Here is a 57,223-nt window from a genome sequence, read left to right as displayed (position 1 = left end):
GGGCAGACAGTCGTGTCTTTGATGGCAGGCACTGGCTTTTCGATGAGGCGCCCGAAGAACTTCGCACCGTGCACTATGTCGCCGGGGGCCAGTTCTATGCGATGGGCCAGGGTACGAAATTCAACCACGGCCCTGGACAGGATTGACGGACTGAGCGGGCCTTCCAGACGGGGCGCTCGATCGAGAACGCATCGATGAGCTAAACATTGTCTCGGCCCTGGGCCACCCCGACGACCGGTTTGGGTATCCGGCGACATCCGGGGACAACGCGACCCATCCCCACTCACGTGAACCTGATCGACCATTGATAGGCCGCGCAAGCTTGACAGACTCAGCCACGCATCACACAACGAGCACGAGCCACCTGGGGCAGCGCAACGCTACATAGTGGCAGTCACAGTCGGGGTCCTTCGGCGGGACGGATCGAGATAAATATCCTCCGATCCTGCCAAGGACCTCGCCCCTACCCCAGCGCCAAGACTGCCCCATAACCCTTGGGAAACGAGACGTCGCAACGACGACTCGTCTGACCTGCACAGCCACAGATCTTCTGCGGAATCTAGGACACGAGATGGCAGGCGAGATTCTCGTAACTGTGTTTCATAACCGTCTGGCGAAAATCGGGTACTCATCCTTAGTTATGAGACAGGTGCCAGTGTGTTGAAAACAACAGCTTTTCAAGACACTGACGCGGGCCCCAGTAGCGATAACCGTGGCCACGGGAATGGGCAAAACAGCCGGCCACCCGATGTCTCGTAAAGACGTCTCGCAGTAGATCGTCTCGCGGCGGGTGCAGCGCGGGCTTTTCGAGTCAGAATGGCTTTGTGAGGCTACTCGGTTACACCCGCGTAAGTACTTCCAGCCAGGATGCCCAGCTGCAGCTGGATGCACTGGTCGCCGCCGGTGTGCAGAAACGTGATGTCTTCGCCGATGTGACTTCCGGCAGCAGGACGGCGATCGAGCGGCCGGGAATGAAACGACTCCTCGAGTACGCCGAGGAAGGCGACATTGTGTTGTGTGGCGGGTCGACCGACTGGGCCGGTCGCTGATCGATGTGCTGAACACGGTGGCCTTGCTGCGCGGACGCGGGGTCCAGGTCGGGTCCATCTCCGATGGCATTGACCCGGCAACGTCGACCGGCCGGCTGATGTTGAACATGCTCGCAACTCTTGCCGAGTATGAGCGCGAGCTCATTGTCGAGCGGGTCAATGCCGGCATCGCCGCAGCACGCCAGAACGGCACGCGCTTCGGCCGGCCGCTGTCCGACCCAGCCGTCATCGCCGACAAACTCGCAATCGCCCAGGACGCCCGCGCCAAGGGCCGCACCGCCGAGGACGCCGCCCGTCTCGTTGGCTGGAGCCGCGCAACGCTCTACCGCCACCAGCAAGCCCATGCTGCAGGCGAGAGCACCAGGACCTAGCCGGAACTAGGCGCGGCCTGACTCGGGTTTCCGGCCTCAATTAACCAGCGCCCGGGCCTAACCTGCACGGACCTCGCTTCGCTCGGACTGTAGAAGCATCTTTCTGTTTTTTGCTGCTGTCCTGCGGATCGTACGTGCCCGCTCCACCGGCTCAACCGTCCTGCGGACGGCTGCGCAGCCGATGGCTTGTGTCGGCGCTGCGCTTATTTCCTCCTACAACCCATCGGCTGCTTGCCCTTCGGGTTGCCCGGCTCCGTCGGGCACAGCTACGCGATGCTCCGCCAGCAGGCAAAAAACGCCCGGGGGAGAGGGGAAGCTGGCCGGTCACCAAGGCCGCCCCACCCACCGGATCCTCAGCAAAGGACGAGAAAAACCATGAATGATCGCATTGCACGCGCAGCCCTGACACGACTGTTCGAACCCTGCGACCCGGTCGGGCAGGCCCTTGTCGGCAGGCTCGGCGCGTACGCCGCATTACGGCTTGCCACCGGGGCGCAGCCCGCGCACACCCTTCCGGACGTGACACCCGAGGAGCTGGCCGCCGCATTGAAGCGCTGGGCACCACGGGTTCCGGATGTCGACCCGGAGAAGGACCTTGCCACGATCGAACGCCTGGTCGGCGGGTTCCTGATCCCCGGAGACGAACACTGGCCGGAGGGCCTGGACGATCTGCCCGACGCCCCGTACGGGCTTTGGTACCGGGGCAACATCGAGTTCGGCATCCCGGCGCCATCGAAGTGTGTGGCCCTGACCGGATCCCGGGACGCGACCAGCTACGGCGCCTCCGTTACCGGGGACATGGCGTACGGTTTGGCCCAACGTGGAATCTGCGTGATCTCAGGGCTGGCCTATGGCATTGATGCGCACGCGCACCGGGCCGCGTTGGCCGGGAGTCAGGGAGCGGGACCGGCAACTATCGCAGTGCTGGCCGGGGGCCTGGACCGGGACTACCCGTCCGGTAACGGTGATCTCGCGGCCGCGATCCGCGGCAACGGCCTTACGCTCTCAGAGCTCCCGCCGGGTTCCGCCCCGACCCGGTACAGGTTCCTGCAGAGGAACCGCATCATTGCCGCCCTCGCCGGGGTGACCTGTGTTGTGGAGGCCCGCTGGCGCTCAGGTGCGCTGAACACCGCGCACCACGCGGAGACGATCGCCCGGCATGTGGCCGCCGTCCCCGGAAGCATCCACAGCGCCAACTCCGCAGGATGCCACCGGCTGCTGAAGGAAGGCGGAGCCGGGCTGGTTTCCGACGCAGCCGAACTAACCGAGCTACTCGCCAGTTAAGACTCCCAGGGTGGCCGGTCCTTCCCGGGCCGGTCACCGCGGGCGGTCCGCCGTCGTGGCCGGCTTGCGCTGCGGGTCGGCGGCGGACCGCCATTCGCACACCAGGTATCGGCGACCGGGGGCGCGCGGCCGCCTGAAGCGATTGATGCCGAGGGCAGCCTCCGGGGTGCTGATGGAGGGTTCGCAGGGCTCACCCAGGATCGGGCGTCCGCTGGCGCGGCCGGCTGCTGGGGCCCGGGCGTGCCGTCGCAGAGCTCCGAACCCCCTGGCCCTGACTTGTCTACGACGTTTTGGCTGCTGTCCTGACGGATTGTACGTGTCCGCTCCGGCCGGTCTAGCCCCTCCTTCGTCGGGGCCCGCGGTGCAGGAATTTCCCTGCGGCGCTCCTTCGTCGCTGATTTCCTCCGGGAATTTCCCGCCCCTTGCCCTGCGGGTAGACAGGCCTCCGTCGGCCACAGCTCCGCAAGCTTCGCCAGCAGCCAAAACAACGGGGGAGAGGGGACGCTGGCCGGTCACCACGAGCCGCCCCACCCGCCTAATCCTCAGCAAAGGACTATCAACATGACTGACGCAATCCGCATCTCCAGCCCCGCCGACATCCTCGGGTTCATCCCGCACTCCCTCGGGTTCGTCCCGCGGGAATCCTTTGTGTTCCTGACCATGCGCGGCAAGACGCTGGGCGCGACCCTTCGCGTCGACGCCCCCGCGTCCGCGGAACCCGCCGGGTTCGCCCGCTCCATGTCCGACTACCTCGCCCTGGACACGCAGGCCACCGGCGTGCTGCTGGCCATCTACACGGCCACCACCCCGGCCCCCGGACAGGTGCGTCCGTTCCATGACCACGTCGAAGCCGTCATTGAGACGCTGGAGGTTGCCGGTACTCCGCTGCAGGACGCGTGGCTGGTCACCCCGTCGCACTGGCAAAACCTGCTGTGCGACAGCGACGCCGGGTGCTGCCCGCCCGAACCGCTGGAAGCCATCACCGACGGTCAACTGAACGCCGAACTGGTGTTCCGTGGCAGCAGCTACCAAAAGAAGCCCGGCACGACCTACGCGCCCTTCTCAGGCCCGGCAGACAGGGAGGAACAGATCCGTCATGCACTCCCGGGAGTCCTGGGAGCGGAGCTGCGCCCGGGCCGGGAATTGTGGGCAGAGGCACTGACCCGGGGCGGCTGGATGGACCCGCAGACAGCGGTGGAGCTGCTGGCCTGCTTCCAGCGCCCTGACCTGCGCGACACGCTGCTCTGCAACGTGATCGACCCGAAGCTGCCGGACGCCGAGGACAGCGGGAACCTGCTCGTAGGGGAGGGGATCGCCCCCGACTGGGACCGCGTGGACCGGGCACAGGACACCGCCCGGGACCTCATCGACGCCGCCCCGGAAGGCTACCGGGCGCCTCTGCTGACCCTGATCGGATGGCTGGCGTACCTCAAAGGCCAATCATCCGTAGCTGCGGACCACTTCAAGCTCGCTATGGCAGATACACCGGGCTACCGACTCGCCGAACTGATGGACCAGCTGGTGAGCCGGGGAACCATCGCCCCGGTCGCGAAGAACCAGACAACCGCCTACAAACGGCACCGCTAGAAGCAACGGGGGCCGGGCCGGGAAGAACGGCCCGGCCCCTTGGGTGCGGTGGCGGCCTCCCCCGCAAGCTCCTCCGGCCGCCGATCACGCTGCCGCGGGCGCAGCACTACAACCGGGCAACGTGCCAGAGGCCGGGCTACAGTGGACAAGGAAGACAAGCCACTAAAAGCCTGGGGGCAGGACATGAGCCACGAGTACATCCTCACGGACGAAGACGCCGCACCGGCGGACGCGACCCACGCCCAGGACATTCTCGAGCTCTCGATGCTGACCATGCCGCAGCCCGGCGCCCCCATCGTCGACATCTCCTGGGAGAAATCACCCCTGGACCTATAACTTCACACAGCGAAGACGCTGCACCACTGGGTTTCCTTTTGCTGAGGGAAAAACGGAGGCCGGCCCCAAAGGGGCCGGCCTCCGCCCTTTAACCGCTGAAAAGGACCTCGCTCCGCTCGGACTGCAGAACCATTTTCCTGTTTTGGCTGCTGTCCTGACGGATTGTACGTGTCCGCTCCGGCCGGTCTAGCCCCTCCTTCGTCGGGGCCCGCGGTGCAGGAATTTCCCTGCGGCGCTCCTTCGTCGCTGATTTCCTCCGGGAATTTCCCGCCCCTTGCCCTGCGGGTAGACAGGCCTCCGTCGGCCACAGCTCCGCAAGCTTCGCCAGCAGCCAAAACAACGGGGGAGAGGGGAAGCTGGCCGGTCACCACGAGCCGCCCCCACCCACCGCATAAGGAACACCACCATGACCAAAGCGAAAGCCTACAATCCTGCATCCCAAGTCCTTCCCCGGCAGGATCCTGACCCCTAACCGGAGCCGCAGGAATCGGTTGACAACATCATTGAGATTCCTTCGGATTGTACGTGTCCGCTCCGGCCGGTCTAGCCCCTCCTACGTCGGGGCCTGCGATGTAGGAATTTCCATGCGGCGCTCCTTCGTCGCTGATTTCCTCCGGTAATTTCCCGCCCCTTGCCCTGCGGGTAGACAGGCCTCCGTCGGCCACAGCTCTGCAAGCTTCGCCAGCAGCCAAAACAACAACGGGGGAGAGGGGGCGCTGGCGGGTCACCATGAGCCGAGTCCGCACCCTTTTCCACCCGCTTGACAGACATAGAAGCGTCGGGGGGAGAGGGGACGCTGGCCGGTCACCATTGGTCGCCCCACCCACCGGAATCCTCTGCAAAAGGACAAACACATGAACACCACACCCACGCTGGAAATGCTCGACCCCAAGACCCTGACCATCGACGTCAACGTCCGCAAAGACGCCGCGCTCACCCCTGCCTTCGTGGCCAGCATCAAGGAACACGGCGTACTCGAGCCCGTGATCGCACACCGCAAGGAAGACGGCACCGTGCACGTCCTGACGGGACAGCGACGCACCCGCGCCGCCGTCGAAGCCGAACGCCCGAGATCCCCGTCATGGTCACCGACAGCCCCGAGGAAGCAGAACGCATCCTCACCCAGGTGGTCGAGAACATCCAACGCTCCGCGCTGACCGAGGCCGACGAAGCCGAGGCCTACCACCAGCTCTCCCTGATCGGCGTCTCAGCGGCACAGATCGCCAAGAAGACCGGGCGGACCAAGATCAATGTCGAGGATGCCCTGAAGGCCAAGTCCACTACTGCCGGGGGCGCCGCCCTGGGCAGGGGATGCACCATCGAAGAAGCCCTGATTCTGGCTGAATTTGAAGATGACCCGGACGCGACCGAGGAACTTGAATCAGTCCTCGCTGACGAACCCGACATGCTCATGCACGTCACCCAGCGCCTGCGGGACAAGCGGGACATCGCCGCCGCCCGCGCCGCGCTCATCGCCGAACTCGAAGGCCAGGGCAAGACCATCGTGGAGGACGCAGGCCACTACGCCGACGAAGAGGCCCTGTACGTCTCGGCCGCGAACCGGGCCGACGGAGAACCCGCCACCGAGGACGACGCCAATGCCTACGTCATCCAGCGCAACTGGCAAGGCCACCACTCCGCCAAACCAGTCATCAAAGGGTGGAAGGAGCTCGGCTTCACCCCGCGCCACGAACGCTACGACGGCGGCCGCCAGGCACAGTCCGGCCCCATGACCGAGGAACAGAAAGCCGAGCGGAAGACCCTGATCGCCAACAACAAAGCGATGGAATCCGCTGGTGTCGTCCGCCGCGAGTTCGTGAAAAACCTGCTGGCACGCAAGCAGGCACCCAAGGGATGGCAGTACTTCACCGTCCACGCCATCACCCACCACCCCGAAACCGCCAGTGGCTACCAGGGCGAAGTCGCCGCCGACATGATCGGAGCCAAACCCGAAGACAAGGCCGGACGCTGGGGCTGGAATCCCCTCCGCGACCACGTCGCCAACACCACCGCCCGGCCGGAGTTCTCCCTGATCGCACTGATCTGCGCAGGGTACGAGAAGACCATCGCCAAGGACTCATGGCGATCACCGCACCAAAGCCATCGCGACTACCTCAACCAGCTGGTCACTTGGGGCTACACCGCATCCGAGACAGAGCAGATCATCATCGACAGCGGCAAGGAAACCAGCACCGAAGCCGCCTAGAAGACCCTTGCCGGGCGGTAACCAACCCGCCCGGCAAGGCACCAACCACCACAAACGGTCCAGGAACCTCCCAAAGTGGGGCGGTCCGCCGCCAAGCCAAGCCACAGCAGCCACTTACCAGCGGCGGACCGCCGCTCCACGCGACACAACACCAACGACCTTTCACCCGCGGGACCAGGAACAACGACGTTCCCCAGCCCGTGGTAGCACCACCAATAATTCAGCTACGCTGAAACACAGATTTCCTTTGCAGAGGGAAACCCATGAAGGGCCGACACCGTGAGGTGTCGGCCCTTCTGCATACTGCAAACAGGGAATGTCTTCGTAACGGTGGGGGAGTGGTTTGAATGGCAGACGTTTCGCGAAAGCATCACACGGTGCCGCAGTTTTATTTGAAAGGCTTTGCAACGGCATCTCGCCAGATAGGCACTGTGCAGCTTCCGGGGACCAAAAGGTTTGTGCAATCCACTAGCAAGGCCTCCGCGCACACCGACTTCTATGCCGTGCCAGGGCACGAAGAAGGACCTGATGTTTTCGAGAAAGGTCTGTCGCGAGTGGAAGGGGAAGCGGCACGCGTCATTCGCAGGATCACGGAAGAGCACGTATGGCCGCTCTCGCCAGAGGACAGGGAGCTGCTTGCAGCCTTCCTGACTTTGCAGTTCCTGCGGGGCCCAGAACAGCGCCGGCACATGGAAGAGATGAGCGCTCTTGTTACCCGAATGGAAGTTGGGTACGGGGGAAAGCCAACGTCGCCGCATGGGCTAAGCGGAAACATGGGCTCTCAGTCTCAGAGGAGCAAGCCTCGCGCCTCTGGGACGAGGCAACTCAACCTGGGGGACCTCCCATCCGCCTCGCGCCTATCGGGCACATCAACCAGATGCTGCAGCTGACACCCAAGCTTGTCCGCTACTTCATGTTTCGCCCGTGGATCCTTTATCGATTCTCAGCTCGTTCGCTGCTGACGTGTGATACGCCAGTTAGCCTCATCCCCCACGTGAACAGCCAAATGGGTCATGTTGACGCAATGGAAGAAGGCGTTGGTCTCATGACGGCCTGGGGCATCACTTTCCCACTCACCCGCAAAATCGGTCTACTCCTCGGCAACCCCGAGGAATTCTTTGGAAACGTGGGTGCTGACGAGGTCGCCACTGGTCGCTTTGATATGACCCAAGCTCCGTCTACCACAGCGGCCAACTTGTTCAACGACGCCACCGTTGATAACGCTCGTCAGTGGATCTTCCACCACCCCGACGATGCCCACCTTGTTCCAGATGATCTGCCTCATCCCCGGGACAAGGAGATCCAAGTGATGGGAGGGCCTGAAAAGTTCACCGGAGAACCGCTGTTTGTATCAGAGCAGCATGAGTAAGAACTCAGTCATAGTCTGACGACGCTCGCCCCCGCGTCTGAGCTCAGCCAAATCCTGGAAGGGCAGAGGAGTATGTGTGCCAACGAGCTTTGTCCTCACCGATTTGGCTGAGAATACGCCGCCAGGCCGTCTCCACTTCCTCATGCTCCAAGAGCCACGTCCGGCGCCAGTTTAGTGATCTTTTGTACTGCTTGGTGCTACTTTTCGTTTACTTCGGCGCCTGCTGACCAGCCAAGCGAGCATGGATCCGGCTGTGCCTGAAAGTAGACACGCCACGACCAATTGATAGTAAGTCGGGGAATCGCCGGCATCGCCCTTACTTGCCGGAGATGGCTTTGGCTCATCTCTTTCTTCAACGAGAGGCGCTTCTCTCCTCCGAAATTTGCGGAGAAATGAATCGACAAAAGGACCGGCGGCGCCGAAGAACCAGATAAGGCCGCCGCCCGCGGTGCCTGCCGAAGCGGAGGCGAAGAACAGATCGCGCTGGACGCCCGCCTCGTGTCGCTGATCGACGCCATACAGTTCAAATCCCGGGACTCCATTAGCGCTGTGAAGGGGAAGGCTCCACATGGGGGCTATCGGATCTTCCACTGCTGGGCTTGAGCCCGTCGACACATAATCGGCTGGAAGGTCTTTAGGTGTGATGCTGACGACCGATTCAGCTGCTACCGACCCAATGTTCAGGATCTCGGCGGGAAATGACAGGGTCGCGATACGAGGGAAGACATACCGGTGCTGGGCGCCAGCAACGGATTCAGTAGGAGCCGTCGTTTCTCCCTCCAGGGAAACAGCCCAGCCGAAGCCGGCTACTCCAACGGTTCGCTCCTTGAAGTCTTGTTTGTTGATGACGGTCATAGCGCAGCCATGAGTCAGGGAAAATCCGGCCGAACCTAAATAAAACAATGTATCCGACCATGGCGGCTCTGTATCCGGCGGTGCTACTGGAGGACCGAGCCTAAGTTGCTGGCCGTCGCTCGTCCTGCGCAATTGAACGTCCTTCATTGCTCCACAGAACCCAATCATCAAGTTACCTGCCTGTTCCGGTGGGACAGCGGCGTCGATATCTCCCTCCAGCATCATGTCGAATGAGGTCAGGTTCGGTGAGGGATGGAAGTCCAAGTCAACATCCACTCGTACTGGGGCCGGAGCTGATCCCTTTTCAACGCCCACAAAGATTGCCCCAGGCACACTCAATGGAGGCAGCGGAGTGAAGGCGGGCTGGGAAAAGTGGAGGGCTGCGAGAGTCGACAGAATCGTGACAGCGGCAGCTGCCGCCAGCTGTAATCGTTTGCCTGTATCCACCACCCCAGCAGTTTATGAGTCAAGTTCGATTCGTGAGGCTGTTGCGCCGGATCCACACCAGCAAAACCGGGAGCATTCAACTGATACGAGCAAAGCTCTTGCCGCAAGCTGGTCCTTGCGAACTGCGGCCTCTGCGGCCGCTGGGAATCCCGCCACGCCTGACCTCATGGGTCTTGGCCTAAGACCTGCGCGCAGGACTGCCGGTCAAGATACCTACGGGGGCAATCAAAAACGACCCTTTGTGCTTTGTCCTGGCAAGCGTCTGAACGCACGCCCAGGCGACCCTTCAGGCCCTCATCTGCAGAGACAGAACTCGACTGCGGAACGTTCCATGGGATTCCCGATCAGAACCCCCTGAGAGACGGGTTTTGAGGCGGTCGAAGGGAGGGGGTGCCGGAAAGCCGCGAAAGAGTGCACCGCTGGCGCGTCAGGTCGAAAGGGACTGGGAACGTCGGTAGAAGGTCGCGCGGGACATTCCGAGGTCGCGGGCCACCTGGGCGGCTGGAGCACCGCCCTCGACCAAACTCAAGGCGCTTCGGATCCGGCTGTCTGTGATTCTTCGTGGCCGGCCACCCAGGTCCAGCCCGGCTTGCCGTCGTTTGCTGATGGAGTCGGTGACGCGTTCGCGTTTGATCTCGTGATCCATCTGGGCGAGAGCGGCCATAACGGTAAACAGCATCGACCCCATCGGCGTCGAGGTATCCACGTCGCCCCCTCCCAGATTCAGGACTCGGAGGCCGGCACCGCGGGTCCGGAGCGCGTCGGCGAAAGCCAGCATGTTCTGAGTGGAGCGTCCGAGCTGATCCAGCGTCGTGATGACGAGAGTGTCGCCCTCGACCAGCGCCTCCAATGCCCGGTCGAACTGCGGCCGTGAGGAACGAGCCCCGGAGACGCCATGGTCGATGTAGAGGTCATCCCTTCGGACGCCGGTGGCCAAGAGGTCTGCCTCCTGCCACATAACTAACGTGTAGTACAGGGATGCAAACAGATGGTTTCGAGACGTAGTTATGAGAATCGCCGTGGCAGGGAAATTTCCCGAGATCCGGCGGAATGCCCGCCGCCATCGTCAGGGCCGCGGCGGGGCCGGTGAGACGTCTCGTATCCCAAGGGATACGAGACGGCTATCGGAGGTAAGGGGGCTTCCCCCCGAACGCCCGCGACGCCCAGGAACTAGATAGCGCGGAGTTGTTGTAGCGAAGTATGGCTTTTACACCCCAAAACCCCATACCTACGAGAACAACGCCAACATAGACCAGTATTTCGATGTCGAAAGGGTAGGTGCCGGAAGGATCTCGGGAAGCCATTAGACCGGCTACGAATGCACTAAGTGAGAGACCAACGCTCAGGGCAAGTAGCGACGCCCGCTGTGGTTTCGTAAGAGGGATCGTGGGCATGCGGTGGAAGGTGAAGGTGCTTGATGGTGTTTCTACCTAATCCAGGTATGCGCCGACCATACGCCGCTGCTCCGCCAATGTCGTCGCCATCCGGAGGATTCCCAAATAGAGAATCATAGCCGAGACCAAGAGAGCAGCGGGGCCCGTCCACAAATTCGACGCAAACGGAATTATCAACTCTGGTGTTATCCATGTCAGGGCGAAGAGCATCGCCAGGGGTAGCACCATGTAGTAGGCAGTAGACAGAATTCGGCGGATGGGTACTAGGCGTAAGCTGAAGATTCGCGCGATTGCCGTACGGTGCAGCGTCTGAAGTACCAGCTTTTCTTCTTCACTGGTCGCCGCTTGCAGGCTTTCTAGCCAGAAAGTTGCCTCACGACGAAGCCTTGATGCGGTCGCAAGTTGTTCAAACCCCACAAAAAGTCCAACGAGAGCTGAAACTGCAGCAGCAACTGCAGCCAATACAGAAACCCATTCAGCTTTCACAGCTTGATTATGGCCCTCAACCAACGGTTCATCATTGGTTCGTCGTTGAAGGACACGATGGAGGACCTCGTAAACATCACAGCCGGCCCGCCGACCGGCCCCCGCCGCCCAGGGCGAACCACAGCAACCATCACCAGCGGCGGACCGCCGATCAACGCACCCATTTCCCCCACTCCAGCAAGGTGCCGCGCGTCCAGGGGCGACGACGTCCACCGGGACAGCTGCAGGCACCGCCCACAACATTCAGCTAGGCTGAATCCGTAGATTTCCTTTGCCGAGGAGAACGCAGAAGGGCCGGCTCTTTGTGAACTGCTCCCCGAAAGTTGGACTGAAAAGTCAGTTCTAACTTTCGGGGAGCAGTTTTATGCATGCAAGAAGTTCGTTGTCCGAGGAGCAGCGCGAGGCCGCGGTAGCGTTGTTTGAAACGGGCTGGGGTGCTTGGGCGGTAGCGAGCCGTCTCAAAGCAAGCCGAGGCGCCGTCAAACGTTTGTACGATCGCTGGCGGACGCGCGGAGGTACGACACTGGTGGCAAAGCCAATCCGACCGGTGTTCTCTTTTGAGTTCAAACTTGAGGCCGTGCAGCGATACCGCGCCGGTGAGCCCAAAGTCGCTCTGACGAAAGAGCTCGGGCTGTCCTCCCCACTGATGATCGAGAGATGGGCCCGTCAGTATCGGACCGAAGGCGAGGACGGGCTGCGGCCCAAGCCAAAGGGCCGGCCGAGGAAGAATCCGGATGCCCCGGCGCTGCAGGAACCAGAGCCGGAGCTGCGACGTCTGCGGCGCGAGAACGAGCGGTTGCGGGCAGAGGTGGCCTTCCTGGGAAAAGTAAACGCCTTGAGGGACGAGGAACAGCGCTAAAGGTCCGCGCTGTCATCGCTCTCAAGGCCGAGCACAGGTTGGAAGTTCTCCTGGACGTAGCCGGGTTGGCCCGGTCCACTTTCTTCTACCACCAGGCCAAACTCAATGGCCCAGACGCACGGGAGTCCCTAAAGGCCGCTATTACAGGTATCTTCACGAAGAATCACGGCCGGTACGGGCACCGCAGGATCCATATCGAACTGCTCAGGCAAGGATGGAAGGTCGCCAAGAAGACCGTGCTGAAACTGATGCGTTCCTTGCGGCTGGTTTGCAAGGTCCGAAGCAGGAAGCGGTACAACTCCTACCAGGGCGAACAAGGCATCGTGGCGCCTAACCTGCTAAAACGCCAATTCGAAGCGGACGCCCCCAACCATAAGTGGGTTACCGATGTGACCGAGTTCAGCGTCGGTGATAAGAAGCTCTACCTCTCACCGATCATGGACCTTTTTGACCGGCAGATCATCTCCTACACGATAGGAACCTCACCCAACCTGGAGCTGGCGAATGCCTCACTGCGCGGCGCTTTGGTCACGCTCAAGAATGGCCAGAAACCACTCGTACACTCCGATCAGGGATTCCAATATCAGCACAACTCCTGGCGCACGCTCTTGGCCAACGCTGGCGCGGAGCAATCAATGTCCCGTAAAGCCAACTGCTATGACAATGCCGTCATGGAGAACTTCTTCGGACACCTCAAGGAGGAGCTTTTTCACCGCGTCCATTTCCTGAGCACCGACGCCCTGGCAGCAGCGCTGTGCGACTACATCCACTGGTACAACACCGAAAGAATTTCCACCAAGCTCATGGGCCTGAGTCCGGTGCAGTACCGTGCTCAGACCCTAGCGGCGTAGGGCGCCTCCTATTCTGCGGGCAACGTTCCCAACTTCGCGGAAGACAGCTAGGGTTGGGCCATGAAAGGCGCGGCGCGCCGCAACGTTTGGTTGCGAATGACGGACTCGTTGGGCCTGACCGCGCCCGGGAGAAAGCCTGAGATGCCGGGCCCACGGCTCCTCTGGATTCAAGCTATCGGATGGTCCGCCAGCACCTTGCTCTGGGTCGTGATGTTAGTTCGAGCGCCGCAGGGCCGCGATACTCAGATCTTGTATGGAGTCCTTGTCGTGCTGTCACTCGTGTTGGCGGTGGGCAACTTCGTGATGCTGCGCCGATCAGCCAAGAGGGGAACGGACAATTCAAAGGCACACGACGGTCCGTAGGAACGACGGTAATAGTGGCCTGTCTTGCCTGCTAGTGGGGGCTGTTGACGGCATCCCACAAGGAGAAGGCTCCGTCCGATCTGGGACGGAGCCTTCTCCAAAGAGTCGGTTGCTGGCACTAGGTTGGAAACATCGCTTATATGCGAGTCCAACTTTCGGGGACCAGTTCATTTGAGCCGGCCCTTCTTGTGTCTCCAGGCCACCACGCCCGCCCATTGACGGGTGGCAATCAGCCCGGGACGTTCCGGGGATCGTTGCCGTAGCTGTTTTTGGAGCTGATCTGGCCGTCCTGGTTCTTGATGACGTGCTCCACCTTGTCAGCCTGGGCCGCTTCCCGGCCAGCAGTCACTGCTTCGTCCTTGGTGCCGTAACCGGCACCGAACGCGCGGCCAGTGCCCTCGCGCTTGTTCTTCCATGAACCGTCTTCGTAGTACGTCTCGATATCGCCCTGAGCCACTGCACACTCCCTCTGCCGTTCGGATCTGCTGCGCAAATGCGGATAACGGAAAACCCCGCAACACCGGGGGGAGTGGCGGGGCCTTCCTGACACCCTCCGCCTGATGGGGGACAGGAGGAGAAGCTGACACAAACCTAATAGCAAGCATGCTTACTTTTCAAGTCGAGGGGGCCGCGGTCTACCGTAAGCTGTGCATCAAAAGGGGAACTCATTGGGGGAGAGTATGGACGGGTCGATCGACGCTGACCAGAAACAGCAGATAGCCGCTTGGAACAAACGCTGCGGCAAACTATGGCTCAAATACTTCGCCTTGGTCCTCGTGCCGCTGTTCATCCTGATGTTCCCGTTCTTCCAGGTCCTCAATTATTTTCTTGCCGTAACCGGCCCCCTGGTTTCCGGGGAACTGGCCTACGGCCGGCCCGGATACCACGAGTACCAGACCGCCAAGGATCAGTCTCTGATCATCCTGGCCGGCCTCCTCGTCCTCATGGCCGCCCACTATTACCTCTGCAACCGCTGGTGCAAGAAGGCAATCCGCACCCTCGGGCCGCCGCCCGGAGACTCCACCAGGTGGAACCGCTGGGTGTTTGGAAAAGCCAAGAACACTTAGACGGTGACACGGGCAACTTTCCCATGGTCCACGCCATGCGCCGCCGGCACGCGGACCGCCGTGGTCGACGTTCCTTCAGCAGGGACGACACGGGACTGCACGGCTGGGCGCCACTGGGTTCAATACGGAACCACTCTAGGGGGCCTGGCTTCTAGGGCACCCGGGGGCTGAGATCCTGGGGAACCTGCGGGGACCACCACAGTCGCCGGCGGCTTCGGTGGCCTTCTTCCTGTGACTCTGCAGGAAATGAGCTGTACCTCTATTGGCCCGAATAGTAAGACCAAAAACCCCGGAAACATGCGGCAAAACCTCTATTCATTCAGTTGAATGATTGCTAAAATTGAGGTAGCAAGTCAACCAGACGAACGAAACTCATTTGATACGAAACCAGGTGCTGAAAATGACTGCTTCACCAACCGCTTACACGGTCTACACCAAGCCCGAATGTCCCAACTGCGAGAAGACGAAGGACTACTTCGACTCCAAGGGCATCACCTACACGGCCGTGGACATCACCGAAGTGCCGGCAGCGCTGGAGTACATCACCGCCGAACTCGGCTACTCCCAGGCTCCCGTCGTCGTGAACAACTCCGATGACCAGGACCGCTGGTCCGGCCTGCGCCGCGACAAGCTCGTCCAAGCAGCCATGAGTCACAAGGCAGCGTGAGGACCGTGACGAGACTGCCCCCGGTCGTCGGGTTCAAACTCAGCCCCCGAATCCCGTTGGAAGTGGACCTGTTCCGGCAGGTCAACCCCAGCGGCAGGATCAACCCCGACGTTGTGGACCCCTATCTTGTGGAACCCGCCATCGTGGAACTCTGCATCGAGGACCTATACGAGGACTTCTACGCCGTCCCAGACACGGCAGGGGATGACCGATACCTTGAGGCGATTAGCCGCGCCCCGCTCGGGGAGGGCGGGATCTGGGACGCACATACTGCCAACCAGTACCAACCCAACGACCTCACCCACGACGAACAGGGTGGGACCGAACCTCAGAACGAACCCACAACAGACACCGAGAACATCACCAGCACACGAGGAAAAGGAACCATCATGGCCGGCGAAACCACGATTACCGTCATTGGAAACCTGACATCAGATCCAGAGCTGCGCTTCACTCCGGTTTCCCGTGAGTTCGGTAAAACTGAAGGTACTCCGGTCGCGAACTTCACTATTGCATCCACTCCCAGGACGTTTGATGCCCAGAGTAAGGAATGGAAGGACGGCGAGACCCTGTTCCTTCGGTCTACGGTCTGGCGCGAAGCGGCGGAGCACGCCGCGGCCTCCCTGGCCGAGGGCAGCCGCGTCGTTGCCAGTGGCCGGCTCAAGCCGCGGACCTTCGAGACGAAGACGGGGGAGAAGCGCACGGTTATTGAATTCGAGATTGACGAGATAGGGCTGTCTCTTCGCTACACGGCTGCGACGGCCGTCGGCACCACAGGCAATCGTCCCGGGCATAACGAATCCCCGACGCCAGACGAAGTGCCTGTGCAGGAAAAAGCCCCGCGCATTGGCTGGAGGGGCAGGCTTAAAGCCCAGCAGGAAGCCGATGGCGCCGAGGCCGGCGCCGACGAATACTCGGACGATGACCCCTGGTTTGGCAAGAACGCAACCGCCGAAGGGTATGCACGGATAGCCCGCACCGAAAAACCGACCTTCTGAGATCGGGGGCCCGAGCTTGAAAGCGCTAGATGCCGATTTCTAAGAAGACGAAGACTGTCTCCGCCTACTTCACCGAGGATGACACGGATCAAATCCGTGCCGCAGTTCAGGCCGTGGGCAAGATCGAGGGCTACCCCTCTATCACTGCCCTGGTCGAAGCAGCCACGCTGCGGGAACTGCGCCGTTTGCAACGCAAGTACAACGGGGGAAGAAAATGGCGCGGAGTTCCCGCGGGTCAAATGCGACCGGGACAACGAACTCGCGAGGAAACTCAGCAAAGCCAAACGATGTTGGATGAGCAGCGGCGCGGCTCCCAGGGGCCAGCCAGCGACAATCGCTGAGGTTCCCACAGGTGATCCTCTGAATGGTCGCAAGATTCCCGCGCGAATTGTCACACGAGCGTGTCCAGGTCCAAGACCCCAGAAACGACGACGCTTGCCTCGTTCAAGGCAGGATTCCTCCGGCTTGGTTGAGTTCCTGCGGGGGCGGTGCGCGACGGAGGTTTCGATGGTCGACGGAGTGATGGCTGTCCCGACTGGTATCAGTCCCTGTGCCTGGGTGAAAACCTGACGTTCTCCGATAAGCATGCCAACACTTTGCTCAGGGCGTAAGCCTTCTTTCGTGGACCTACGAGCGGATTCTTCATCGAAAGATAGGTGCATCAGCGTCACCACTCCACATAACGCGTGACGGGGTCCGGCCTCTGGGTCGGGCGTTTAGACTCAAAGAATCAGGAGCGCTACGAATGGGGGACTCATCATGAATGTCGGCTCAAAACAGCTGGTGCAGCTTGGCCCATGGGAAGTGGATGCAAAGACACTCGATGCTCCGGGCGCGGCCTGGAACAGCGTAGTTCCCGGGCGCATTCCCACAGGCACAAACAGCGGTCTTCCACCGAAAGCAGGAAGCGACTTTCCTTCCGCCGGTTGGAGAGTCGTGGGTTCAGCGCGGGAGCCGTGGGCTGAGGAGGTTCTGATCTTAGGTGCACCTTCAGTTGTTGCACCGGGGCGCTGGGTACTGGTTCAACTGGCTCATCTTGAAGATGGATGGTCCCTGGCCGCGCCGTTGGACGGCATTCCGGTCCCGACCCGGGAAAGTCGCCGTCAAGGACTCCGGTTGCACTGGGATCGAGAGAGCTTTGAGTGCGGACGCGGTTCAATCCCCATTCTGGAGGTGGTTCTCCAGAATGATGCGGACATTCGCTGGACGCCGACTGAGCTGGACACAGAGTATGTCCACGGCCGGATTTTTGATCATGAGGGCCGTCAGTTGGGTTCGGGCTGGCACTCATATGGAAAGAGCAGACTGTTACCCACCCTCGCTCCCGGTGAAGGCACAAGACTTTCCGTGACGTGTGACGAGCAGGTGGCCCAAAAGCTTCCACAAGGAAGTTTTCAGGTCGTGGCCTACCTTTCCGCCATGGGTCTATCTACGAAGACCCGAGCCGGTCTGATCGTTGACTAGACGCAACGACCAAACCGGCTCAGGCACCTGAAATTCTTACCTGTGTTGCTCGGAGATAGCCGGTTTTTTGTGAAGTATGAGTCAGGTTTACTACGTGAAACTTGGAAGTGTCATTCCGGGCAGTTGGCGCACATGTGAACTAGGTCCATGAGGTTGATCCGTTACTGGCAACCTTGTACTCCCGACCATCCCATACTTTCTGGAACGTCGTCGCAAAGTTCTTGAATGCCAGGACATAGGTCGGATGGTAGGTCTCGCCCAACGTGCCGCCCGACCAATTCTCGCCCTGGATCTGCCTGTACATTACTTCGGTATAAGTTCTGGCGTTGGCACAGTTTTGCCAGTTGTGCACAGACTCATCGATGTTAAACAGACCGTCGTGGTAGGTGTAGCAATACAGGGTCGAAATCAGAATAGGTGAACCGGACGTGACGTTTATGTCCCCGCTGAGAGCGAACTCCATGTTGTCCACAATCGTCATTCTAAACTCGACATCCACTGTTCCCGAAGGCCGGCAGATACCAGTACTGCTGCTGCAGTACTCGTAGGTGACTGTGTCCTTGACGTCGAGGGTGGGACCTACAACGGTGCCAACCCCGCCGGCGTTCATCAGTACCGGCTGCTCAACTTTGAGGGCGTCCTTCCTTGCCTTATCCGACGAAGCGTTCCTATAGTTTTTCACGACCTTCTCAGCTTTGACCTGCGAAGTATCAGATTTTTGTATCGCCCGCCGGTTCAAAAATTTCTCGACTGAAGAAACCGCTACGCCCATCTGCAGTTGCTGGATGACTCCGGTCACGACCGGGTCTTCCCCTGGTGAGACAACTGCGGTTACGCAAAGACCGAGGTTAACCTGGGCCGCATCGCAGGATTGTTCCGTAGGATCCTGACCGGCTGCATTCGCGGGGACCGTCCCACTCGTGAGCAATAAAGCGCTCACTGCGGTACTGCATAACGCGCGAAACAGACGTGATTTTTTCAATTTATCCCCCAATTTGTAACGTGTCTTTAGTAAAACCCTCGGAGCCTAGCCACCATCAGCAATCCGCGCAAGTCAAAACGTGGGCCCCAGGCTGGGGCTGGGCCTAGGCAAGGACCACCGAGGCGAAAGTGCTGATCACAGGCATCGCCCCTTCAAGGCCTTGGCCAACCACAGTGACGCCGTGTGAACGACCACCCGACCACCAAAGGTGCCCATCACGCACTTGTCGGCGGAGGCACCATGCTGGGCGATCCCATACGTAAGCGGTGACACTGTCGTTGCTACCTAGGTCTTCACCACGAAGGCGGGTGCAACCAGGCATCTGACAGAGCCTTCCAATTCACTCCAAACTTTCTTGATACGCGAGCGGTAGGGCCACCGGACTGAGGGTGTGTCCACCGTACTGCCAGGCTACGACGGCTTAGCTGTGGTCAGGAAGGCGTATCCGCTGGTGGCAGCGGCATTGATGATGAATCCTCGACACTTGGGGTGGTTTGGGCATAATTGATACCGATGCTGGAGATTTCGGCTCCTCGAAGGACCACGACTTGCTGCGGTTTACGGAAGGGGGGAACTTCGGGGGTTGCACTGAAAAGTATGGGTTCGAAGAGCACAAGCTCGCGATCATCGGTCTCGTGGTCCGCGCTAAAGTTTCCCACAATTCCCGACCACGTATGGCCGGATTTCATTACCACTTGCACGACTGCATCCCTGTCGGGACCCTTCTTCACGCGAAAGAGCTCGGTCCATAGGGTGTGCGTAAAAACTAGAGTTGCGTCTTTCCGCCGGGTGACCAAGTAATTAGCTGCCCACGCGATCCCGATACTGGTGGCGAGGTATCCCAGCCCGGACGCCAGCAAGTTGCCGAAGTGGGATCCTACGTAGGCATTGTCCCATCGGATCAGCGCTGCAAAGTCGGGCGTTTGGTTGTCCGTGACCGCCAACCAAATGCAAAAAGCCGCTACACCTGCCGGGATGGCTATGGCGACAGAACCAAGGACAGTTCGACTGATCTCTTGAAAGGCCGATTCCTTGGCTCGTACACGGCGGCTTCGGCTGATTTGCTCGAAGTAGAATCCCGGCGCGACGAAACAAATGAAGACCAGGACTGATACCCAGGAAGCGGGCATTAGTCGTCCGAGGAGTCTGTCACCGTGGTCACTTGTTGCATCAGGAAGTCATGGGCTGAGACGGCCACCGTCGAGGTAGGAAATGCAGAGACAGAGTCAAATGACTTCTCGTGCGCGAAGAACGTCTGGTCGCCATTGCTTGGGCTGGCGACTCCGGTAAGGGTTACGCGTTCTGTCTGGTTTTCTGCCATCGGGTTTTGCCTTTCAAACTATCAATTCAGGACTGGGGCCCCGCTGGCCGAAGCCAGCGGGGCGGTGTTCTTCATCGTTTACGTGTGCCGGCGCCATTCTTGGTTGGGTCAACCAAGCGATACGTTTGGCCGGCTTTGGGAGTTGGCGGAAGCGGGTTTCCACGTGTGGAGGTGCGTTCTTCTCCTGTAACTCCGCCACGCGGACCCACGATGACGTACTGACCAGAACGGGGAGCGTCCTGCCCGGGTTTGTAGCTGGGGACCATATGATCTCCTTCTTTTGCTAAGCAGCTACTACCGGACGCCAACCCTAGGCTTGCATCTGCCAGGGCGGGGCGATGTAAACTCGAGTCCTCTTAGCGGAGAAAGAATCAAGTCTTGGTAGTGAACTGCACGTATCTCGCAGCGGTTGCTAACGAGACTTTTTTCATGGCCCGAAAGCCATGGCTAGATACTACATGTAGTGCAGACGCCTCTTTGGAACCACAAGATGATGTATTACAAGTATGTCATTTAGTGCACCGTTAATCCACAGGAAGGGGCCCTGAAAAGGCCCGCAAGACCGGTGTTTTTGCGGACGCAATTCACACCCTGTGGAGTAACTCGACACATTTAGCGGACAGCGTGTCGTCTTCAAACGGCGAGTCCCTACTTCTAAACCTGCGCCAGGACATCGGACGAGCAGGAAGGTCCAGGCCGCAGGGTCCTCCCGTCACGTGGAGATGTTCTGAGAAGACCCGTGGAAGGGCGCAAGGTAGCGCTCGGCACCTTTGACGCTGAGACCGAATAGGTCACAGAGTCGCCTTATGTCCCCGGTCGCGTGGGCTTCGTGAAGGATGCGGTCCTCACGGATGGCCTGGGCTGACATCCCTAGCGTGTCGTTGACCCAAACATGGCTGACCCGAGTTGTTCGGACTGCGCTTTGTTTGGTGATGAACAGATGAGGGTTTGGAGTCTCGGGCCACCGGGCAGCCCGGTAGTCCAACCAGTGTGAGAGGCTCTGCCGGACTTGGGGTGCTAAAGGCACAGTCCTGTCTGGAAGGTGAAGCCGCTGGTCACGAACGTCTGTGAGCAGGAGGCCTCGGACCTGTTGACTTCTTAGGGCGTGAAAGCCGATCAACGCGGCCAAGGCGGCGCGGGCAGGGTTATCTGAATCCAGGGCGGTGCGCATTGCCAGGTCGTTGATGGGCAGTGGGATGCGTGTCTCCGGGCGGCCGGTGTGAAAGTGGGTGGTCGGGTTGGCGAACACGACGCGCTTGGCTTTGAGTGTGCGGAACAAGGACCGGAGGGCTGTGCCGGCCAGTGCGCGGTCGCTTCCTTGCGCCGGCAGCACGTTCCTGACGTCCTCTCGGGAGACTTGCCGCAATGTGAGGCATCCCTGCGAGACCCAGGCGTTTACTGCCGGAAGCACGGCCCGTATCCTCACTCTGATTGTCACGTGGGCCCTCGGACGCATTCTTGGGCGGTGGAGCTCCCGTACAGCATGACATCGAACCACACCCGTAGTTCGTCGGCGATGGGTTCTGGAAGGCTGGCTACAAGTTGGGCGAACCACGGCACAATCGCGGGTTCGCGGTCATCCTGGAGAAGCCTGCTGCCCTCCAGAACATCCAGTATCGACTGGCGGCTGAATGACGGATCCAGACTGGCGACCTCGGTGGCCTTGATCAGGGCCCCGGGGGTGTCTTGGGCCCACGCCAGAATTCTAAGTCCACGAAGGGCCGTGGTGAGCCGCGTTTTGCTCCATCCATGGGCGAGTGCATGATCACGCGCGTAAGTGTCAAGAACCAGCGCAAAACTAGGGTCAGGAGGATTGATTTGAGCTGGAACCCTGGTCAGGTCTCGGGGAAGGTCGAACAGCCTCAGCTGCTCGTGCGCTACAGGGTATCGGTGAACGGTTAGCGCCGGAGGCCTGGAACGGGCAGGGGGTTGGCGTTTGCGCCAAAACAGGCCAACGAAAAACAGCTGCTGCCCAGGAACGGCGTGCCGGTGGCTGCACCGTTTTCCAGGATGTTGACGTTGGACCAGGTCGAGGAGGTCCTGAGCCTTGGCAAACCGTTGGTCTACGCGCTGGTTCGCTGTGGAGAGTTGCGGGCGGCGCAGTTTGGTGGCCGCGGTGTTTGGCGGGTCCGGGAAGATGACCTGGCCGCCTACATTGACGCGGCGTACGCGAAGACGGCGGAGCGTATCGCTGCCGGTCAGATCAGCGAAGGCGATGACGCTTCCGCCGAGGACTGATAACGGAACCTTAAGCGCCGAAGGCCGGCACCCTCACGGGTGCCGGCCTTCGCGCTTTCCTGGGGCATGTCGTTTCAACTGCAGCGTGGATTAAAGGAGCTAGTGATCGGCGATGGTTGAGGCCGTTTTCTGGTCGGTTCCCTGGTCCTGGCCGGTGGAGCGTTTTGCTGTTCGGCGGCGCTTTACCGCTGCTGGTTCGAGGCCAAGCTTCTTGAGTTCGTCTGCGCTCCATCCATCTCTGGTTGCCTGCACGTAGGCGCGCTTGTCGTCGCGTTCGGCGGCGACAAGCTGGTCCCGGAGTTCGGTGATGCGCTGGCGGCTCCGCACGAGGGCGGTGACGGATTCGATGCGGGTGTCCAGCAGGGCGCGGGCTTGGTTTCGTGTCTGTTCAATGTCGAGGTTCGCCATGGTCACAGCCTAACGATCATCGCGTTGCCGGCTGTGGCGGACGCGCCCGTCCCGGCACGATGTGTCCACGTCTATTGGAGCCTTTTCGGCTCCAACCAGGTCAGCGTTTCGGGGGTCGTTGAACCAGTCCTGCAGGTAGTCGTCGCAGTAGCTGACGGTCCGTGTTGTGAACTGGAAGTATTCGGGGCCGATACCCTGTCGCCGCCACTTCCGCAGCAGGGCGGGGGAGACTCCGTATTGCCTGGCCACTGTGGTTGGTGAGATGAGAGCCAAAACTGTACCTTTCGCTAACCCTATGCCGCGTTCCTTTCGGCACGCTTGCCGAAACTTGACCGGTGAAGGAATTGGCCAGTCGGAGTAGCCGGACCGTGGAATACCGGAGCGGAGCGAGGATATGCCGCGAAAGCCGGCTGCGCAGACTTGCCAAGGAAGGACCGGGCAGTAGCCTCACCCAGCCGAAACGGAACGACGCAGTCGTTTCAACAAGTCAGACGCGCAGCGTCGTCCAGGGCAGTACCCGCCAACCACCCAGAGCACCAAAAACGGGCGCAGGTGATTTTCCGGAGCAAGCTAGGCGGTTATGTGCCATAACCTGCGTGTTGCTCCACGGCGTGCGGCCGGGGATGCGGCACACTCGTGAGTGTGGCCCGGAAATTCCGGGCGCTGCGCTGGGCATGGGGGAGGGGACCGGGATGACTGAAGAGCAGAAGTCTCCGAGCCGGTTCGCCCGGCGTCGCCGGGCAAACATTGACGGCGAGACCCAGTACGTTCGGGTGTCGATGTCGGAATTCGAACGCGCACAGCTGAAGGTGCTGGAAGAACGGACCGGCCGCAGTCCCTCGGAGATCCTGGTCAGCGCTGCCCTGTACGCGGAGAACTCGGAGTCATTGGCTGAACGGAGGGCGGTGGCCGTGGAATTCATCGCCGCCCGCCGCTACCTCGCTGCCCTGTCGAACAACGTCAACCAGCTCGCTCGCCGCGCTAATGCCACGGACGAATTCCCGGAAGCTGCCCGCACCGCCCTGACCCGGGTACGTGCGGTCGCTGACAGGATCAATACGATGCTGGATGCGATGGTGCGCTGATGATTCCCAACATCACCAAGGGCACCCGCATGCACGGGCTCATCGCCTACCTTGCCGGGCCGGGACGGGCGAACGAACACACCGACCCTCACCTGGTTGCCGGCTCGCCGTCGATCATGGCCTGGCACGACGACGACGAACTCAACACGGACTCCGCCCAGGCCATCGGCAAGGAACTCGACCGCGCCCGCAGCGTCCTTGGCACCGAGATTCCCGGTGGCCACGTCTGGCACTGCTCACTGTCACTGCGCGCCGAAGAAGGCGACCTGACCGACGCACAGTGGGCGGACATCGCGCAGGACTTCATGGATGAGATGGGCTTCACCGAAGCCAGTGGACGCGCGCCGGCGCAGTGGGTGGCGATCCGGCACGGCCACAGCAAAGCCGGGAATGACCACATCCACATCGCCGCGTCCATGGTCCGCGAAGACGGCACGAAATGGAGCAGCTGGCGCGACTTCCCCCGTGCACAACAAGCCGCCCGGGGGCTTGAGAAGAAGTACGGCCTGGAAGAACTCTCACCCACGCATTCCACCCGTGGCCTGCGGCCCGGTGAACGTGAAGCATCCGAACGGCGGGGAGCTCCGGAACCTGAACGCCGCTCCCTGGAACGCAAGGTCCGCGCCTGCGCCACCTCGGCCCAGGACGAGGCCGAATTCATTCGCCGCCTCCGCCGGACCGGTGCCCTGGTCCGGCCGCGCTACGCGTCCGGACGCGACGACGTCGTCGTCGGCTACAGCGTTGCCGAACGGCCCCCGAAAGGTGGCCGGCCTGTCTGGTTCGGCGGCGGCCACCTCGCTAAAGACCTCGCCCTGCCCAAGCTCCGCGCAGGGTGGCCCGACAGCCCCCAAGGTGCCGCAGAGGCGGTCGCTGAATGGCAGGCAGCTGCACGTGGACGCCGCCCGGTAACGACTGGCCGCGAAGCCCACGCACCCGACCCGCAACTGTGGGAGCAGTACAGCGATGAAGTTGCCCGCCTGCGCGAGACACTGCGCTCCGTGCCGCTGGACGACCATGCCACCTGGGCGCACGTTGCACGCGAGACATCCGGTGCCTTCGCCGCCTGGTCCACGGCGACCGAATCAAGCCCAGGCCCCCTTGCGGCCGCAGCGGACGAGCTGTCGAAAACGGCACAGCTGCGGCGCTACCCCGTCCGTCCCATCCGCAGCGTTGGCCCGTCCGCCCGGGGAGCATCCCTCATGCTCATGGCAGCGTCGATGAGTGGCACCGGTACCGCAGCGCAGGCAATCATGCTGCGCCAACTGCTGAACGTCACCAAGGCCGTGCACGACATGCACAAGGCATCACATGACCTGCGCAGGGCACGCCAGATCAGCCACATGGTCAAGCACCATCTGAGCCAGGTCGCGGCCGCACTACCTGCCGTCCCTGCCCCAACGTCCACAGCCGACAGCGAAGCGGCCGCAGCAGCCCGTGCGAGTGCAGCGGGGCAGGTCTCGGGTCGGGCCCCGGGTTCCGTGCTGCCGCCCAAATACGTGCAGGCGCGCACCCACGCGAACACCCGAAGCGGGAGTGCCCGCCCGGACATCGAAAGATGACACCAACGAGGGGGAACCATGACTGAATCTGACGGCATCGAAGAAGCAATCGAGGGAATGTCGCGCGTTGGGCTGACCGTCGCCGGACGGCTCGGTGAGCAACTGGCCAGGGCACGCGAACAGGAGCTGCGCCGCGCCCAGGCGGCAGAGGAACAACAGGCCCGTGAGCTGCAGGCACGCTTCGACGCGGAGCGGGCAGCGGCCCGCGCCCAGCTCGCCCCCGTCATGGACAACCGGTGGTGGGACACCGCCAGCGGACGCGACGTCGAAAGAGCGCACGAGGCGGCCACCGCGTGGAAAGACCACGACCCGGCCGCACGCGACGCGGCAGAGGTCATCCGTGACCAGGTACAGCGCCGCTACGGGTTGGACGTGGACAACCTTGGCGCCGACGATGCATCCGTGGCGGAGGCCCTGGCCAAGGCTGAACGGGACCGCGAACAGGCAGAACAGGAACGCCGTGCCGCCCGCAACGAAACCGCCGAAGCTGGGCAGCTGCTGGCCGAGGCCGACCGGGAAGATCGGGACCGTGAACGAGACGTCACCGAAGGGAACCAGCGCCCCGAGTCACTGGCAGAAGAGGCTGGCCGCAACTACGACTCAGCCGAACGTCGTCAGGAATTAGCCGCCAGCTTGGAAGGCGTCGCCGACCGCGAAGCCGTACAGGCACGACTCAGCGCAGATCAGGACCAGGCAACCCCGCCCACGGCCGCAGTCGCCAAGGCGCCAGGACGTAACCCGAAAGCCCGCAAGACCCGCGGCGCCACCGGCCAGACGAAGCTCCTTCAAAAGGGAATGAGCCGCTAGGCAGGCTCGGACGGGAGGCTTGTCGGTGTCCTCGATAGGATCGAAGCCATGACTGACGCCCGTGACATCGCACTTCCTTCCGGTTACGCCGAACTCCTCGGCGAACTCAAGAACCGGGTTAGGGCAGCCCGGGTCCAGGCAGTCCGGACCGTTAACGCACAACTCGTTGCCTTGAACTGGTCCATCGGTAAGACCATTCTTGAACGCCAAGCAAGCGAGGGATGGGGCAGCGGAGTCATCGGGCGATTGGCTGAGGATCTTGGTGTTGAGTTCCCCGACATGAAGGGCCTGTCGCGGTCAAACCTGCAGTACATGCGCAGCTTCGCGGAGGCATGGCCGGCCTTCGACCCAAATGTCCCACAGCCTGTGGGACATTTGCCGTGGGGCCACATCCGCACCATCCTGGACAAACGCCTCGATCCGGAGGCACGAGACCGCTACGCTGCCGCAGCAGTAGAGTACGGCTGGTCACGCAACGTGCTCATGAACATGATCATGAACAAGACCCTGGAACGTACGGGTGCTGCTCCATCCAATTTCGTGGAGCACCTTGCTGGCCCGGATTCCGAGCTTGCCCAGCAGGTCGCAAAAGATCCGTACAACTTCGAGTTCCTTGGCCTTTCGGGTGAAGTCGCCGAACGCGACCTGGAGAACGCCCTCACCAGCAGGATCACCGAAACGCTCCGCGAGCTCGGCCCGGGATTTGCCTTCGTAGGCCGTCAAGTCCACTTCGACGTCGACGGTGACGACTTCTACGTCGACCTGCTCTTCTTCCACATCGAACAATCCCGCTACGTTGTCATCGAACTCAAGACCGGCAAATTCCAGCCCGAATACGCCGGCAAACTCAACTTCTACGTCGCCCTCGTCGACGATGTACTGCGCCGTGACCATCACAACGAGACCATCGGCATCCTCATCTGCGGCACAAAGAACGATCGCAGCGTCCGCTACAGCCTGGGTCGTTCCACATCGCCCATGGCGGTTGCGGCCTACACCTACGACAAGCTGCCGACAGAAGAACAACAGGTTCTCCCCGATGAGGGGCACATTGTGGCAGCACTGGAGTGGGCCGAGTGAAAGGCTCGACTTCCCCGCAGCAGCCCGCACGCCGGCCGATGATGTGCTGGGGGAGGAACGAGCAAGGTTCTTGAACGGCTGGCAGGCGGTCTTCGGGATGAATACCCCTACATTGCAGGTTCTTCCCGAACCAACGTCTACAACATGCGGGCCTTCGCGGCCGTCTGGAGCGGCCTGGACCCAATTATCCAGACACTTTCTGGATAATTGAGCTGGAGTCGCAGCGTGGCACTCTTTACCAAGCTCACTAAACAGGACCTCCGCCGATGGGATGCCGGGCGGGATAATTCGTGAATGAACTATTAGTAGCGCGCTCTAATAAGCTGCAAACAAAAATCAAGGCCGGAATTAACGATCATTTCCGGCCCTGATTTTGTCCTTTGCTGCTTTTAGTGAGCGGCTTCGTACTTTTCTACTACTTCCGCTTGAATCCGCCCGCGGGTGTTGACCGGAATACCATTATCGGCCGCCCATATGCGTACCGCTTTCGCGTCACGTCCCCCCTGGGAGGACTTAGTGCGGCCCGCTGAACGGCCTCGGCCGCCGGAGACTCTGCGGCCGGCGTTGGTGAAGCGGGTCAGGGCTTCTCGCAACTCAGTGGCGTGCCCCTCGTTCAAATCAATTTCGTATTCATTGCCGTCGAGAGCGAAAGATATCGTTTCCTTTGCTTCGGAGCCGTCAATATCATCTTCCAGCAGTACGACTGTCTTTTTTGCCATAAAACAAGACTATCAGGGTGCTGACTATGTGGTGTACGCCAGTAAGTAATAGCCTGCGGACTAAGGTGCCCGGCCACGATCAAGCTTACTTTTGGCATTCATGGTAATCAGGATAGAGGGGCCCCTTTCGTAACCCCATGAGGAAAGCGAAAAGGGCTGGCTCTGGCAGCTCGATTCAGGACCGGTGTGTCGGCTGGACGACAGTAGCCATCGGGTAGCTCCCTTAGCAACGGTAGTGGTGGTAAATCGGTCAGGATAATCCCCCGGCTGTCGCAGCGATCCCATCGCCCAAACGGTCCTGGACAAGGGCGCAACAGCCTGTTGCGCGAATGTGCCGCCGGCGACGGTATCCCTTACCGGAGATAGGCTTGAAACATGACGTTGGGGGACGCGGCGGAGCCGCTTGTGCACATCAAAGACTTCCGGATGGACTTCGGGGACACCACGGTCATCCGGGACCTCTCGTTCGACGTGAGCACGGGGGAGACCTTCGGGTTCCTGGGCAGTAACGGGTCAGGGAAGACCACGACGCTGCGGGCGCTGCTGGGCATCTACCAGCCCACCGCCGGGACCCTGCACATCGGCGGGAAAATCTTCGAACCCCGCGACGGGGCACGCCTGGGGTACCTGCCGGAGGAGCGTGGGCTGTACAAGAAGGAACCGGTCCTGGATGTGATGGTCTACTTCGGCCGACTGAAGGGCCTGTCCAAGGCTGCGGCCCGGTCCTGGTCGGAGTCTTATCTGGAACGGGTCGGCATCCCGGAGAAAGCCAAGACCCGGCTGGACAAGCTCTCGGGCGGTCAGCAGCAGAAGGTCCAGCTCGGGGTGACCATCATGAACAACCCGGAGCTGCTGATCCTGGACGAACCGACCAAGGGCTTTGACCCGGTGAACCGGCGCCTGCTGATGGACATCATCGAAGAGCACAAGCGGGCCGGGGCGACCGTCATTATGGTCACCCACCAGATGGAAGAGGTCGAGCGGCTCTGCGACCGGGTGATCCTGCTCAAAGACGGGGTTTCCCGCGCCTACGGAACCGTCGAGGAAGTCCAGGAGGAGTTCGGCGGCACTGTCTACCGGGTGGCCTACGACGGCGTCCTGCCTGCCTCGGACCTGTACGAGGTCATCTCCGTCAGTGAGGGCCGGGCCGAGCTCGCGCCCGGACAGGGGGCCTCGGAGGAGAAAGTCCTGCGCGAGCTCGTCGAGGCCGGGGTCAGTCTCCGGTCCTTTACCCCGGCGAGGATTTCCCTGGACGAGATCTTCATCAAGGTCTACGGCGAACAGCACGAACTGGCGGAGGCAAAGTAATGGCACTGGCACGGCACAACCTCGGCACCGTGGTCGCTTTCGAGTTCATCCGGACCATCAAGAAACGCGGCTTCGCGGTCGCCACACTGGCGATCCCGGTCCTGCTGATTCTGGTGTTCGCCCTTATCTACGCCTCCAACTCCAGCTCCCACGCCAGCGCGGACGCGCAGAAGAACGCCAAGTTCTCCTTCAGCTACACCGACGCCTCCGGGATCATCGCACCGGCCGGGGCACAGGCTGCCGGAGGCACTGTGACCTCTGATTCGCGGGCCGCGATCGAGGCCGTGAAGAACGGGACGAATGAGGCTTACTTCGCCTACCCGGCCGACCCGACCACGGAACCCGTGAAGGTCTACGGGGCCGACAAGGGCATGTTCGAGAACGGCAAGTACGAGGCGGTGGCAAAGCAGCTGCTGGAGGCCTCGGCGCAGTACCAGGTAAAGAACCCGGCACTGACCGCTGCCCTGACCGGGAACGTGAAGTTCGACTCGGAGACCTATAAGAATGGCCAGGTCGCCGCCGGCATTGGGGGAGTGATCCCGCCGCTGCTGTTCCTGGTCGTCTTCTACGTCTCGATGATCCTGCTATCGAACCTGATGCTGAACTCCACCCTGGAGGAGAAGGAGAACAGGGTTACCGAAATGATCCTGACCACCCTGAACCCGACCACCTTGATCACAGGCAAGATCATCTCCCTGTTCATGGTCGGGCTCGTGCAGGTCCTGGTGTTCCTGGCCCCAGTCGGGCTGGCTTACCTGTTCTTCCGCGATTCCCTGGCTCTGCCGGAGATGAACCTGTCCTCCCTGGTCTTCGAGCCCGGTCCCATGATCACCGGCGCACTGCTGCTCATCGGCGGGTTCACGGTGTTCACAGGCGTACTGGTGGCCATCGGCGCGATCATGCCGACCGCCAAGGAAGCCGGCACCATCTTCGGGCCGCTGATGGCCATGATGTTCATCCCCTTCTACACATTCAGCATGGTCATCTCCAACCCTGAAGCGCTGATCGTGCAGGTCTTCACCTACTTTCCGCTCACCGCACCGGTCACAGCGCTGCTCCGGAATGGCTTTGGCACACTGAGCCCGTTGGAGGCCGGCATCGTCATCGTCGAGCTCTTCGTCGTTGGAATTCTAATCCTGCGTCTGGCCGTGCACCTGTTCCGGTACGGGTCCATCGAATACGGCCGAAAACTCTCAATCGCCGGCACCTTCCGCGGAACCGAACTCGCCACTAAATAAGTTCGTTCCTGGTCCTGCCCGTGGCGGCCGTGGTTCTAGGGCTGGTGCATATGGGCCTAGGCGCAGTCAGCTACGGGGCCTACCAGTTCACACGGCTGGATGCTCTGATGAGGATGGATTCAGCTTTACAGATGCGCTGTTATCGGCATTGACGATGCCTCAATGTCGCATCCACCGATTCCCGGTTTTCGTTGACAGTTGCCTAGTCTGCCTGGCCTTGGGATTGAGAGGGGCCGCGAGGTGGCCACTCCATAGTAAGACCATGTAGCGGGTATCCCGTTCCGCTTCGGACACTTGCGGAGTAACCAGGCGAGTTCGGCTTGAGGACTTTCCGGGAAGGCGATAGGCTCTGAAGGATGTGTTACCAAATCGGTAATGGTGGCTGCCGGTGGAGGTGAGCTACGGCGATAAGAAACTCGAAAAGAGCTGCACAAACGATCGGCAGATGGGGAAGGAATATACCCAAGCCGTAGCTAAGGCGCTGAAGCTCCGGATCAAGAGTCTGGAAGCGGCCGAAAACATGCTCGAACTCCTTGACGACTTGGGAAAGTGGCATCCGCTGGAGGGTGATCTGAAGGGTTGTTGGGGAGCAAGCCTTACCGGTAATTGGCGCATTCGAGTCCGCGGCGTTGACGCTGAGGAACTCGCTTACCAATGGGAAAAGGTCGAAGTAGTCACCGTAGAGAAGGTCTACGACTACCACGAAAAGAAAGTGATGAGGTGAGGCGGCGATGGTCAAAACTACCTATGCGGTCGCTCCTGGAGAATTTCTTGCTGAGTGGCTCGAGGAACAGGGCATGTCACAGGGCGAGCTGGCGCGCAGGATGGACGTCTCAGCAAAACACGTCAGCTCGTTGATCAACGGGGGCTCATTGACTGCCGAAACAGCGGTCAAGCTCGAGCGCGTAACGGGCTCGTCCGCCCAATATTGGCTGCGTTTGGAGGCCCAGCACCGAGCAGACTTGATCAGGCTGACTGAAGCCAAAACGTTGGAATCCGAGGACCTGACGTTTTTAAAGAACGTTCCTTGCAAGGAGCTAAGAAAGCGCGGCTTTCTGTCCGCTACGTTGGCGAACCGTCCCCAACTCGTCCAAGAGCTGATGAGCTTTTTCAGAGCTGGGTCCGTCTTTGCCTTGCAAGAACGTATCCGCCTTCCGCAGGCAGCCTACAGGCAGGGCCAATTGACTGATTCTAAGGAGCCCATTGTTGCAACGTGGCTTCGACTCGGAGAGCTAGACGTGGACCAGCAGGAGCCGCTGCCTCAGTTCAGTTCGGACGCCTTGCGTGCTTTGATTCCGGAAATTCGATCCTTGACGCGGCAACCACCATCCCACTTTGGTGCAGCATTGGTAAGCCGTCTAGGTACTGCGGGAGTGCATCTTGTGTACGTACAGGACATCCCAGGTTCGGCGACATACGGGGCCACTTGGTGGAAGAACGAGAATCCGGTCATTCAGCTATCGCTGCGCCAAAAGGACGACGGGCAATTCTGGTTCACTTTGTTTCACGAAATTGGGCATGTACTTCTGCACGCTAAACGTCATCGATTATTTGTAGACCTGAAGAACGGCGCCGATTCGGGCGCCGCTGAAGCGGAAGCAGACCGTTTCGCATGCGAAGTCCTCATCCCCAAGGAGCATGAGCACCGACTGGTTTCAAACATGTCGCTAGCTGCAATCTCGGATTTTGCTCAAGAAATTGGAGTCTCACCTGGAGTTGTAGTCGGGCGACTCCAGCACGATCGTAAGATCGGATTCCATGTTGGGAACCGACTCAAGATCCAGTTGGCAATATCTGAAGACGACGACTGAAAACACATGAAACGCCCTGGACTATTTCGGTAATGATGCTCAGCACAGCATTGCGATGAGTACACAAGCGACCAAGGAACAGGGGTGCCAGATTCTTGTCGCTGGCTCCGCGTTGTCTTCCTTACCCTCATCAGGCGGCCGTTTGTAGCGTGTGTTTAAGTTACAGCCACTCATCTGGGCCTAAATTGCACAGCCACTGCCACCCTGCCACGTCAGACATCACAGGAGACTTTGAGTGACGCTATAGCTTGGACGCGATCCCCACAAAGGTTGGTTAGGCCCCGGATACGACAATGGGGTCTAGTGTGGTTAGGACTTCAGCAATTCACCGGGGGATCTCCATAGATGACGGACAGGCATAATCAGTTGTTTGTTGATGCTCGGCTGGTTCTGCCAGAGGACCTAATCCCGGATGGACCTCTCGTGCATGAAGGCACCGACCTACTCGACCATACCGGGCTGGCCACAGCAGTGGCCGACATAGCTTTGTCAGCTGCTGCTCCTGTAAATATTGCCCTGTTTGGATCTTGGGGATCGGGCAAGTCAAGCATCTACTCCATGCTTGAGCAGCGAATAGCGGCCCTCGAACACCCCTGGAAAACCCGAGTTGTTCGCTACGACGCATGGAAGTACGGAGGCCACAGCCTCAAGCGAAATTTCATCAGCAGTATCGCTGAAGATCTTGAGCTATCTCAGGACCGGTTTGAATCGAACCTTCATCAGAATACTGAGAGGAACGACCTCTCGATCGGCAACTGGGTCAAGCGCAACTACCCGTCACTGCTGACGGGTGTGCTTGTTGCGGTAGTCGTTGCATGCCTTTGGTTGCTAGGGGTCGTGGGCCTCAATTGGTTGCTGAAGACGGGAGACCTGCTTGCGGCGGCGCGAGCATCCATAGCATCTGCCGGCACCGTTTTTGGACTTGCCCTAGTTGCCCTACTCGTGGGTCCCAAGGTCTTGGAAGGTGCAGTTGTAAAGGTGTCTTCCGCGCCACCGTCAGCCGATGATGAGTTTGCTAGGCGCTTTCGTGAACTAATCGGGGAAGTGAAGTCCCAGGGCGCCGAAAGGCTCGTTGTATTCATTGATGAACTCGATAGATGTTCTCCTGAGGACGTGGTTGCCACTCTGATTGACCTCAAGACGTTCCTTGATCAAGAGGATTGTGTATTCATTGTCGCCGCGGACCGGGAGGTCATTGAAAGAGCGCTACAAAAAGTACCGCAGGCCAAGCCCGTCCGTGAGGAAGAACCGTACTATGCGACTCCTGGCGCCTTTCTAGACAAAATTTTTCAGCATCAGATCTCGCTTCCCCCACTACGTCCTCGCGCGCTGACGAAATTTGCACGGTCCCTTGTTCAAGAGCAAGGAGGACTCTGGCGGGAATTGCGCGAACAAGCACTAGAAGACTCTTTCGAAACGGTTGTCTTTGCACTTGTCCCTATCCACGTCAGGAGTCCGCGCCGTGTCAAAGTGCTACTCAACAACTTTGCAACTAACGCTAGGATCGCTGAGGCTCGGGGCCTGCCGTGGTTGGAGAGGGCCGCTGAGATTGCCGTCATGACGGTGCTGCAAACCGAGTTTCCCAACGTTGCGAAGGACATGCTGCGTTGGCCTCGCCTTCTGGATCTCTTGCTTGGACACGAGGAGCCATCGACGGACGAACTCCAAGACCTGATGCTCCGGTATGGAGCGCCTTACTCGCGAGACGATCCGCCCACTGGGGTTAACGCAGAGGCTCTTGAAAATCGTAGTCAGCGCACCAGCCAAGCCGTGGAAAACTCGGAAACTCCCGCTGGTCTATTGCTGGCGGAAGGGCTGAACCAAGAGTTGGCTGCTTCGCGAGCCAGGTTGACTTTGAACCGTCAGCTCGCCGCCTATCTCGCCAAAGTCCGCGCTGGCGGTATTCCGGAACCTAAGCCAGACCTCTTCTATCTTCAGTCAGCAGGGCATGTAGATGGTCTCCCAGATCCGAGACTGGGGGACGTCATAGATTTTGCTGCCGACTCCGATCCCGACGAAGTTGTTGCTGCATTTAACGGGCAGCCCTCTTCAGTCCTTGCAATTGCTGTCATGTCCTTGGTTGCCGGCGCCGAGGATGCGGTCGGTCGCGGACGAGGCTTCGTGATCGAGTCAGCCTGTCGCCTCCTTGAGGCGATGGATGAAGATGACATCAGAGCGGTTGGGCCCGGTATACGGCCAACCATCTTCGCTGAAGTACGCTCGTCGACAAGCTGGCGTCCCCAAGCCACGCCAGGCGCGTTTATCCTTGCCGTGATGCTGGGTGCAACGGATGATGCTCGAAGCCTCGCCGAACTCCTCAAGACGAACGCTAATAGTCCTTCTCTCCTTATTCGTGCGGGCAGTGTGCTTCCATACGCCAGCGAGACTCAAACCGCGATGATCCACTCCCTCTTTGCAGATGTTTACAACGACATGCCTGAACCACTGCATTCGAGCCTGCGAGAACTTCCACTGGCGTCGGCCCTTCAGCTGTGGAATGCGACTGGAGAAAGCCTCTTTTCCGCCCTAGAGAACTTGGAGAACCCCCGCTTGGAGGAGGGATCCCCTGGAGTGCCAACGGCTATAAATGGGCGTGGTTCAGCTACCCAGCCGAAACAACCAGGCACGGGTGACGGGCGTCTTCGAATGCAGCAACTGTTCGAAGCGTTACTCTCACGTCCTGACGGGGAAACCATGCTGTCTTTAGCTTACGAAACCGCTCAAAGGTCCAAGTCCCGCGAGTTACTGGATGAAACGCTAGAGCTCGCTGAGTCTGTGCTTTCGCGTCTGTCCGAACCCGCAGTAATCACCCACCATGTTCTTCTCGGGATCCTGTCGGCTCCCAACGACAACCTTGATGGCTGGGCCGGTCGGCTTCGGCCAGCGTCTACCGACAGCAGCAAGGATCCAGTTGCTGCCGCGGTGATATCAGCGAAGCTTTTACCTGCAGTGTCCGCTGCTAGGGACGCAGAAATTTTAACTAGAGCCGGGGACCTAATTGTCCTCGTCGCTCCCAGGGCCTCAAAAAATGAAGAAACTTTGCATGCGATTCATGACCTATTCGAAGACTTGCCCTGGGTTCTCGACAGAGTGGCAAAAGATAGCGATGCCGCAAAGAACCTAGAACTCCGACGGACAGTAGCACACCGGACTGTACAGGAATTGCGTAAGGCTGACCTCTTGGACGCAGCGGACACCGATCCGATGCTCGCGGGGGACATCTTCGCCGGCATCGAATCGGCCGTTCTCGACGAAGATTTGCAAGCTCAAATGATCGAGCTGATCGACCTATTGGAACCTGAGGCCGCTAAACTCTTAGACGACTTGCTTGATGAATATGAGGAGCCGGAAGGGGAGCGGCTGGCGATACTTAGACTCCGAACAAGGTCGCGGCTTAGGTATCACGGCGAGCCATTTACGGGTGAAGAACTGTCGGGGCTGGATGAGAACGCGGCCTCTTCCGCAATTGCCAACGACTGGCTGGCCCTTGAACCAAGGATAGAAGATGTCCTGGCACTAGTTCCACGCCTATCGATGCACTGGAGTGCCCTAAAGCCGTACGCAGCAAGAATAACCCGAGCAGAACGTAGCCGGCTCTGGATAGCACTTGAACAAACGCACGCTCTGGACAACACACTCGCAGCCGTTGGTGCTATCGGCGTCGATGACTCGGCTGTCGAATACATGTCAGAAAAGATCTTCCAAGCTTCACGGCAAGAAGGGCGAAACAGAAGCGTCGAGCGGCTTCTGTTGGCAAACATAGGTGCGTCGGAAGGTGAATCTGTCTCTCTAGCACAAAGAGCGGCGAACAATCTTTCCAAACGCTTGCTCGAGACGGAAATAGCGGGAGACTCTAAGCTGGCAGCAAAAGTCATTCTATGGGCCGGTGGAGCCGTTCGAGGCTACCTGAGTGTGCTGCGGGAGCTCTTCGACCAAGCACTTAAGCAGAACGACAAGGTGTTTACGGCTAAGACCCGGGGTGATCTTGCAGACGCAGGCCTGCTCAGTCATCGCACATCAAGTCCTCTGTCTTGGCTCCTCGGGAAGTAAGCGCTGCCGAGCAGTCACGGGACGATTGACAAGTTACCGACACGGAGCAAAACCGTGTTGTCAGATTGGAATCTATGACCGACTTTTGCGGCAGTCCGGTAAAGGGAATTCGGACCCTACTCTGACGCTACTGCGCGCGAGATCTGACGTCAGGTTGGCGTGTGCTTCAAAGCCGTTAAAGAGGCTCCTCTTCGGTTGCTTTCCTCCCGCCACCACTGGTAATCCAGTTCGACGGTTGTGCGAGCGGAGGCATAGGTAAGGGGCTGCCAAAGGGCGGCGGTTGGGGCCGGCCTTTCATCGGGGATCAACGATTTCCCGCGCTACCTCGTGCAGCGGCTTATCTTCATCCCGGGAAGCTGCCAGCATCACTCCCAACGCTTCAGGGGCGCCTATGAGCATCCGCTCCATCAGGATTCCTTCAGCCCTGGAGATCAGGTCCCTGTTGGCCATGACCCCCATAAGGAGTGCATCCAGCTCCCGGCTGGCTTCGCGGTCCCTGGCGTTGCCCAGGAGTGCGGCGGCCGGGCCGGCCAGCCGGTCAACCAGGAACACCGAGTGGTCATCGAAGGCCATGGGGACGGGTGAATAGACCTTGATGGCGCCGATGCGCGTTCCCTCGGTGGTCAAGGGTGCGCTGAGCACCGAGCGCAAGGGAAGATCGGCTACCGACGCGGTCCACTTGGGCCAGCTGGTCTCCTCCCGGACGTCCTGGATGATGATCGGGCGCTGCTCGGCCCAGGCGCTCAGGCAGGGCCCTTGTCCAAGTTCGTACTGCAGCTTGTCCGCCCGGAGGACGACAGGATCGGTGGCGCCGGAGCTTTCCCTGCGGCCGCGGGAGTTAATGATCGAGGCACCGGCGCCGACTGAATTCGGGATGGCGTCCTTGAGGACGTACGCCAGTGACTGCACGGCTTTGGACGCGTTCTCCTGCGTGAGGAAACCACCAAACACCAGTCCGGTCAGTAGGGCCAGCTCGCTGGCCGGCGGAATGGAACTATGCATGGTCTTTCATCTTTGTGCTCGCGGGGAGACCGCGGGCCATGATGCTGGATCTGCTGGACGAAGCGGGCCACCCCATCCTTGTGCGGGAAAAAGCAACCCCCTGGTGTGCCTGTTGGCTGAGGTGTCGCGGACTGGTCCAAACTGGTCCACGCAGGGAAACAGGGCGTTGCCACGGGGCGCCGGAAAGGTCAGTCAGGACCTTGGCGGTTTTGTTTGCAGGCACAACTGGGCAAGGGCAACTGGTTGCGGTTCTGCGGCGCCGGGGCCGGGCTAAATCTCCCCCGAAAGATGGATCCTCGCTGGCCAGGCGCCTTTGCGTGGGTGTGCCTCACCTGTTCACGCGCGAGACTCCCCTCGCAGTCCACGGCCGCAGGACTCGGACTCGTTCATCCGGCTTTTTAACTCCACGGCCTGTGGTACCCCTTGGCGTGCAATTTGTTTAGTCCTCTGCGGTGAAGAACTTCCAGGCCATCCTGCCGTGTGCCATTGCGGCAGAGGCGCGCATGGTTGCAGTCAACGTGATGGTTTCGGCGATTTCCTCGTGGGTAGCGCCCTGTGTCTTGGCACCTTTGCTATGGGCTTCGATGCACCAGGCGCATTGTGTGGTCAGCGCGATGGCCAAAGCCATCAGCTCCTTGAACTTAGGCGGGACCTCGCCCTCGGGATTGAAGGCGGCCTGATGCATTTCAATGAAGGCCTTATGACCAGCCGGCGCCCCCTGGCGCGTTAGGCGGTCGAATTTTCGGTCCGAGGGGTGGTGGTAATGCTCAACCAATTCCTGTGTCATTTCAACCAACTTTCTTCCGTTCCCTTCAAACGTTCGACGGTGTTAGGGGCAGTCACCTGCCTCGCGATCACGTGGTGGAGTCATTTATTGGGTTATGGGATAAGGAGTCCTTTACCTGTGATGCGACGTCCCTCCAGGTCTCGGTGGGCCTGGGCGGCTTCAGATAGCCGGTACGTGGCCCCAATAGAGACTTTGAGGTTGTGGCTAGCTGCGGCAGCGAAGATCTCAGCGGACCGCCAACGTCGTTCCTCTGCATTTTGCAGGTAGGAAGCCATGCTGGGGGCGGTCAGGAATGTCGAACCTTCCGCGATCTGACGCTGGAAGTCTACGGGTGGCACAGGGCCGGAGGCTGTGCCGAACAGTACTAAGGTGCCGCGCACGGCAAGGGCCGTCAGCGAACCGTCGAAAGTGTCCTTGCCGACGCCATCGTAAACGACATCGACGCCCTTGCCGTCAGTAAAGTCCCGCACGCCTGTGGCGAATCCGGCATAGCGGAGAACCCGGTCGGCTCCGAACTGAAGTGCGAGGGCCTCCTTTTCATTGGAGGACACGGTGGTGATTACTCGTGCGCCCTTGGCCTTGAGGAGTTGGATAAGCAGTAGACCTACTCCGCCCCCGCCAGCGTGGAGTAGAACGTTTTGACCAGCCTCGATTTGGAAAGCGGAGTTCGCTAGGTAGTGGGCCGTTAGACCCTGGATTGGAAGGGAGGCTGCTGTAGCATCGTCGATTTCGTCCGGAACGGGGAAAGCTTTGTCCGTGTCGACCAAGGCAAAGTCGGCGTAGCAATGCTGACCTTCAGCGGTGGCTACGCGGTCTCCTTCAGCGAATTCGACAACTCCTCCGCCAATCGCAGTGACCGTCCCTGCGGCTTCCGTTCCTGGAATGTAGGGGTAAGTAGCGCTGTGCGTGCCCCTACGTTTATACGTGTCCGAGAAATTCATTCCCGCCGCTGCCACCCGGAGCAGTATCTGCCCGGGACCTGGCGTGGGGGTGTCAGTCGATATGTAAGAGAGGACTTCGGGTCCACCGGCTTGAGTCGCCACAACTGCGTAGGGCATGAATTCCTTCCTTTCCCGTCGCTCTTACTCGGTAGACGGAGTTGAGAGTTATGTCCTCGGTAGTGCAGTCCCCGACAGGGTTCCAGGGATGGCAAGCTAGCGCCATGGGCGGCGTCTGGAGGGTTTTGGCAGTGCGGTGTTCTTGGAACTTGATGTCACCATCTCGGCACGGAAGGGCATCACAGGGGTCTTGTCCCCTCTTGTCTCACCTGCTTTCGGCCATCAGGTTTACGGCGACATCCACGATCATGTCCTCCTGGCCCCCGACGTATCCCGCGTTTCCAACTTCCTGCAGAATTTTCCATGCCGGGACGCCGTAGCGGTCGGCGGCGCGCTCGGCGTGGATGAGGAAGGAGGAGTAGACGCCGGCGTAGCCCTGCATGATGGAGGCGCGGTCCATGATGGGCATGCGCGTGATGATGGGCTTGACGATGTCTTCGGCTGCTGCCATGACCCCCTGGACGTCAACGCCCGTCTGGATGCCCAGCCGTTCGAACGCGGCGGCGAGCACTTCGGTGGGTGAGTTTCCGGCTCCAGCCCCGAGGGCCAGCAGGGTTCCGTCGATTTGTTTGGCGCCTGCGCGGGCGGCGTAGACGGAGTTGGCGACGCCGAAGCTTAGGTTCTGGTGGCCGTGGAAGCCTACCTGGGCGTCATCCCCAAGTTCGGTGACGAGGGCGGAGACGCGGTCGGAGACGTCTTCGAGGATCAGGGCTCCGGCTGAATCGACGACGTAGACGCACTGGCAGCCGGCGTCGGCCATGATTCGGGCCTGCTTGGCCAGGTTCTCGGGGGTGGTGCGGTGGGAGAGCATCAGGAAGCCGACGGTTTCCATGCCGAGTTTGCGGGCGTGCTGGAAGTGCTGGATGGAGACGTCGGCTTCGGTGCTGTGCGTGGCGATGCGGGCGACTGAGGCGCCGGCATCGTGGGCCTGGTTCAGGTCGTGGATGGTTCCCAGGCCCGGAAGCATGAGCACGGCGATCCGGGCGTTTTTCGCTACGTCGACGGCGGCGCGTACCAGGTCCAGTTCCGGGGTGAGGGAGAAGCCGTAGTTGAAGGAGGACCCGCCGAGTCCGTCGCCGTGGGTGACCTCGATGACTTCGACTTTGGCGTCGTCGAGGGCACGGACCACGGAGCGAACGTGTTCTTCGGTGAATTTGTGGCTCATGGCGTGGGAGCCGTCCCGCAGGGTGGTGTCCGTCAGCCGGACACTGAGGTCGTTGGTTGCTGTCATGGTTATGCTCCTACGAATGTTGAAGGGACGGCGGCGTCCATGCGTTCGGCCAGCAGGTCTGCTGTCCGGGTGGCGGCGGCGGTGATGATGTCCAGGTTGCCGGCGTACTCGGGCAGGTAGTCCGCGGCGCCCTTGACCTGGACCCAGACGCCGACGCGGCCGTTGCCGTTCCAGTCGTCGCGGGCGGCGTCGAACTGGGGCTCCACTCGCAGCGAGTATCCGGGAACATAGTCTTGGATCCTGGCCACTGCTTCGTCGATCGCGGCACGGATCTTGTCCTGCAGGTTGCCGGGTTCGGCCGCCTGGGCGGGGATCGCGGCGTAAATGGTGTTGCGCATGATCATGGGCGGTTCCACCGGGTTGATGATGATGATGGCCTTGCCCTGCTTTGCCCCGCCCACTTCTTCCAGTGCTTTGGCGGTGGTTTCGGTGAACTCGTCAACGTTGGCTCGGGTTCCCGGACCGGCCGACTTGGAGGCGATGGAGGCGACGATCTCGGCGTAGTCCACTGGCACCACCGAGGAAATCGCGGCGACAATCGGCGTAGTGGCCTGCCCGGCGCAGGTGATCATGTTGACGTTCAGGACATCCTGGGGGGCGTCCAGGTTCACCACCGGGCACAGGTAAGGACCAACCGCGGCAGGAGTCAGGTCGATTGCATGGATCCCCGCGGCCTTGTACTTCGGGGCGTTAGCTTCATGGGCTTTGGCCGAGGTGCATTCAAAGACGAAGTCGGGCAGTTCATCCTGGGCCAGGAGCCAGTCAACGCCCTCCGCCGAGGTGGTGACGCCGAGCCGGGCCGCGCGGGCCAGCCCGTCCGAGGCCGGATCCACGCCGATCATGTACTTGACCTCAAGGTTCTTCGAGCGGCGCATGATCTTGAACATCAAGTCGGTGCCGATGTTGCCGGAGCCGACGATCGCGGCAGTCTTCTTAGCCATGTGGGTTCCTTTGATTGTTTTCGGCTGCACGTGCCGCCGGGCTAGATAAAGTGGATGGTCAGGGACCCGAGGTCCCCGAAATCAGCTGTTGCACTGCTGTCCGCCACGACCGGAAGAGCCTTCGTGAAGGATCCCGGAAGGACGAGCTGGCCGGCTGCCAAGGCGACTCCTTGTTCTCCGAGGACGTTTGCCAGCCAAACCAAAGCTTCGATTGGATCGCCCATTACGGCTTTACCAGTGCCGGTCTCGGCCGGGTGGTTATCGATGCGCAGTACGCATTCGACCTCGGTCAGCCGGTCTAGAGGGACATCCAATGGGCTTTGCCCCACGGCGATGGCTCCGCAGGAGGCGTTGTCCGCCACTGTGTCCACCAAACGGATGTCCCAGTCCGCAATCCGGGAATCGATGATCTCGATCGCGGGATAGACCGCCCCGATCGCGTCTGCGGCTTGCTGGTAGGTTACGCCCGGGCCCTGCAGCGAATTCTTGAGCAGGAATCCGAACTCGGGCTCAACCTTCGGGGCGATGAAGCCATCCGTGGGGATCCGCGCGCCTTCGTGGTGAACCATGTCTTCAAAGAAGAACCCAAAGTCTGGGGCATCGACGCCGAGCTGGGCCTGCATGGCCAGAGAGGTCAAACCAACCTTCCTGCCAGCTAGTATCCGGCCGGTACTGAGGTGCCGTCGCAGCTGGGCTTCCTGGACCTCATATGCGTCCTGAATCGTCATGGCCGTGACCCGGTCCCGCAGCGGCGCCACGGGTACGCGCGTTGAGCCGGCAGTCATGAGTTCCTCGGCGAACCCATTCAGGATTGCCTCACGGGAAGGGGTGTGAGTAGTCTGCATTTCTTGCTCCCATCTGTGTTCATATCCTGCCGGTCACCTCCCTGTACGTTGGCGGCGAAGCAGGGTAACCCGGCAGCTTGTCTGTCGTTGTTTAGGACTGGTTGGGGAAAGACGGGCGTTGGCTTTTTGGATGAAGACCTGTGCTTGGTTTAGGAGCAGCAAGCTTTGAAAGAAACGCCCAAGAACCGGTGGTCCTTTGAAAGTTGTTGGCTTGCCAGCGCGTCCACGTCCCGTACGTGTGTCTGGCTCGAAGCACGCCCGACAGGTGCCCGGTAGGTTTTGCGTTCTTATTTGAGTGCAGGAGCGCTGAGTACTGGCGTCTGTTTGTGGGTCTTTTCCAGTTCCCTGTCCCACTGAGCGGCTTCCTTACCTTCCTCCCGCAGGACGGACTTGCGTACTTTTCCGTTTTCGGTGCGCGGCAGAGCATCGCGGACCAGCATGAAGCGGGGGATCGCGTACTTCGCGAGCCGCGGTTCACAGAATTCTGTGATTTCGTTGAAATCTACGGGGCCTTTGGGAACAATGGCGGCCATAACCTCGTCTTCTCCGAGTTCAGAGTCCACGGCATAGACGGCTACCTCGCTGATGGCGGGGTGTTCCAGCAGGACTTGTTCGACCTCAGCGGAGGAGATGTTCTCGCCCCTGCGTCGGATAACATCCTTGATCCTGTCGACAAAGCGCAGCCATCCGTCGGGCTCTATCACGACGCGATCGCCGGTGTGGAACCATAGGTCCTTCCATGCCAGGACGGTAGCTTCGGGCATCTGATAGTAGCCGGTTGCGAATGCATGAGGCTGGTCGCTGCGCAGCAACAGTTCGCCGGGTTCACCCGGCGGTACTTCCAGGCCGTGTTCATCCACTACGCGGGCGGTGAAACCGGGCTGGATTTTGCCCATGTAGCCAGGGCGTTGTTCAGACCTGCTTGCAGCCACGATCGAATTCGTTTCCGTGGCGCCGTAGCCGTCTATCAGCGTCACTCCGAAACGGTCCCGGAAATCATTCAGCAAGCCAGCAGGGGTTGCAGGGGCCAAAGCAGCGGTAATGGCGTGAGTTCGATCCCCGGGAGCAGGCGGTTTACTGGCAAGGATACTGACCATGGCCCCGAGCAGATAGGTGAACGTTGCTCCCGCTTCCTGGGCGTCCGACCAGAACCGTGAGGCGGAGAAGCGCGGTCCAAGCACATATTCGGCTCCGCTGACGAGCGCCTGAAAGAATGCGTTGAGGGCATTGGTGTGGAAGAGCGGTAAGCAGGTGTAGAGGACGTCTTCAGCTGTGATTTCAAGCTGCTGGCTTACATTTGTACCCCACCAGTAGAACTGGCCGTGAGGGCACTGGACTCCCTTTGATATGCCGGTCGTGCCGGAGGTGTAGAGGATTGCTGCTGTGTCGCCGGGAGCAACGTGAGCGGGTTCCGCTTCCGTAACCGAGGTCGGCAGCGCAGAAACCGGATAGCCGGTTTCGACAGGCCCGTCGGACTCCTCGACGACCCATATTTGTCGCAGCTCCGGAAGCTGGGGTAGGCGATTTACATGCTCCAACAAGGGGATCTCGGTGATGAGGAGGGATGACTTGGAGTTGGAGAGAATGTGATGGAGCTGCTCTCCGCGGGCCGCGGTATTGATTGGCACGGCAACAGCCCCAATCCAGGCACAGCCAAGGATGAAGTCAAGCAGTTCGATCCGGTTGGCCGACATCAAAGCAACGTGATCGCCTGCGCGAATTCCGTGCTCGAGCAGGACGTCGCCAGCGCGAGCAACGGCTTGAACCATCTGTTGCCCGTCGCGGCGGATGGACCCGCAGCGCAGGAGGGGTGTGGTGGGTGCTTCCTCAGCCCTTCTGAGCAACATACCGGGCACTGTCATTGCGCCGGGTCCTGGATTGGTACTGGCGATCTCTCTCATGGTTTTCCTAAAGTTCCGTTCCGTGTAGAGGCACAAAGGCAGCCACTGCGGCATCGTCGCTCGGATCGTTGGTTAGCCTGATCCGGTCGCCGGCTTCGGCAGTTCCACCAATGATGCGGGCTATAAGGTAGACGTCACCTGGGCAGGTGACTGTGGCTATTTGATAGCCATTGGAGAGCCGGGTGGTTGTCTCAACTGCTCCTGCGTCGACCTTGTCGTCCGCGAACTCTGTCCCATGGCAGTGGCGGCAGATGAGCCGGGCCGGGAAATATGATGCCGAGCAATTGCTACAGGTCTGGATGAGTGCGCTCATTGGGCGGCCTCCAGCACCGTCATGTTTGCGCAGGAGCCGTGCCGGTACAGCACCATGCCGTATCCGCTGACTGCGGCGGTCTTTGCATGTACTTGTCTGTCTCCTGCCTGCCCGCGCAATTGCCGCACCGCTTCAACGAGACCGTGCAGGCCCCCTGCCGATCCTGCCTGGCCAGCGGAGAGCTGGCCTCCCGAGGTGTTGAGCGGCAAATCCCGGGAAAGAATCCGGGTCTCAATGAATTCTGCGATGTCTGCACCGTCGGTGAGGATCCCGATGTCCAGTAATTGCGCCACGACCATTGCCGGGTAGTCGTCGTACACACTGATGATGTCAATATCTTCCGGTGAGACGCCTGCCCGCTCCCATGCCAGTGGTGCACACTTCCGCAGCCCGGTTTGGAGTCCGTCCCCGACCTGGTTGTCGGCGTTGTATGACGCGGTAACCGAGAGTACTTTGGCCTTCCGCTTTCCGTCTGCTCTCTCATCGGCGACTATGACGATCGCGTCGGCACCGGTGACTGGTGGAACACAGTCGAACCGGCCCAATGGGTTGGCGACCAGGGGTGCACCAAGGTATTCGTCCAGTGTCAGCGGCGTGCGGTAGACAGCCCCAGGATTGCCTGCTGCCCACTGGCGCTGGGCCACTGCTATCCGGCCGTAATCCTCACGCCCCAGGCCAAACTTTTCCATCTGCCGGCTTGTCAACATGGCAAACAGAGCGTTGGGACCGGCCAGGGGCAACGGCGTGAGGTGATTCTCCGTGGCGCTATTGTACCTTGCCACCAGCTTTGCGAACGCGGTGTTGTCCATGAGGTCTCCCGCTGCGAGCACGATCACGGAGGCGTCGCCGGCCGTAATTGCGTGGACTGCGTGCTGGAGCATGTTTCCGGCACTGGCACCGCCGTTGGTGTCCTGCATAAGCCAGGACAGCTCAAATCCCATTTTCCAGGCCAGGTCTATTGCGTGGTCCGGGTCTAAGGTGAAGCTCGAGACCGCGAAGCCGTCGACGTCGCCAGGAGTGAGCCCTGCATCTGTTAGTGCACGGGTGACTGCGTCGGCGATGGTGCGTGAGGAGGTCGTTCCCGCTTGAGGATGTCGCGTATAGGGTGACTCGCCGGCGCCGATGATGGAAACTGCCATGACTGTTTCTTTTCTCTTCCAGTGTTGTTGTCCGCCGTCAGTGGAAGGAACTGCAAGTGGGTTCGTGCCACTGACGGATGTGCGCCTGAAGCTTGGCGGCTTGCCCGAAGACATGACCCGGGCAAGCCGCCGGAATGCTCGGGAGCTAGTGCTGTGGTGCTTTGAGCGCACGGACGCCCGTTTGCTCATCCCTTGTCGAGGTATCGGGCCGGCCCAACTTTGTGGAGAAGGCCAGCGCCGTCAAGGTAATCAGGGCCAGTCCAATGGCGTACAGGGCTACGGGCGTTGAGCTGTCGTATGTGAGCAGCAGCGCGGTGGCAATGAAGGGCGCTAGTCCGCCGGCAAATACTGCGGCAAGCTCGTGGGCAAACGCCATGCCGGAGTAGCGGACTTCGGGGCTGAACAGTTCGTGGAAGAATGCCGGTTGAGCCCCGATCATTGCTGCATGGCAGATTCCGTTACCGATGAAGTAGGCCAGGATGACCAGGCTGGGTGAGTTTGAATTGATGAGCCAGAAGAATGGGAATGCCATGAGTGCCAGAGCTGAGGCTCCGAAAGCATAAACCTTCCGTCGGCCGATTTTGTCCGACAGGTGTCCAAAAAAGACGATAGTGCAAAAGGCGAACAGCATGGAAAGCATCACACCCAGGAGCAGCGTTCCTGTTTCGACTCCGACGTGCACGCCGTAAACCAGGGAGAATGACAGGAACAGGTAAGAACCCCCGTTTTCGGCCACCCTCAGGCCCATTGCGACCAGGATTTCCTTGGGATGAGTCCGCAGCGCCGCCAAAACTGGCACGGATGCTCGTTCGCCGGTCTTTTTCACCTGCTCGAATTCTTTCGTCTCCGGCATACGGAACCTGATGTACATGCCGACGCCGAACAGCACCACACTCAGGAGGAAGGGCAGACGCCAGCCCCAGGCCATGAACTGGTCATTCGGGAGCAGTTGGGCCAGATAGAACGCCGCCGAAGCGAGGACAAACCCGAGGGTGACTCCTCCCTGGCTGAACGCAGAGAACAGTCCCCGGCGCTGATCGGAGGAGTTTTCACTGATGATCAGAACGCCGCCGCCCCATTCGCCGCCGGCAGCAATCCCTTGGAGAACCCGCAGGATGACCAGCAGGATGGGCGCCCAAATTCCTACCTGCTGGTACGTGGGAAGAAACCCCATGAGGAAGGTGGCGATACCCATGATGCTCAGTGTCATTACCAAGGCGGATTTCCGGCTCACCCGGTCACCAATGTGACCGAAGAGAATACCCCCCAAGGGGCGCGCCGCGAATCCGACCGCGAACCCTACAAAGGCACCCAGCGTTCCCACGAGGGGATCGGTGCCCGCCGGGAAGAAAAGTTTCCCGAATACGATGGCCGCAGCCGTTGCATAGAGGAAGAAGTCGTACCATTCCAGGGAGTTCCCGACAAGGGAAGCGATGACGTACCGGCTGATTCCTGGACTTTTGGCGCGAGTAGCGCCAAGGGCTTGCTGTGACATGAGCGTCTCCTGATGGAAAAGGGTTTTCGGTAGGATCCACGACAGTGGGGATCGCGCCGATGTGATATCAGCTGGCGGCCTTTTTTTCCGCCAGCATGGGGGCTCCGGAATCAAGCCCGAGGAATTGGTGGGCGTTGCCGCCCAGCATCTGCTGCTGTTGTTCCTTTGTAAGGAATTCCGCTTGCCTGATGAGGTTTCCAGCTGGGCGTTCGCCCAAGGGGTACGGGAAGTCTGAACCAAGCATGATGCGTTCGCTGCCCATTACGTCAACAAGGAGCCGCAATGAGGCGTTGTTGAAAACTGCGGAGTCAACGCTGAACCGGTTCAGGTAGTGCGACGGAGGGAACTCGGATGTTGCGATGAGGTCGGGCCGCTGGTGCCAGGCGTTGTCCATGCGGCCGACCCAGTATGGAAAGGACCCGCCGCCGTGGGCGAAGCAAAGGCGTAAATGTGGGGGGAGCCTGTCGAAACCGCCGCCCAAAATGAGCGAGAGAATCGAAAGATGTGTCTCCCCGGGCATGCCCACTAACCAGCGGGCCATCCAACGCTCCAAGCGGGGCGAGCTGGGCATGTCCCAGGGATGCACAAAAACGGCTGCATTGCGGTCCGCGCAGTGCTGAAGGAATGTGATGATGCCTTCGTCATCGAGGTCGCGGTCTCCCACATGGTTGCCGATCTCGACCCCGACGTGTCCATTCTCCAGGCACCGGTCGAGTTCCCTGCAGGCCGCGTCTGCGTCCTGCAACGGTACCTGGCAGAACGGAATCAGGCGTTGAGGCGCGGGATCACAGACTTCCAGGGCGAGGTCATTGAAGATGCGGCTGACCTTCATCGCCTCCGTGGCTTCACGGGCGTAGGAGAAGAACAATGGAGTGGGTGAGACTACCTGCACGTCAACGCCGTCAACATCCATTGCCGCTAGCCGCTCTTCGGCGGCCCACGCAGCCGCTCGGAGCGGACGGTACTCTTTGGAGCCAAGCATAAGCATCGCCTCCCGCTCCGAATCGCTGCGCAGCCAGGGCCAGGGGCCACTGCCGCCGGTTTCCCTCTTAAGATCCGGCCAGCCCTTGGGCACGTAGTGGGTATGAATATCTATGGTTGCGTTAACGGTGCGCACGTATTCTTTTCCTCGTGTGTTGTCCGACCCGGAGGTCAGCCCCGGCCGGGGTGAACGGAGCCGCAGTTGCTGCAGGTGCGGGCAGCCGCGTCGCTGGCATAGAACTGCTCGAATACCGGCGGCAAGTCAGCAACAATGTCCCGGACCTGCAGTTCGACCTCATGAATAAGGTTTGAGCATTCGAGGCAGTACCACTGGAATTTCTCGGTGGTGCCTTCCTCGCGGATCCTTTCGATGACGATGCCGATCGAACCGGCCTCCGGGCGCTGGGGCGAGTGCGGGATGTTCCCCGAGAGCAGCCACATTTCGCCCTCGCGGATATCGACTCGCTTCACGCCCTCATCGGTAACAATGTTGACGTGCATGTTGCCCTTGACCTGGTAAAACCATTCCTCGTAGGGATCAACATGGAAGTCGGTGCGCTGGTTCGGACCCCCGACGACCTGGACGATGAAGTCGTTTACCCGGGTCCACATGGCCTTGTTGTTTACCGGCGGCTTCAGTGAGGCCTCGTTCTCGGCCAGCCATTGCTGGAAGTTGAAAACGGGCAGGACATCTGTCTTGTTCTTGCTTTCGGTCATTGCCTTGCTCCTTGTTACTCCGGTTGTGGTGACGATGGTGGTCAGTGTTGCCGCTTATATGCCACGGCTTGAATCTCAATCAAAAGGTGCGGGTGGGGCAGCTGGTGGACTGCGACGGTAGTGCGGGCGGGACCGTTTTCGTCGAAGTACCGTGCGTACACTTCGTTGTAGCCGCCGAAGTCGTTCATGTTGACCAAGAATGCGGTGACTTGGATGAGGTCGTCGAGGGAGGCTCCGACCTCGCGCAGGATTTCGCCGATGTTTTCGATGACCGCCCGGGTCTGCGCGCGAATGTCCAGGTTTGTTGTACCCAGCTCGTCCGCTTCGACGCCGGCGAAGGTGTTGTCCGGGCGCCTGCTGCTGGTTCCGGACACGTAGATGAAGTCCCCGGCCATTTTGACGTGGGGAAAACGTCCCCGGGGCTTTGCGAGGTGCTCAATGAGCCTGGCGCCGCTCATGCTGCAGCTCCGGCCGTCTCCAGTTCGACGGTGCCGATGCCGGCGACAATCGCCGTGATTGTGCGCCCTGGCGCCAGAGCGACTGCGGCGGTCGCCGCGCCCGCCAGAAGCACCGCGCCGGCCGGCAGCCCTGACCCGTAGCGCGAGTTCATTCGTGCGAATGCTTTAAGCGCATTCATGGGATCGCCCAGGATCGCCGAAGTAGTTCCTGTTTCGGTGATTGTTCCGTCGACGAGCAGGGTTACGGCGCGGCCGGCAAGGTCGTCTGTGAATTCAGTCCATTCCCCGAGCACGTAGCGGCTTGCAGACGTATTATCCGCGACGACATCGGCGAGGCTGAAGGAGAAGTCCCGATAGCGGGAATCGATGATTTCAAGTGCCGGAGCGACCGCGTCCACGCTCGCAATGATCTGCTCTTCCGACGCCCCTGCCGGTATGGCCTGCCCGAACCGGAAGGCGACCTCGGGTTCGATGCGCGGGTGAACGAGCCCTTCCAGTGCGAGAGCGGCGCCTCCGTCAACGTGCATGTCGGCTGTCAGGAATCCGACGATAACCTCGTGCACGCCCATTTGCGCCATTTTGGCCTCGCTGGTGAAACCGAGCTTGGCACCGGCAAGGCTTTCTCCTCGGGCTAAGCGAAGCGCGAGCAGTTCGGACTGTACCTTGTAGGCCTGCTCAAGAGAGAGCATGTCACCAAATTGGGCGATGGCGTTGCCCTCCCGCTCAGCTTGTTCGAGCAGCCGGGCGATCGCCGTGGCGCCGTGGGTGGTTGACTGTGTAGTGGTCATTCGGATCAGGCCTCGCTGAGGTTCACGCACACGTTTGTGGGCTCGGTGTAGAAATGCAGGGAGTGAGTGCCGCCCTCGCGGCCGATGCCGGACAGCCCGGCGCCGCCGAAAGGGGAGCGAAGGTCACGCAGGAACCACGTGTTGACCCACGTAATGCCAGTATTCATGCGTCCGGCAACGCGGTGACCACGGTCCAGATCACTGGTCCAGACGGAGGCGGCGAGTCCGTACTTTGTATCGTTGGCCAGGCGTATAGCTTCTTCCTCATCGTCAAAGGGGATAAGACCGGCGACGGGACCGAAAACCTCTTCACGCATCACGGGCGCGTCGTGGCTGAGTCCGGTCCACAACGTCGGTTGGATCCAGGCGCCGCCGCTGAGCTCCTGACCAAGGTTCGGGATGCCGCCGCCCACGATTGCGGTCCCGCCTTGCTGTTGTGCCCGTTCGAGGTACGAAAGGACTTTCTGCCGATGGTTCAGCGAAATAAGCGGACCAGTCGTGGTGCGGGTATCGAAGGGCTTACCAAGCGTCAAGCCCTTCGCGCGCTCGGTCAGTCCCTGGACCACTTCATCGAAAATAGGGCGCTGAATGTACACGCGCTCGGTGCAAAGGCACACCTGGCCGGTGTTGGTGAAAATGGATCGCGTGAGCCCGTCCAAGGCGCGTTCGACATCGGTGTCGGCGAAGACGAGTGCAGCGTTCTTGCCGCCAAGTTCAAAGGAAACGGGGCGTACGTTCGCTGCGGCGGCATGCATGATAGTCGAACCCGTCGAGGATTCACCCGTGAAAGTGATTCCATCGATACCCTCATGGGTGGTGAGAAATTCTCCGGCGGAGTTCGGCCCAAAGCCGTGGACCAGATTGAACACTCCATCGGGCACTCCCGCCTCGGCCATGATTTCCGCGAGCACCGTGGCAGAAGATGGTGTTTCCTCCGATGGTTTCACGATGACGACGTTCCCGCATGCGATCGCCGGGGCAACCTTCCATGTCAGCAACAGCAGCGGCAGATTCCAGGGCACCACTACGGCAACGACACCCAGCGGCCGGCGAAGCGCATAATTGAGAGCCCTGCGCCCGTCGGGCAGTTCCGTCAGGAAGGAGTCGAGGCCCTCGGCGGCAATAATGTCGGCAAATGCCCTGAAATTAGCGGCCGCACGCGCCACGTCAAGGTCCCGGGCCAGCGCCTCCGGTTTGCCGGTGTCCGCGATTTCTGCCGCCAGCAGGTCATCAAAGCGTGCCTCGATACGGTCGGCGATGCGGCGGAGCAGCGCTGCCCGTTCATTGACCGTAGAACGGCCCCAGTGGCCCTGCAGGGCATCGCGGCCTGCCTTCACTGCCATGTCGATAGTGCCGCGGTCTGCTTCGGCAACGCGAGCGACAACGCTGCCGTCCACCGGGCTGATTTTTTCAAACGTGGCAGCGGTCGCGTCAACAAAGGCTCCGCCGACGAAGTTACGCAGGGTAGGAATCGCCATAATCGGTGCTTCTCCCGGGTTGTTGATGTGGGTTACATCACCCAGTCTGCTGGCTGAATCCATGTCCGTCGAATGCTTATTCCCGAACCTCCTATGTCTGTATGGGCATATCATCGTGGTCATGGACATCAGATCTCTCCTAAACGGGCCGCTCAAAATTCGCCACCTCGTCCTGGTGCTGACCATCGCCGAACAGGGCAGCATCGTCGGCGCCGCCAGGCACCTCTACATCACCCAGCCGGCGGTCAGCAGGGGACTGCGCGAGGTCGAGGAGGCTTTGGGAGCCCCGCTTTTCGAGAGGGGGGCGCGTGGCGTTCGACCTACTCCGTTTGCGGAAGTCTTTATCGACCATGCACGGGCCGTCGTGGGGCACCTCAAACAGGCGACACAACACATAGCCGAGCTTGCGGATGCGACTGCGGGGTCGGTCACGGTCGGCACATATGTGGCTGGCGGAAACCTGCTGTTACCCAAGGCGATAGCGCTCCTGAAACAGCAACGCCCGCACGTGAACATTTACGTCCACGAAGCAACCCCCGACCGGTTGACCAACGGTCTCGTTGCCGGTGAAATCGACGTTGTCGTCGGACGCCTGACTGCCCAGCACGGCGCGCCGGAGCTGCAGCAAGCCGCCCTCTATCATGAGCCTTTCGAGGTTGTTGCGCGGGTTGGACATCCTGTTTTAGACCTCGGCCCAACGACTCTGGCCGACCTACGCAAGTATCCTTGGGTCATGCCCGTGGGGCAGACTGCACTACGTGGAGAGCTGGAGCGGGCGTTCGCCCGCGAGCGGCTCGACCTGCCCGAGGAGCAGGTCGACTGTTCCTCACCGATGACACTTCGTGCCATCCTGGCAGAAACCGACTTTCTCGCCCTTCAACCGCACACGATCGCAGCCGCCGACCCCTCGTTGCGCCTCGTGGATGCCCGCATCAAAGGCATCGGACAAACTGTTGGTGTGACCACGTTGACGGACAGGTTGCCAAGCCCCGCTGTCGCCTTGATGGTGCGATGCATGGAGCAGGTGGCCACTGGCATCCGCAGGACAATCCCTGCAGATTTGCGAACAAACCCAAGGGGCGTGGAGCGGCCAGGTATGCCCTAACACGAATGCCGGGGGCGCAAATTGGCATTAGTCATGCCCGCCTCCGGCAGGAGAGCATGATGATCACAACCTTGTGGCCCCTCTGCCCCTACTGATATTCGAGGTAAGTATTCAGATGCGCGTATTTGAGAAAGTCGCCGAAACACTTGTTGGCCTTGGCGTTCGACAGGTCTTCGGCGTCGTTGGCAGCGGCAACTATGACGTGACGAAAGCCCTTGTCGAACGCGGGGCGACCTACGTGGCAGCCCGTCATGAGGGTGGGGCGGCTTCCATGGCTGATGCGTTCGCGCGCGTCGGTGATTCCGTGCCTGCCATTTCACTGCACCAGGGTTGCGGCCTCACAAACGCAATAACCGGCATAGCCGAGGCCGCGAAATCGGGTTCTCCCATGCTGATTCTGGCAGCGGAGGTTGCCGCTTCGGCAATCCACTCCAACTTCCGCATTGAGCAGGACCGCCTGGTCGAATCGGTGGGCGCAGCCAGCTTACGCATCACTCGCGAAACCGCGGCCCGCGATATTGCCCTTGCTTATCGGACCGCCGTCACCCGGCGCATCCCTGTCCTGGTCAATCTGCCCCTTGACGTCCAAAGCGCTGAGACCACTGAAGAGTTTCTACCATCCCTGCCCGGTCTAACCGCCCTGAGCCCCGCGGGGGCCCCTGCAACCGCAGACGTTAATCGCTTGGCTGACCTTATCGAGCAGTGCGCGCGCCCCGTTGTCATTGCCGGCCGGGGCGGCCGCAATGCCGGCCCTGAGTTGCGGGAACTCGCCACAGCGTCGGGGGCTCTGTTGGCCACCTCAGCTGTTGCGCGGGGGCTGTTCAATGATGACCCCTTTTATCTGGATATCTCCGGCGGCTTCAGTACACCTTTGGCGGCGCGGAGTATCCAGGATGCCGATCTGATTATCTCGTTCGGTTCGGCGCTGAATATGTGGACCATGCGCCACGGCACGCTCATTGGTCCCGAAGCCATCGTGGTGCAGGTCGATGTAGATCCGCTGGCACCTGGTAAGCACCGTCCCATCAACTTTGGGGTTCTCGGTGACTCCGCTGCCACGGCGGCCGCGGTAACCGCGGAACTGCGAAAGCGTGGTCTGTCGCGGGTTGGCTACCGCACGGAAGACATGGCAGCGGCCATCAAACGCGAGGGCCGCTGGCAGGACGTTCCGTACGAGGATCTCGGTGACAGCCAACGCATAGACCCCCGCACGCTGACCATCGCCCTGGACCGCATGCTCGACAAGGAACGCGTGGTGGCAGTCGATTCGGGCAACTTCCTCGGCTACCCCAGCGCTTTCCTCGATATCCCCGACGAGAACGGGCTCGTCTTCAGCCAAGCTTTCCAGTGCGTCGGCCTCGGCCTAGCCAGCGCTATTGGCGCCGCCTACGCTCAGCCGGACCGTCTTCCGGTTCTCGGTACCGGTGATGGCGGGGCCCTGATGGCGTCGGCCGAAATGGAGTCCGTCGTCCGCCTGGGCATTCCGCTGGTAGTTATCGTCTACAACGACTCCGCCTACGGGGCGGAAGTCCACCACTTCGGTGAAAGCGACCACGCACTGGGCCTCATCACGTTTCCCGACACCGACTTCGCCGCCATCGCCCGCGGATATGGTTTTACAGCCGCAACCGTCAGGACACCCAACGACCTCGATCCCGTCCGCCAATGGCTCGCTGGACCCCGTGACACCCCGCTGCTGATCGACGCGAAGACCGTCAGCTTTGCCTCATGGTGGCTCGAGGAAGCGTTCAAAGGCCACTAAGAAAGCACAAACAATTCCCCGGGACACAACATCCTGAATGCATGAGAGATCGAGAGGCAACAACGACCATGACCGAGACTGCCCAGACCGCACGGGCCGGTACGCTTGCCTGCCTGCTCGAAGGCCTGGCACAGGGACACATCCAGGTCATCGACCTCACCACGCCACTAACCCCGGAGACTCCCGCTCTGCGCTTGCCCGAACCGCTGACCAATGTGATCGATCTCAGCCTCGAAGAGGTTGCCGCCTACGATCAACGCGGCCCCATGTGGGCTCACAACAACATCCACGTCGGAGAGCATTTCGGCACACACGTCGATGCTCCGATTCACTGGATCAGCGGTCGGGAAGGCCGGGATGTATCCCAACTGCCCGTAGAAAGACTCGTCGGGCCAGCGGTCGTGATTGATCTAAGCTCTGAAGTCGCCGCGGACCCGGACTTCCTGCTCGAGATCCACCATGTTAAGGCGTGGGAGGACGCCCATGGCCAACTGCCCGCGGGTGCCTGGCTGCTTTACCGCACAGGATGGGACCAATATGGGCACGACGAATCTCTGTTCCTCAACGCAGATCAAACAGGGCCACACACCCCTGGGGTCTCATCGGATTGCGCGCGCTGGCTGGCTGAAGAGACGCAAATTGCAGGGTTCGGTGTCGAGACTGTCGGAATTGATGCGGGGGCAGGATTCGGTCTCGAACCACCTTTCCCAATGCATCATTTCCTCCTCGGGAACGACAAGTACGGCGTAACGTCACTGAAAAACGTCAACCGGCTTCCGGCCACCGGCGCCTTCATCGTCGTCACCCCACTGCCGATTGTCGGCGGTACAGCTAGCCCGGCACGAGTACTGGCCTTCATCGAGCCAGCCAAGGCATAGCCCAGACATCCACGCCAACCGCCGCACGGGGCTTACCCCGGACGCGTTTAATACGCACATGCCAGCTTCCGGGGATGAGGCGGTAGGAAAAAAGCACCGGTATTAACCCGATTGCTGCTCGGTCTGGATCAACAGTGGCGTGAGGTTCGCGCGGAACCTCACGCCATCCAAAAACAGGGAGACCATCTTGACGAGCAAAAGTGCTTCACTTCAACGGAACAAACACCCCAATACGGCCGATACCACTACACGTCCGACTCTGATACAGGACAGCAGCCCTCGGCGCCGACTCCTGTTGCCTGCGCCTCCACAATTATGCTCAAGCCCGCAGCAAGAACACGTGAGGAACCCGCACCGGGTGAGAGAGCTCCAGGACCCGGCATCCGGCAGCGGCCGTTAGGCTCCGTATGACACAACGACGCACGGCGAAGTACCCGATAAAGGAATGGAACCTACTGATCGGCGCCCCTGTCGAGATAACGAGGTGGGGCGCCCTGGTCCGCGCCGGCATTGTGGAAGACGCAATGCCGGACTCCAGCCTGCTCTGGGTAGCGGCAGAGGGCGTACAAGGCCGTGAGCTATTCTGCGCCGCCGACAACTACGAAGTCTGGATTGAACCGCGTCTTCTCGATGGGAACATGAGGTACCGGATGACCCACGAACAATTACATCGACAGTTTCCCAACGGGACAGCTTCGAGTCCAGGCACTCCGTCCATTGCACAGATTTATAACGGGTATCCGACCAAGTAGCTAATGCGCGGTGCCCTTGCGCGGAAACCGTAAGAGGTGACCTACACCCCGCACCCGTCAGGGTTCGTCGGAGGTCACCTCGCCGCGCTGGCTTCCTGGGTCACGGGATGAGAACGAGCCGGCCACGCAGGCCGCCTTCGGCCAGCCGTGCATGTGCTGCCACTGCATCCTCCAGCGGGAAGATCTGTGCGACGCGTGCTACGAGCTCACCCAGATCGGCGAGACGTGAAAGCGCGGCGAGCTGAACGCCGTTGGCTTGCACATTCAGCGCACCAACGCGAATGCCGCGTTCCGACTCCGGTTCCCGTCCCGGCCACAGGCCGACGTAGGAGCCCCCGTCACGAGTTGCGGCGATCGCCGGGCGCCCCAGGCCAGCAGCGTCCAGCACGCCATCAAAGCTCGCTTGTGCAGGATCTGCCTCGCGGGAGAGGAAGTGATCGGCCCCCAGGGAGAGAAGGAAGGGCTCATCCTCTAGGGAGGCCATGGCGGTAGTCTCCAGGCCCTCCCGGTGTGCCAGCTCCACCACGTGCCCTCCGACGGCACCGGCTGCACCGGTGACCAGAAGCTTTTGCCCCGGCCGCAGCGCCAGCATGCCGAGGGCCTGAACGGCGGACAACGTGTTCAGCGGCAGGGTCGCGGCCTGGACATCGTCGAGCGAAGCAGGAGCCGGGGCAACAGCGCCCGCGTCGAGCACAACGTAGTCGGCATGTGTACCGAGCGGCTCACGGTGGCCCGTGGCCAATCCCATGACGCGTGCGCCGACCTTCCATTCCACCCCGGCTCCCACGGCGTCGATCATCCCGGCGACATCCCAACCCAAGCCGAGCCGCTCTCCCTCGCCGCCGAAAATGCCGGAACGGATGGCGGCATCCACAGGATTCAAAGCAGCCGCCCCCACCTTAATCCGCACCTGTCCAAGGCCTGGCGTAGGCACCGGGACCTCTGTGATTTCAATTGCCTCGGGTCCGCCGAAGCGGGAAACGGTCACGGCACGCATCAACATAATCTTCCTTCCGGAACGGGGCGACACTGACGTGGAGGCCAGGAACGCGTCATGGTTACTAATAGTGTGTACTCCCACGATGGGGCAGTATTGGATCCGATACAAAAGGCACACTCGTGTGCGAAACCGGAAGCGGAGGTGCGCAACATGGAACCGTTAGCCCTGACTGGGCAGGCCCACGCCTTGGCGGGACCCTGCTCCCGTTGGCCGGCGGAACACGGAGAGACCATCCGGCAGATCATCGAGCGGGCAGGCAACAAGTGGGCCGTGCTTGTGGTCAGCTCGCTACAGATCGGACCCCTGCGGTACACAGATCTGCTGCGCTCCACT

Annotated in this window: 52 protein-coding genes and 2 pseudogenes (2 of these 54 only partly in view); 28 read left to right on the top strand and 26 right to left on the bottom strand. The window is 60.6% G+C overall.

The window, feature by feature from the left end:
• The 8 genes and pseudogenes from MRBLMD1_RS20710 to MRBLMD1_RS20675 all read left to right on the top strand — a co-directional run.
• Positions 1-146: the end of a flavin reductase family protein gene (locus tag MRBLMD1_RS20710; RefSeq protein ID WP_364403227.1), read on the top strand. The gene continues 427 nt to the left of window position 1, outside the view; the window shows 146 of its 573 coding nt (coding positions 428-573); its start codon lies off the left edge, out of view; the stop codon is at positions 144-146.
• A gap of 678 nt (positions 147-824) precedes the next feature.
• A pseudogene (locus MRBLMD1_RS20705) lies at positions 825-1,420 on the top strand (recombinase family protein).
• Positions 1,421-1,795: 375 nt separating this feature from the next.
• Positions 1,796-2,704, top strand: a complete 909-nt coding sequence (gene dprA, locus MRBLMD1_RS20700) for a DNA-processing protein DprA (protein WP_364403224.1) — start codon at positions 1,796-1,798, stop codon at positions 2,702-2,704.
• A 561-nt stretch (positions 2,705-3,265) separates the two neighbouring features.
• Positions 3,266-4,291: a DUF4192 domain-containing protein gene (locus tag MRBLMD1_RS20695; protein ID WP_364403221.1), complete on the top strand. Its 1,026-nt coding sequence runs from the start codon at positions 3,266-3,268 to the stop codon at positions 4,289-4,291.
• Between the two features lie 183 nt (positions 4,292-4,474).
• Complete coding sequence (locus tag MRBLMD1_RS20690) at positions 4,475-4,627, top strand: hypothetical protein (RefSeq protein WP_364403218.1); 153 nt, start codon at positions 4,475-4,477, stop codon at positions 4,625-4,627.
• An 854-nt stretch (positions 4,628-5,481) separates the two neighbouring features.
• A pseudogene (locus MRBLMD1_RS20685) lies at positions 5,482-6,833 on the top strand (ParB/RepB/Spo0J family partition protein).
• 347 nt (positions 6,834-7,180) lie between these two features.
• Positions 7,181-7,723 carry a DUF4238 domain-containing protein gene (locus MRBLMD1_RS20680; protein WP_364403215.1) on the top strand — a complete coding sequence of 181 codons (543 nt, stop codon included), beginning with the start codon at positions 7,181-7,183 and terminating at the stop codon, positions 7,721-7,723.
• Positions 7,678-8,202, top strand: a complete 525-nt coding sequence (locus tag MRBLMD1_RS20675; RefSeq protein WP_364403411.1) for a DUF4238 domain-containing protein — start codon at positions 7,678-7,680, stop codon at positions 8,200-8,202. The genes MRBLMD1_RS20680 and MRBLMD1_RS20675 overlap by 46 nt, the downstream gene beginning before the upstream one ends.
• Before the next feature lie 171 nt (positions 8,203-8,373).
• On the opposite strand, the gene MRBLMD1_RS20670 is transcribed toward MRBLMD1_RS20675, so the two are convergent.
• From MRBLMD1_RS20670 to MRBLMD1_RS20660, 3 genes are all read right to left on the bottom strand, one after another.
• Positions 8,374-9,507 (bottom strand): hypothetical protein, encoded by a 1,134-nt coding sequence (locus MRBLMD1_RS20670; protein ID WP_364403213.1) that lies wholly within the window; start codon positions 9,505-9,507, stop codon positions 8,374-8,376.
• A 424-nt stretch (positions 9,508-9,931) separates the two neighbouring features.
• Positions 9,932-10,462, bottom strand: a complete 531-nt coding sequence (locus tag MRBLMD1_RS20665; protein ID WP_364403210.1) for a recombinase family protein — start codon at positions 10,460-10,462, stop codon at positions 9,932-9,934.
• Positions 10,463-10,934: 472 nt separating this feature from the next.
• A complete protein-coding gene (locus MRBLMD1_RS20660) occupies positions 10,935-11,384 on the bottom strand; it encodes a hypothetical protein (protein ID WP_364403207.1) in 450 nt (149 codons plus the stop codon).
• A gap of 382 nt (positions 11,385-11,766) precedes the next feature.
• On the opposite strand from MRBLMD1_RS20660, the gene MRBLMD1_RS20655 reads away from it, so the two are divergent.
• Positions 11,767-12,243, top strand: coding sequence for a helix-turn-helix domain-containing protein (locus tag MRBLMD1_RS20655; protein WP_364403204.1), 477 nt, complete (start codon positions 11,767-11,769; stop codon positions 12,241-12,243).
• Between the two features lie 38 nt (positions 12,244-12,281).
• Positions 12,282-13,094 (top strand): IS3 family transposase, encoded by an 813-nt coding sequence (locus tag MRBLMD1_RS20650; protein ID WP_364403201.1) that lies wholly within the window; start codon positions 12,282-12,284, stop codon positions 13,092-13,094.
• A 592-nt stretch (positions 13,095-13,686) separates the two neighbouring features.
• Here the strand turns inward: MRBLMD1_RS20650 and MRBLMD1_RS20645 are convergent.
• The gene (locus MRBLMD1_RS20645; RefSeq protein ID WP_364403198.1) at positions 13,687-13,914 is read right to left on the bottom strand and encodes a DUF2188 domain-containing protein; all 228 of its coding nucleotides are present in this window, start codon (positions 13,912-13,914) and stop codon (positions 13,687-13,689) included.
• Positions 13,915-14,137: 223 nt separating this feature from the next.
• Between MRBLMD1_RS20645 and MRBLMD1_RS20640 the strand changes: the two genes are divergently transcribed.
• The 4 genes from MRBLMD1_RS20640 (at position 14,138) to MRBLMD1_RS20625 (ending at position 16,530) form a co-directional block, all read left to right on the top strand.
• A complete protein-coding gene (locus MRBLMD1_RS20640; protein ID WP_364403196.1) occupies positions 14,138-14,524 on the top strand; it encodes a hypothetical protein in 387 nt (128 codons plus the stop codon).
• 400 nt (positions 14,525-14,924) lie between these two features.
• The gene (locus tag MRBLMD1_RS20635; protein ID WP_364403193.1) at positions 14,925-15,191 is read left to right on the top strand and encodes a glutaredoxin family protein; all 267 of its coding nucleotides are present in this window, start codon (positions 14,925-14,927) and stop codon (positions 15,189-15,191) included.
• Between the two features lie 5 nt (positions 15,192-15,196).
• Positions 15,197-16,189, top strand: coding sequence for a single-stranded DNA-binding protein (gene ssb, locus MRBLMD1_RS20630; protein ID WP_364403190.1), 993 nt, complete (start codon positions 15,197-15,199; stop codon positions 16,187-16,189).
• Positions 16,190-16,218: 29 nt separating this feature from the next.
• Entirely contained in the window at positions 16,219-16,530 is a 312-nt protein-coding gene (locus MRBLMD1_RS20625) for a ParB family protein (RefSeq protein ID WP_364403187.1), read from the top strand.
• Between the two features lie 1,262 nt (positions 16,531-17,792).
• On the opposite strand, the gene MRBLMD1_RS20620 is transcribed toward MRBLMD1_RS20625, so the two are convergent.
• The 3 genes from MRBLMD1_RS20620 to MRBLMD1_RS20610 all read right to left on the bottom strand — a co-directional run bounded on the left by MRBLMD1_RS20620 (position 17,793) and on the right by MRBLMD1_RS20610 (position 19,956).
• Positions 17,793-18,452, bottom strand: a complete 660-nt coding sequence (locus tag MRBLMD1_RS20620) for a hypothetical protein (RefSeq protein ID WP_364403184.1) — start codon at positions 18,450-18,452, stop codon at positions 17,793-17,795.
• Positions 18,453-19,066: 614 nt separating this feature from the next.
• Positions 19,067-19,765, bottom strand: coding sequence for a DUF6338 family protein (locus tag MRBLMD1_RS20615; protein ID WP_364403181.1), 699 nt, complete (start codon positions 19,763-19,765; stop codon positions 19,067-19,069).
• Positions 19,765-19,956, bottom strand: a complete 192-nt coding sequence (locus tag MRBLMD1_RS20610; protein ID WP_364403178.1) for a hypothetical protein — start codon at positions 19,954-19,956, stop codon at positions 19,765-19,767. Before MRBLMD1_RS20610 ends, MRBLMD1_RS20615 begins: the two co-directional genes overlap by 1 nt.
• A gap of 1,989 nt (positions 19,957-21,945) precedes the next feature.
• Here MRBLMD1_RS20610 and MRBLMD1_RS20605 point away from each other — a divergent pair.
• A complete protein-coding gene (locus MRBLMD1_RS20605; protein ID WP_414703720.1) occupies positions 21,946-22,194 on the top strand; it encodes a helix-turn-helix domain-containing protein in 249 nt (82 codons plus the stop codon).
• A 99-nt stretch (positions 22,195-22,293) separates the two neighbouring features.
• On the opposite strand, the gene MRBLMD1_RS20600 is transcribed toward MRBLMD1_RS20605, so the two are convergent.
• Both MRBLMD1_RS20600 and MRBLMD1_RS20595 read right to left on the bottom strand, forming a co-directional pair.
• A complete protein-coding gene (locus MRBLMD1_RS20600) occupies positions 22,294-22,602 on the bottom strand; it encodes a hypothetical protein (protein ID WP_364403175.1) in 309 nt (102 codons plus the stop codon).
• Positions 22,603-22,611: 9 nt separating this feature from the next.
• Entirely contained in the window at positions 22,612-22,875 is a 264-nt protein-coding gene (locus tag MRBLMD1_RS20595; protein ID WP_364403173.1) for a helix-turn-helix transcriptional regulator, read from the bottom strand.
• Positions 22,876-23,294: 419 nt separating this feature from the next.
• On the opposite strand from MRBLMD1_RS20595, the gene mobC reads away from it, so the two are divergent.
• The 4 genes from mobC to MRBLMD1_RS20575 are packed head-to-tail and all read left to right on the top strand — an operon-like array spanning position 23,295 to position 27,133.
• On the top strand, positions 23,295-23,687 hold the full coding sequence (gene mobC / locus MRBLMD1_RS20590; RefSeq protein ID WP_364403170.1) for a plasmid mobilization relaxosome protein MobC: 393 nt from the start codon (positions 23,295-23,297) through the stop codon (positions 23,685-23,687).
• Positions 23,687-25,246, top strand: a complete 1,560-nt coding sequence (locus MRBLMD1_RS20585) for a relaxase/mobilization nuclease domain-containing protein (protein ID WP_364403167.1) — start codon at positions 23,687-23,689, stop codon at positions 25,244-25,246. Before mobC ends, MRBLMD1_RS20585 begins: the two co-directional genes overlap by 1 nt.
• Before the next feature lie 18 nt (positions 25,247-25,264).
• Complete coding sequence (locus tag MRBLMD1_RS20580) at positions 25,265-26,053, top strand: hypothetical protein (protein WP_364403164.1); 789 nt, start codon at positions 25,265-25,267, stop codon at positions 26,051-26,053.
• A gap of 48 nt (positions 26,054-26,101) precedes the next feature.
• Positions 26,102-27,133 carry a PDDEXK nuclease domain-containing protein gene (locus tag MRBLMD1_RS20575; RefSeq protein WP_364403161.1) on the top strand — a complete coding sequence of 344 codons (1,032 nt, stop codon included), beginning with the start codon at positions 26,102-26,104 and terminating at the stop codon, positions 27,131-27,133.
• A gap of 389 nt (positions 27,134-27,522) precedes the next feature.
• Here MRBLMD1_RS20575 and MRBLMD1_RS20570 read toward each other — a convergent pair whose 3' ends face one another.
• Positions 27,523-27,852, bottom strand: coding sequence for a histone-like nucleoid-structuring protein Lsr2 (locus MRBLMD1_RS20570; RefSeq protein WP_364403158.1), 330 nt, complete (start codon positions 27,850-27,852; stop codon positions 27,523-27,525).
• Between the two features lie 375 nt (positions 27,853-28,227).
• Here MRBLMD1_RS20570 and MRBLMD1_RS20565 point away from each other — a divergent pair, with 375 nt between their 5' ends.
• From MRBLMD1_RS20565 to MRBLMD1_RS20545, 5 genes are all read left to right on the top strand, one after another.
• Entirely contained in the window at positions 28,228-29,160 is a 933-nt protein-coding gene (locus MRBLMD1_RS20565) for an ABC transporter ATP-binding protein (protein ID WP_364403155.1), read from the top strand.
• Positions 29,160-30,398, top strand: a complete 1,239-nt coding sequence (locus tag MRBLMD1_RS20560; RefSeq protein WP_364403152.1) for an ABC transporter permease — start codon at positions 29,160-29,162, stop codon at positions 30,396-30,398. Before MRBLMD1_RS20565 ends, MRBLMD1_RS20560 begins: the two co-directional genes overlap by 1 nt.
• A gap of 388 nt (positions 30,399-30,786) precedes the next feature.
• Positions 30,787-31,122, top strand: coding sequence for a type II toxin-antitoxin system RelE/ParE family toxin (locus tag MRBLMD1_RS20555; protein ID WP_364403149.1), 336 nt, complete (start codon positions 30,787-30,789; stop codon positions 31,120-31,122).
• A 7-nt stretch (positions 31,123-31,129) separates the two neighbouring features.
• Positions 31,130-32,209, top strand: a complete 1,080-nt coding sequence (locus tag MRBLMD1_RS20550) for a HigA family addiction module antitoxin (RefSeq protein WP_364403146.1) — start codon at positions 31,130-31,132, stop codon at positions 32,207-32,209.
• Positions 32,210-32,632: 423 nt separating this feature from the next.
• Positions 32,633-36,259: a KAP family P-loop NTPase fold protein gene (locus tag MRBLMD1_RS20545; protein ID WP_364403143.1), complete on the top strand. Its 3,627-nt coding sequence runs from the start codon at positions 32,633-32,635 to the stop codon at positions 36,257-36,259.
• 294 nt (positions 36,260-36,553) lie between these two features.
• Here the strand turns inward: MRBLMD1_RS20545 and MRBLMD1_RS20540 are convergent, their stop codons facing one another.
• The 15 genes from MRBLMD1_RS20540 to MRBLMD1_RS20470 form a co-directional block, all read right to left on the bottom strand.
• The gene (locus MRBLMD1_RS20540; protein ID WP_364403140.1) at positions 36,554-37,261 is read right to left on the bottom strand and encodes a GAF and ANTAR domain-containing protein; all 708 of its coding nucleotides are present in this window, start codon (positions 37,259-37,261) and stop codon (positions 36,554-36,556) included.
• Positions 37,262-37,700: 439 nt separating this feature from the next.
• A complete protein-coding gene (locus tag MRBLMD1_RS20535) occupies positions 37,701-38,048 on the bottom strand; it encodes a carboxymuconolactone decarboxylase family protein (protein WP_364403137.1) in 348 nt (115 codons plus the stop codon).
• A 92-nt stretch (positions 38,049-38,140) separates the two neighbouring features.
• Positions 38,141-39,106 carry a quinone oxidoreductase family protein gene (locus MRBLMD1_RS20530; RefSeq protein ID WP_364403134.1) on the bottom strand — a complete coding sequence of 322 codons (966 nt, stop codon included), beginning with the start codon at positions 39,104-39,106 and terminating at the stop codon, positions 38,141-38,143.
• A gap of 205 nt (positions 39,107-39,311) precedes the next feature.
• Entirely contained in the window at positions 39,312-40,337 is a 1,026-nt protein-coding gene (gene dmpG / locus MRBLMD1_RS20525) for a 4-hydroxy-2-oxovalerate aldolase (RefSeq protein ID WP_364403131.1), read from the bottom strand.
• A 2-nt stretch (positions 40,338-40,339) separates the two neighbouring features.
• Positions 40,340-41,278, bottom strand: a complete 939-nt coding sequence (locus tag MRBLMD1_RS20520; protein ID WP_364403128.1) for an acetaldehyde dehydrogenase (acetylating) — start codon at positions 41,276-41,278, stop codon at positions 40,340-40,342.
• Between the two features lie 41 nt (positions 41,279-41,319).
• Positions 41,320-42,123 carry a 2-keto-4-pentenoate hydratase gene (locus MRBLMD1_RS20515; RefSeq protein ID WP_364403125.1) on the bottom strand — a complete coding sequence of 268 codons (804 nt, stop codon included), beginning with the start codon at positions 42,121-42,123 and terminating at the stop codon, positions 41,320-41,322.
• A 287-nt stretch (positions 42,124-42,410) separates the two neighbouring features.
• Positions 42,411-44,024: an ATP-dependent acyl-CoA ligase gene (locus MRBLMD1_RS20510; RefSeq protein WP_364403122.1), complete on the bottom strand. Its 1,614-nt coding sequence runs from the start codon at positions 44,022-44,024 to the stop codon at positions 42,411-42,413.
• 7 nt (positions 44,025-44,031) lie between these two features.
• Positions 44,032-44,337 (bottom strand): zinc ribbon domain-containing protein, encoded by a 306-nt coding sequence (locus MRBLMD1_RS20505; RefSeq protein ID WP_364403119.1) that lies wholly within the window; start codon positions 44,335-44,337, stop codon positions 44,032-44,034.
• Positions 44,334-45,476 carry a thiolase family protein gene (locus tag MRBLMD1_RS20500; RefSeq protein WP_364403116.1) on the bottom strand — a complete coding sequence of 381 codons (1,143 nt, stop codon included), beginning with the start codon at positions 45,474-45,476 and terminating at the stop codon, positions 44,334-44,336. Before MRBLMD1_RS20500 ends, MRBLMD1_RS20505 begins: the two co-directional genes overlap by 4 nt.
• A gap of 145 nt (positions 45,477-45,621) precedes the next feature.
• Entirely contained in the window at positions 45,622-46,971 is a 1,350-nt protein-coding gene (locus tag MRBLMD1_RS20495) for an MFS transporter (protein ID WP_364403113.1), read from the bottom strand.
• Positions 46,972-47,038: 67 nt separating this feature from the next.
• Positions 47,039-48,088, bottom strand: a complete 1,050-nt coding sequence (locus MRBLMD1_RS20490) for an amidohydrolase family protein (protein ID WP_364403110.1) — start codon at positions 48,086-48,088, stop codon at positions 47,039-47,041.
• 35 nt (positions 48,089-48,123) lie between these two features.
• Complete coding sequence (locus MRBLMD1_RS20485) at positions 48,124-48,669, bottom strand: 3-hydroxyanthranilate 3,4-dioxygenase (protein ID WP_364403107.1); 546 nt, start codon at positions 48,667-48,669, stop codon at positions 48,124-48,126.
• 41 nt (positions 48,670-48,710) lie between these two features.
• Positions 48,711-49,127 (bottom strand): RidA family protein, encoded by a 417-nt coding sequence (locus MRBLMD1_RS20480; protein WP_364403104.1) that lies wholly within the window; start codon positions 49,125-49,127, stop codon positions 48,711-48,713.
• The gene (locus MRBLMD1_RS20475; RefSeq protein WP_364403101.1) at positions 49,124-49,915 is read right to left on the bottom strand and encodes a 2-keto-4-pentenoate hydratase; all 792 of its coding nucleotides are present in this window, start codon (positions 49,913-49,915) and stop codon (positions 49,124-49,126) included. Before MRBLMD1_RS20475 ends, MRBLMD1_RS20480 begins: the two co-directional genes overlap by 4 nt.
• A gap of 5 nt (positions 49,916-49,920) precedes the next feature.
• Positions 49,921-51,456 carry a 2-hydroxymuconic semialdehyde dehydrogenase gene (locus tag MRBLMD1_RS20470; protein ID WP_364403098.1) on the bottom strand — a complete coding sequence of 512 codons (1,536 nt, stop codon included), beginning with the start codon at positions 51,454-51,456 and terminating at the stop codon, positions 49,921-49,923.
• 58 nt (positions 51,457-51,514) lie between these two features.
• Here MRBLMD1_RS20470 and MRBLMD1_RS20465 point away from each other — a divergent pair, with 58 nt between their 5' ends.
• The 3 genes from MRBLMD1_RS20465 to MRBLMD1_RS20455 all read left to right on the top strand — a co-directional run bounded on the left by MRBLMD1_RS20465 (position 51,515) and on the right by MRBLMD1_RS20455 (position 55,138).
• The gene (locus MRBLMD1_RS20465) at positions 51,515-52,498 is read left to right on the top strand and encodes a LysR substrate-binding domain-containing protein (RefSeq protein WP_364403095.1); all 984 of its coding nucleotides are present in this window, start codon (positions 51,515-51,517) and stop codon (positions 52,496-52,498) included.
• Positions 52,499-52,613: 115 nt separating this feature from the next.
• The gene (locus MRBLMD1_RS20460; protein ID WP_364403092.1) at positions 52,614-54,260 is read left to right on the top strand and encodes a thiamine pyrophosphate-binding protein; all 1,647 of its coding nucleotides are present in this window, start codon (positions 52,614-52,616) and stop codon (positions 54,258-54,260) included.
• Between the two features lie 68 nt (positions 54,261-54,328).
• Positions 54,329-55,138, top strand: a complete 810-nt coding sequence (locus MRBLMD1_RS20455; RefSeq protein ID WP_364403090.1) for a cyclase family protein — start codon at positions 54,329-54,331, stop codon at positions 55,136-55,138.
• Between the two features lie 852 nt (positions 55,139-55,990).
• Here MRBLMD1_RS20455 and MRBLMD1_RS20450 read toward each other — a convergent pair.
• Complete coding sequence (locus tag MRBLMD1_RS20450; RefSeq protein ID WP_364403087.1) at positions 55,991-56,893, bottom strand: NADP-dependent oxidoreductase; 903 nt, start codon at positions 56,891-56,893, stop codon at positions 55,991-55,993.
• A gap of 147 nt (positions 56,894-57,040) precedes the next feature.
• Between MRBLMD1_RS20450 and MRBLMD1_RS20445 the strand changes: the two genes are divergently transcribed.
• A protein-coding gene (locus MRBLMD1_RS20445) for a winged helix-turn-helix transcriptional regulator (RefSeq protein ID WP_364403084.1) crosses the window boundary here: on the top strand, positions 57,041-57,223 show its beginning. It continues 252 nt past the right edge of the window; 183 of the gene's 435 nt are visible here — the first part of the coding sequence; the start codon lies at positions 57,041-57,043; the stop codon falls past the right edge of the window.

The sequence above is a fragment of the Pseudarthrobacter sp. LMD1-1-1.1 genome (assembly GCF_040676255.1).
Taxonomy (GTDB): domain Bacteria; phylum Actinomycetota; class Actinomycetes; order Actinomycetales; family Micrococcaceae; genus Arthrobacter.
This window is presented reverse-complemented; position numbering and strand designations above follow the sequence as displayed.

Bases quoted from the DNA above. Each gene is read 5' to 3' on its own strand.
- dprA (WP_364403224.1), top strand. From the start codon at position 1,796: ATGAATGATCGCATTGCACGCGCAGCCCTGACACGACTGTTCGAACCC.
- MRBLMD1_RS20695 (WP_364403221.1), top strand. From the start codon at position 3,266: ATGACTGACGCAATCCGCATCTCCAGCCCCGCCGACATCCTCGGGTTC.
- MRBLMD1_RS20690 (WP_364403218.1), top strand. From the start codon at position 4,475: ATGAGCCACGAGTACATCCTCACGGACGAAGACGCCGCACCGGCGGAC.
- MRBLMD1_RS20680 (WP_364403215.1), top strand. From the start codon at position 7,181: ATGGCAGACGTTTCGCGAAAGCATCACACGGTGCCGCAGTTTTATTTG.
- MRBLMD1_RS20665 (WP_364403210.1), bottom strand. From the start codon at position 10,462: ATGTGGCAGGAGGCAGACCTCTTGGCCACCGGCGTCCGAAGGGATGAC.
- MRBLMD1_RS20640 (WP_364403196.1), top strand. From the start codon at position 14,138: ATGGACGGGTCGATCGACGCTGACCAGAAACAGCAGATAGCCGCTTGG.
- MRBLMD1_RS20635 (WP_364403193.1), top strand. From the start codon at position 14,925: ATGACTGCTTCACCAACCGCTTACACGGTCTACACCAAGCCCGAATGT.
- MRBLMD1_RS20625 (WP_364403187.1), top strand. From the start codon at position 16,219: ATGCCGATTTCTAAGAAGACGAAGACTGTCTCCGCCTACTTCACCGAG.
- MRBLMD1_RS20615 (WP_364403181.1), bottom strand. From the start codon at position 19,765: ATGCCCGCTTCCTGGGTATCAGTCCTGGTCTTCATTTGTTTCGTCGCG.
- MRBLMD1_RS20610 (WP_364403178.1), bottom strand. From the start codon at position 19,956: ATGGCAGAAAACCAGACAGAACGCGTAACCCTTACCGGAGTCGCCAGC.
- MRBLMD1_RS20600 (WP_364403175.1), bottom strand. From the start codon at position 22,602: ATGGCGAACCTCGACATTGAACAGACACGAAACCAAGCCCGCGCCCTG.
- mobC (WP_364403170.1), top strand. From the start codon at position 23,295: ATGACTGAAGAGCAGAAGTCTCCGAGCCGGTTCGCCCGGCGTCGCCGG.
- MRBLMD1_RS20585 (WP_364403167.1), top strand. From the start codon at position 23,687: ATGATTCCCAACATCACCAAGGGCACCCGCATGCACGGGCTCATCGCC.
- MRBLMD1_RS20580 (WP_364403164.1), top strand. From the start codon at position 25,265: ATGACTGAATCTGACGGCATCGAAGAAGCAATCGAGGGAATGTCGCGC.
- MRBLMD1_RS20575 (WP_364403161.1), top strand. From the start codon at position 26,102: ATGACTGACGCCCGTGACATCGCACTTCCTTCCGGTTACGCCGAACTC.
- MRBLMD1_RS20570 (WP_364403158.1), bottom strand. From the start codon at position 27,852: ATGGCAAAAAAGACAGTCGTACTGCTGGAAGATGATATTGACGGCTCC.
- MRBLMD1_RS20565 (WP_364403155.1), top strand. From the start codon at position 28,228: ATGACGTTGGGGGACGCGGCGGAGCCGCTTGTGCACATCAAAGACTTC.
- MRBLMD1_RS20560 (WP_364403152.1), top strand. From the start codon at position 29,160: ATGGCACTGGCACGGCACAACCTCGGCACCGTGGTCGCTTTCGAGTTC.
- MRBLMD1_RS20550 (WP_364403146.1), top strand. From the start codon at position 31,130: ATGGTCAAAACTACCTATGCGGTCGCTCCTGGAGAATTTCTTGCTGAG.
- MRBLMD1_RS20540 (WP_364403140.1), bottom strand. From the start codon at position 37,261: ATGCATAGTTCCATTCCGCCGGCCAGCGAGCTGGCCCTACTGACCGGA.
- MRBLMD1_RS20535 (WP_364403137.1), bottom strand. From the start codon at position 38,048: ATGACACAGGAATTGGTTGAGCATTACCACCACCCCTCGGACCGAAAA.
- MRBLMD1_RS20530 (WP_364403134.1), bottom strand. From the start codon at position 39,106: ATGCCCTACGCAGTTGTGGCGACTCAAGCCGGTGGACCCGAAGTCCTC.
- dmpG (WP_364403131.1), bottom strand. From the start codon at position 40,337: ATGACAGCAACCAACGACCTCAGTGTCCGGCTGACGGACACCACCCTG.
- MRBLMD1_RS20520 (WP_364403128.1), bottom strand. From the start codon at position 41,278: ATGGCTAAGAAGACTGCCGCGATCGTCGGCTCCGGCAACATCGGCACC.
- MRBLMD1_RS20515 (WP_364403125.1), bottom strand. From the start codon at position 42,123: ATGCAGACTACTCACACCCCTTCCCGTGAGGCAATCCTGAATGGGTTC.
- MRBLMD1_RS20510 (WP_364403122.1), bottom strand. From the start codon at position 44,024: ATGAGAGAGATCGCCAGTACCAATCCAGGACCCGGCGCAATGACAGTG.
- MRBLMD1_RS20505 (WP_364403119.1), bottom strand. From the start codon at position 44,337: ATGAGCGCACTCATCCAGACCTGTAGCAATTGCTCGGCATCATATTTC.
- MRBLMD1_RS20500 (WP_364403116.1), bottom strand. From the start codon at position 45,476: ATGGCAGTTTCCATCATCGGCGCCGGCGAGTCACCCTATACGCGACAT.
- MRBLMD1_RS20495 (WP_364403113.1), bottom strand. From the start codon at position 46,971: ATGTCACAGCAAGCCCTTGGCGCTACTCGCGCCAAAAGTCCAGGAATC.
- MRBLMD1_RS20485 (WP_364403107.1), bottom strand. From the start codon at position 48,669: ATGACCGAAAGCAAGAACAAGACAGATGTCCTGCCCGTTTTCAACTTC.
- MRBLMD1_RS20480 (WP_364403104.1), bottom strand. From the start codon at position 49,127: ATGAGCGGCGCCAGGCTCATTGAGCACCTCGCAAAGCCCCGGGGACGT.
- MRBLMD1_RS20475 (WP_364403101.1), bottom strand. From the start codon at position 49,915: ATGACCACTACACAGTCAACCACCCACGGCGCCACGGCGATCGCCCGG.
- MRBLMD1_RS20470 (WP_364403098.1), bottom strand. From the start codon at position 51,456: ATGGATTCAGCCAGCAGACTGGGTGATGTAACCCACATCAACAACCCG.
- MRBLMD1_RS20465 (WP_364403095.1), top strand. From the start codon at position 51,515: ATGGACATCAGATCTCTCCTAAACGGGCCGCTCAAAATTCGCCACCTC.
- MRBLMD1_RS20460 (WP_364403092.1), top strand. From the start codon at position 52,614: ATGCGCGTATTTGAGAAAGTCGCCGAAACACTTGTTGGCCTTGGCGTT.
- MRBLMD1_RS20455 (WP_364403090.1), top strand. From the start codon at position 54,329: ATGACCGAGACTGCCCAGACCGCACGGGCCGGTACGCTTGCCTGCCTG.
- MRBLMD1_RS20450 (WP_364403087.1), bottom strand. From the start codon at position 56,893: ATGTTGATGCGTGCCGTGACCGTTTCCCGCTTCGGCGGACCCGAGGCA.